The organism is Kribbella sp. NPDC050470, assembly GCF_044458365.1.
Taxonomy (GTDB): domain Bacteria; phylum Actinomycetota; class Actinomycetes; order Propionibacteriales; family Kribbellaceae; genus Kribbella.
On sequence record NZ_JBITHV010000010.1, the window covers coordinates 281,994 to 339,664 of the forward strand.

The 57,671-nt window shown below is 69.0% G+C and carries 39 protein-coding genes (2 of these 39 cut by a window edge); 12 read left to right on the forward strand and 27 right to left on the reverse strand.

From position 1 onward, the window contains the following. The 8 genes in view from ACIBGM_RS30550 to ACIBGM_RS30585 are tightly spaced (at most 24 nt apart) and all read right to left on the reverse strand, a layout consistent with a single transcriptional unit that may run on beyond the window. Positions 1-1,011, reverse strand: partial view of a right-handed parallel beta-helix repeat-containing protein gene (locus ACIBGM_RS30550; protein ID WP_360532929.1) — the 5' portion only. It extends 807 nt beyond the left edge of the window; 1,011 of the gene's 1,818 nt are visible here — the first part of the coding sequence; the start codon lies at positions 1,009-1,011; its stop codon lies beyond the left edge, outside the window. A 5-nt stretch (positions 1,012-1,016) separates the two neighbouring features. Further along, entirely contained in the window at positions 1,017-2,870 is a 1,854-nt protein-coding gene (locus ACIBGM_RS30555; RefSeq protein WP_396387482.1) for a right-handed parallel beta-helix repeat-containing protein, read from the reverse strand. Between the two features lie 5 nt (positions 2,871-2,875). Beyond that, the gene (locus ACIBGM_RS30560; RefSeq protein WP_360532923.1) at positions 2,876-4,750 is read right to left on the reverse strand and encodes a right-handed parallel beta-helix repeat-containing protein; all 1,875 of its coding nucleotides are present in this window, start codon (positions 4,748-4,750) and stop codon (positions 2,876-2,878) included. Positions 4,751-4,774: 24 nt separating this feature from the next. Then, a complete protein-coding gene (locus ACIBGM_RS30565) occupies positions 4,775-5,569 on the reverse strand; it encodes a hypothetical protein (protein ID WP_360532920.1) in 795 nt (264 codons plus the stop codon). An 8-nt stretch (positions 5,570-5,577) separates the two neighbouring features. Further along, positions 5,578-7,500, reverse strand: a complete 1,923-nt coding sequence (locus ACIBGM_RS30570) for a hypothetical protein (RefSeq protein ID WP_396387483.1) — start codon at positions 7,498-7,500, stop codon at positions 5,578-5,580. Further along, entirely contained in the window at positions 7,497-8,381 is an 885-nt protein-coding gene (locus tag ACIBGM_RS30575; RefSeq protein WP_396387484.1) for a carbohydrate ABC transporter permease, read from the reverse strand. The genes ACIBGM_RS30570 and ACIBGM_RS30575 overlap by 4 nt, the downstream gene beginning before the upstream one ends. After that, a complete protein-coding gene (locus ACIBGM_RS30580; protein ID WP_396387485.1) occupies positions 8,378-9,247 on the reverse strand; it encodes a carbohydrate ABC transporter permease in 870 nt (289 codons plus the stop codon). The genes ACIBGM_RS30575 and ACIBGM_RS30580 overlap by 4 nt, the downstream gene beginning before the upstream one ends. Next, positions 9,244-10,509 carry an ABC transporter substrate-binding protein gene (locus ACIBGM_RS30585; protein ID WP_396387486.1) on the reverse strand — a complete coding sequence of 422 codons (1,266 nt, stop codon included), beginning with the start codon at positions 10,507-10,509 and terminating at the stop codon, positions 9,244-9,246. The genes ACIBGM_RS30580 and ACIBGM_RS30585 overlap by 4 nt, the downstream gene beginning before the upstream one ends. A 178-nt stretch (positions 10,510-10,687) precedes the next feature. Between ACIBGM_RS30585 and ACIBGM_RS30590 the strand changes: the two genes are divergently transcribed. The 6 genes from ACIBGM_RS30590 to ACIBGM_RS30615 are packed head-to-tail and all read left to right on the forward strand — an operon-like array spanning position 10,688 to position 19,145. Beyond that, positions 10,688-11,815, forward strand: a complete 1,128-nt coding sequence (locus tag ACIBGM_RS30590; RefSeq protein ID WP_360536697.1) for an FCD domain-containing protein — start codon at positions 10,688-10,690, stop codon at positions 11,813-11,815. Continuing rightward, positions 11,808-12,626, forward strand: a complete 819-nt coding sequence (locus ACIBGM_RS30595) for an amidohydrolase family protein (protein ID WP_360536695.1) — start codon at positions 11,808-11,810, stop codon at positions 12,624-12,626. Before ACIBGM_RS30590 ends, ACIBGM_RS30595 begins: the two co-directional genes overlap by 8 nt. 11 nt (positions 12,627-12,637) lie before the next feature. Next, positions 12,638-15,076 (forward strand): glycosyl hydrolase family 95 catalytic domain-containing protein, encoded by a 2,439-nt coding sequence (locus ACIBGM_RS30600; protein WP_396387487.1) that lies wholly within the window; start codon positions 12,638-12,640, stop codon positions 15,074-15,076. Then, positions 15,073-15,915, forward strand: a complete 843-nt coding sequence (locus ACIBGM_RS30605; RefSeq protein ID WP_360536691.1) for an aldo/keto reductase — start codon at positions 15,073-15,075, stop codon at positions 15,913-15,915. Before ACIBGM_RS30600 ends, ACIBGM_RS30605 begins: the two co-directional genes overlap by 4 nt. Positions 15,916-15,940: 25 nt before the next feature. Next, a complete protein-coding gene (locus ACIBGM_RS30610) occupies positions 15,941-18,685 on the forward strand; it encodes a glycosyl hydrolase family 95 catalytic domain-containing protein (RefSeq protein WP_360536689.1) in 2,745 nt (914 codons plus the stop codon). Position 18,686: 1 nt separating this feature from the next. Beyond that, positions 18,687-19,145: an HIT family protein gene (locus tag ACIBGM_RS30615; RefSeq protein WP_360536687.1), complete on the forward strand. Its 459-nt coding sequence runs from the start codon at positions 18,687-18,689 to the stop codon at positions 19,143-19,145. On the opposite strand, the gene ACIBGM_RS30620 is transcribed toward ACIBGM_RS30615, so the two are convergent. From ACIBGM_RS30620 to ACIBGM_RS30640, 5 genes are all read right to left on the reverse strand, one after another. Continuing rightward, positions 19,138-20,169: a methyltransferase domain-containing protein gene (locus tag ACIBGM_RS30620; RefSeq protein WP_360536685.1), complete on the reverse strand. Its 1,032-nt coding sequence runs from the start codon at positions 20,167-20,169 to the stop codon at positions 19,138-19,140. The genes ACIBGM_RS30615 and ACIBGM_RS30620 overlap by 8 nt on opposite strands. A 116-nt stretch (positions 20,170-20,285) precedes the next feature. Next, positions 20,286-23,405: a glycoside hydrolase family 2 TIM barrel-domain containing protein gene (locus tag ACIBGM_RS30625; RefSeq protein ID WP_396387488.1), complete on the reverse strand. Its 3,120-nt coding sequence runs from the start codon at positions 23,403-23,405 to the stop codon at positions 20,286-20,288. Beyond that, positions 23,402-25,423: a beta-galactosidase gene (locus tag ACIBGM_RS30630; RefSeq protein WP_396387489.1), complete on the reverse strand. Its 2,022-nt coding sequence runs from the start codon at positions 25,421-25,423 to the stop codon at positions 23,402-23,404. The genes ACIBGM_RS30625 and ACIBGM_RS30630 overlap by 4 nt, the downstream gene beginning before the upstream one ends. Positions 25,424-25,490: 67 nt before the next feature. Then, positions 25,491-26,498, reverse strand: coding sequence for a LacI family DNA-binding transcriptional regulator (locus ACIBGM_RS30635; RefSeq protein WP_360536680.1), 1,008 nt, complete (start codon positions 26,496-26,498; stop codon positions 25,491-25,493). A 67-nt stretch (positions 26,499-26,565) separates the two neighbouring features. After that, the gene (locus ACIBGM_RS30640; RefSeq protein ID WP_396387490.1) at positions 26,566-27,981 is read right to left on the reverse strand and encodes a glycoside hydrolase family 28 protein; all 1,416 of its coding nucleotides are present in this window, start codon (positions 27,979-27,981) and stop codon (positions 26,566-26,568) included. 158 nt (positions 27,982-28,139) lie between these two features. On the opposite strand from ACIBGM_RS30640, the gene ACIBGM_RS30645 reads away from it, so the two are divergent. Both ACIBGM_RS30645 and ACIBGM_RS30650 read left to right on the forward strand, forming a co-directional pair. Continuing rightward, on the forward strand, positions 28,140-29,561 hold the full coding sequence (locus ACIBGM_RS30645; protein WP_396387491.1) for a glycoside hydrolase family 28 protein: 1,422 nt from the start codon (positions 28,140-28,142) through the stop codon (positions 29,559-29,561). Beyond that, entirely contained in the window at positions 29,561-30,844 is a 1,284-nt protein-coding gene (locus ACIBGM_RS30650) for a glycoside hydrolase family 28 protein (protein WP_396387492.1), read from the forward strand. Before ACIBGM_RS30645 ends, ACIBGM_RS30650 begins: the two co-directional genes overlap by 1 nt. On the opposite strand, the gene ACIBGM_RS30655 is transcribed toward ACIBGM_RS30650, so the two are convergent. Together ACIBGM_RS30655 and ACIBGM_RS30660 are read right to left on the reverse strand one after the other, a co-directional pair. Then, on the reverse strand, positions 30,845-32,062 hold the full coding sequence (locus ACIBGM_RS30655) for a hypothetical protein (protein WP_396387493.1): 1,218 nt from the start codon (positions 32,060-32,062) through the stop codon (positions 30,845-30,847). 7 nt (positions 32,063-32,069) lie between these two features. Then, complete coding sequence (locus ACIBGM_RS30660) at positions 32,070-34,502, reverse strand: pectinesterase family protein (protein ID WP_396387495.1); 2,433 nt, start codon at positions 34,500-34,502, stop codon at positions 32,070-32,072. A 180-nt stretch (positions 34,503-34,682) separates the two neighbouring features. On the opposite strand from ACIBGM_RS30660, the gene ACIBGM_RS30665 reads away from it, so the two are divergent. Beyond that, positions 34,683-35,690 (forward strand): LacI family DNA-binding transcriptional regulator, encoded by a 1,008-nt coding sequence (locus tag ACIBGM_RS30665; protein WP_396387496.1) that lies wholly within the window; start codon positions 34,683-34,685, stop codon positions 35,688-35,690. Here ACIBGM_RS30665 and ACIBGM_RS30670 read toward each other — a convergent pair. Both ACIBGM_RS30670 and ACIBGM_RS30675 read right to left on the reverse strand, forming a co-directional pair. Beyond that, on the reverse strand, positions 35,671-38,394 hold the full coding sequence (locus ACIBGM_RS30670) for a glycoside hydrolase family 78 protein (protein WP_396387497.1): 2,724 nt from the start codon (positions 38,392-38,394) through the stop codon (positions 35,671-35,673). The genes ACIBGM_RS30665 and ACIBGM_RS30670 overlap by 20 nt on opposite strands. Continuing rightward, a complete protein-coding gene (locus tag ACIBGM_RS30675; protein WP_396387498.1) occupies positions 38,391-40,103 on the reverse strand; it encodes a hypothetical protein in 1,713 nt (570 codons plus the stop codon). Before ACIBGM_RS30675 ends, ACIBGM_RS30670 begins: the two co-directional genes overlap by 4 nt. Positions 40,104-40,226: 123 nt before the next feature. Here ACIBGM_RS30675 and ACIBGM_RS30680 point away from each other — a divergent pair, with 123 nt between their 5' ends. From ACIBGM_RS30680 to ACIBGM_RS30690, 3 genes are read left to right on the forward strand one after another with little or no spacing between them, the layout of a single operon-like run. Further along, a complete protein-coding gene (locus ACIBGM_RS30680; protein WP_396387499.1) occupies positions 40,227-41,252 on the forward strand; it encodes a zinc-binding dehydrogenase in 1,026 nt (341 codons plus the stop codon). Then, on the forward strand, positions 41,249-42,541 hold the full coding sequence (locus ACIBGM_RS30685) for a RuBisCO large subunit C-terminal-like domain-containing protein (protein ID WP_396387500.1): 1,293 nt from the start codon (positions 41,249-41,251) through the stop codon (positions 42,539-42,541). The genes ACIBGM_RS30680 and ACIBGM_RS30685 overlap by 4 nt, the downstream gene beginning before the upstream one ends. Continuing rightward, positions 42,534-43,850 (forward strand): four-carbon acid sugar kinase family protein, encoded by a 1,317-nt coding sequence (locus ACIBGM_RS30690; RefSeq protein ID WP_396387501.1) that lies wholly within the window; start codon positions 42,534-42,536, stop codon positions 43,848-43,850. The genes ACIBGM_RS30685 and ACIBGM_RS30690 overlap by 8 nt, the downstream gene beginning before the upstream one ends. A 908-nt stretch (positions 43,851-44,758) precedes the next feature. On the opposite strand, the gene ACIBGM_RS30695 is transcribed toward ACIBGM_RS30690, so the two are convergent. The 10 genes from ACIBGM_RS30695 to ACIBGM_RS30740 all read right to left on the reverse strand — a co-directional run. Next, complete coding sequence (locus tag ACIBGM_RS30695; protein WP_396387502.1) at positions 44,759-46,738, reverse strand: DUF222 domain-containing protein; 1,980 nt, start codon at positions 46,736-46,738, stop codon at positions 44,759-44,761. Positions 46,739-46,864: 126 nt separating this feature from the next. After that, positions 46,865-48,025, reverse strand: coding sequence for a glycoside hydrolase family 28 protein (locus ACIBGM_RS30700; RefSeq protein ID WP_396387503.1), 1,161 nt, complete (start codon positions 48,023-48,025; stop codon positions 46,865-46,867). Beyond that, positions 48,022-50,079 (reverse strand): hypothetical protein, encoded by a 2,058-nt coding sequence (locus tag ACIBGM_RS30705; protein ID WP_396387504.1) that lies wholly within the window; start codon positions 50,077-50,079, stop codon positions 48,022-48,024. Before ACIBGM_RS30705 ends, ACIBGM_RS30700 begins: the two co-directional genes overlap by 4 nt. Next, the gene (locus ACIBGM_RS30710) at positions 50,079-51,239 is read right to left on the reverse strand and encodes a DUF5605 domain-containing protein (RefSeq protein WP_396387505.1); all 1,161 of its coding nucleotides are present in this window, start codon (positions 51,237-51,239) and stop codon (positions 50,079-50,081) included. Before ACIBGM_RS30710 ends, ACIBGM_RS30705 begins: the two co-directional genes overlap by 1 nt. Then, on the reverse strand, positions 51,236-52,633 hold the full coding sequence (locus ACIBGM_RS30715; RefSeq protein WP_360534356.1) for a DUF5060 domain-containing protein: 1,398 nt from the start codon (positions 52,631-52,633) through the stop codon (positions 51,236-51,238). The genes ACIBGM_RS30710 and ACIBGM_RS30715 overlap by 4 nt, the downstream gene beginning before the upstream one ends. Continuing rightward, complete coding sequence (locus tag ACIBGM_RS30720; RefSeq protein ID WP_360534354.1) at positions 52,630-53,694, reverse strand: sialidase family protein; 1,065 nt, start codon at positions 53,692-53,694, stop codon at positions 52,630-52,632. Before ACIBGM_RS30720 ends, ACIBGM_RS30715 begins: the two co-directional genes overlap by 4 nt. Then, positions 53,691-55,199: an ABC transporter substrate-binding protein gene (locus ACIBGM_RS30725; RefSeq protein ID WP_396387506.1), complete on the reverse strand. Its 1,509-nt coding sequence runs from the start codon at positions 55,197-55,199 to the stop codon at positions 53,691-53,693. Before ACIBGM_RS30725 ends, ACIBGM_RS30720 begins: the two co-directional genes overlap by 4 nt. A gap of 28 nt (positions 55,200-55,227) precedes the next feature. Next, positions 55,228-56,235, reverse strand: a complete 1,008-nt coding sequence (locus ACIBGM_RS30730) for an oligopeptide/dipeptide ABC transporter ATP-binding protein (RefSeq protein WP_360534350.1) — start codon at positions 56,233-56,235, stop codon at positions 55,228-55,230. Next, positions 56,232-57,230, reverse strand: a complete 999-nt coding sequence (locus ACIBGM_RS30735; protein ID WP_360534348.1) for an ABC transporter ATP-binding protein — start codon at positions 57,228-57,230, stop codon at positions 56,232-56,234. Before ACIBGM_RS30735 ends, ACIBGM_RS30730 begins: the two co-directional genes overlap by 4 nt. 9 nt (positions 57,231-57,239) lie before the next feature. Next, a protein-coding gene (locus ACIBGM_RS30740; protein ID WP_396387507.1) for an ABC transporter permease crosses the window boundary here: on the reverse strand, positions 57,240-57,671 show its final stretch. Its footprint extends 708 nt past the window's final position; only the last 432 of its 1,140 coding nucleotides appear in the window; the start codon falls outside the window, past its right edge; the stop codon is at positions 57,240-57,242.

Below are 57,671 nucleotides of genomic sequence, written 5' to 3' on the forward strand. Positions count from 1 at the left end.
GTGGGCGAACCCGGACCCGCCGGTGCCATTCCAGCCGTACCGGTACCACTCCATGAAGTCGGTGTGCTGGATCGCCAGGCCGTCGAGCGTCAGGTTCTCGACCCGCCGGCTCGGCGACGCGCCGGCGATCGAGAACACCTGGGTCACCGTCGGCCGCAGCACCTTCACGCCGTCCATCGTGCCGCCGCGCGGCTTGTAGTACAGCGTCTTCGCCGGGTAGTCCAGGTAGTACTCCCCCGCCTGGTCGAGCAGGCTGAGCGAGTTCTGCACGAAGTACCGCGAGCCGCCGCCGGAGTTGATGAACCCGTACCGCGCCGGGTAGATCAGCGTGGTCCGGCGCTTGGTGTGGTTGATGTCGAGCAACGGCACAGTGTCGGTGAACCAGGACCACGATCCACCCGACCACACCGTCACCTGCGCCGGCCACGACGTACCGAGCCGAAGGTCCCACGAGGGATCCCACTCACCGGTGTTGAACCCGAGCTGGTCGCGCACCGCCTCCTTGGTCGGGTCGAACAGGATCGACCGCAGGTACGGCGCCCACTCGTCGTCCGACCGCCGGTTCGGATACCGCGCGGTGGTCGCCCGCGTCCCTTCGGCGTACAACGTGTAGAACGGCTGGTCCACGTCCACCGGCGCCTTGAAGATCCCGTCCTGGTACGGCGTCCAGCCGGTCACCTCCGTGGCGCCTTCGAAGACGGCCTTCCCCGGCCCGTCCACACTCCGGTAGGTCACCCCGGAGTCCCGGTCGTCGAAGGTGATCGTCTTGCTGACCCGGTAGGTCCCCGCCTTCAGGTTGACCACCGGGTTGCACGCGGACTTCGTGGACCGAAGGATGTCGCGAGCATGCTCGACCGTCTTCCAGGGCTTCCGTTCCGACCCTTGACCGGCGTCGTTCCCGGTCGGTGAAACCCAGTACGCATCACACTTGTCGGCCGGCGTTGCTTCCACCACGGAACCAGCGCCTACCACTCCGAGAGCACCGACGACGACTGCTGCAAGCAATCGCATCGACCTCACCGTCCTTCCACGTCGTACGGGAAGCTGGGCAGGACGCCGATCTTGTCGTACTCCATCTTCGAGGCGTCGAAACCGGCCGCCCAGTTGGCGTTGGTCACCTGGTTGCACTGGTACGACTGGTACTTGTCGTCGGTCACCTGGCCCACCTCGATGTTCGCGAACGAGAACCCACACCCGCCCGCGTCCATGTGCACGCCGCGGGTGCCACTGTCCGGCATCGAGGCGTCCGGGATCACGTCGGTGATGACCACCTGCTCGACCGTGTTCTGGACCGGATGCGGCTCCTGGTTGTCGATGCCGTACGTGTAGAACGCGCCCATGTCACCGCTGTCCAGGCCGGTCTCCTCCAGGCGGATGTACTTGAACGAGTTGCCGGTGGCGTACTGCTCACCGTCCTTGACCTCCGGCCGCGACTCGAGGCTGATCCCGTAGCGCGCGCTGTGTTTGACGACGACGTGCGAGACCTCGTTGTCGCCGGTGCCCAGCAGCTCGATCCCGGCCGCGTCGCCCGGCACCAGCTCGCCGACGTGGTCGATGTAGAGGTTGGTGAACGTGTTGTGGTGCGCCACGTTGCCCTCGCCCGGGTACGGGCCCTCGACCTTGATGCCGTCGGCGCCGAGGTTCTCGAGCAGGCTGTCGGCCACGCGGACGTGGTCGTTGGCCGACAACAGGTAGACGCCGTGGTAGCCGGTGTCGCGCAGATGCAGGCCGGTCAGGTCGACGTTCCGGGTGTTCGTCAGCGTCACCGCACCGAACCGGTTCCGGGTCATCTCGATCTGCCGGTCGTACTCCTTGTACTTGTGCTTCTGACCCGAGTCACCCGCGCTGATCCATCCCGAGCGGTACCACTGCATGAAGTCGGTGGACGAAATCCCGAGTCCGTCGAAGGCGATGTCCTGCAGCCGTCGCGTCGGCGTCGCACCGGCCAGCGACAACACCTGCGTCTGCGTCGGACGCAGTACCCGCTTGCCGTCCATCGTGCCGCCGCGCGGCTTGTAGTACAGCTCCTTGGTCGCCCAGTCGAGGTAGTACTCGTCCTCGGCGTCGAGCAGGTCGAGCGAGTTCTGGACGAAGTACCGCGAACCGGCCCGGGAGTTGATCATCGCGTACCGGGTCCAGTAGTCCAGGATGACCTTGTTGTCCTTCCAGTCCGCGTTCTTGATCGGGACCGTGTCGGTGAACCAGCTCCAGGAACCGCCGGACCAGATCATCAGCTGGGCCGGCCAGTCGGTGTAGCTGTTCAGGTTCCAGGTCTCGTTCCAGTCGCCGTCGGTGTAGCCGACCTGGTCCCGGACGGCCTCCTTCTCCGGCTCGATCAGCACGGACTCCAGGTACGGCGCCCACTCCTCGTCGGACCGCCGGTTCGGGTATCGCGCCGTGGTGGCGCGCTCGCCGTCGACGTACAGGGTGTAGAACGGCTGGTCGATGTCCACCTTCGCCTTGAAGATGCCGTCCTTGTACGGCGCCCAGCCGGTGACCTCCTGCGCCGCCTCGAGCACGGCCTTCCCCGGACCGTCGGCGCTCCGGTAGACGACCTTGTGCCCGTTCGACCCGGAGTCGCGGTCGTCGAAGGTGATCGTCTTGTCGACCTGGTAGGCGCCTGCCGTCATGTTGACCACGAGGTCACACGACAGGTGCCGGTTCAGGTTCCGCGCCCGGATGGTGTCCCGGGCGTGCTCGATCGTCCGCCAGGGCTTCGACTTCGTGCCCGGCGCCGAGTCCTCGCCGTCGAGCGAGACCCAGAACGACTGGCATCCCGCGGTCTGCTCGGCCGGCCGGGCGCTGAACGCCGTACCGGCTCCGACCACTCCGAGGGCCAGGCCGATGACCAATCCACCAAGTACGCGCATCGAGGTCACCGCCCCGCCACGTCGTAGGGGAAGGTCGGCAGCACGCCGATCTTGTCGTACTCCATCTTCGAGGCGTCGAAACCCGTCGCCCAGTTGGCGTTCGTCACCTGGTTGCACTGGTACGACTGGTACTTGTCGTCGGAGACCTTGCCGACCTCGATGTTCGCGAAGCTGAACCCACACCCGCCGGCGTCCATGTGCACGCCGCGAGTACCACCGGCGTCCGGCATCGACGGGTCGGGGATCACGTCACCGACGACCATCTGCTCGACGGTGTTCTGGACGGGGTGCGGCTCCTGGTTCTCGACGCCGTAGGTGTAGAACGCGCCCATGTCGCCGGAGTCCAGGCCGGTCTGCTCGAGCCGGATGTACTTGAACGAGTTGCCGGACGTGTACTGGTCGCCGTCCTTCACCTCGGGCCGCGACTCCAGGCTGATGCCGTACCGCGCGCTGTGCTTCACCACGATGTTCGAGATGGTGTTGTTGCCGGTGTCCATCAGCTCGATCCCGGCCGCGTCACCCGGCACCAGCTCACCGATGTGGTCGATGAACACGTTCGAGATGGTGTGGTGGTTGCTCAGGTCACCTTCACCCGGCCAGCCGCCCTCCACCTTGATGCCGTCGGCGCCGATGTTCTCCAGCAGGCTGTCGGTGATCCGGGTGTGGTCGTTGGCGAACAGCAGGTAGATCCCGGTGAAGCCGGTGTCGGACAACCGCAGCCGGGTCAGGTCGATGTTGCTGGTGTTGGTCAGCCTGATCGCGCCGAACCGGTTCCGCGGCATCTCGATCTGACGGTCGTACTCCGGGTACCTGTGCTCGATGCCGGCGTCACCGCTGGACACCCACCCGTTGCGGTACCAGGTGACGAAGTCGGAGTACTGCACCCCGAGCCCGTCGAAGGTGACGTCGTGCAGCCGGTCCTGCGGCGACGCGCCGGCCAGGTCCAGGACCGTCTTCACGGTCGGCCGCAGCACCCGCACGTTGTCCATCGAGCCGGACCGCGGCTTGTAGTAGACCTCGCCGGCCTTGTAGTCGAGGTAGTACTCCCCCGGCTGGTCCAGGAAGCTGAGCGAGTTGTGGAAGAAGTACCGGGAGCCGCCGCGGCTGTTGACCATCGCGTAGCGGGTCCAGTGCTTCAGCGTCGTCTGGGTCTTCTTGAAGTTGGTGTCCAGCAACGGGATCGTGTCGGTGAACCACGACCAGGAGCCGCCGGACCAGATGGTCACCGACGCCTGGCTCAGGTCCCAGGTGGGATCCCAGTCACCGGGCGTGCCCCACATCCAGTTCCGGACGTCCATCTTGTCCTCTTCGTAGAGGATCGACGTCAGGTACGGCGACCAGGTGTCCTCGGTGCCACGGTTCGGGTACCGCGCGTTGGTGGCGCGCTTGCCGTCCTCGAACAGCGTGTAGAACGGCTTCGACGGGTCCACCTTGGCCTTGTAGATCCCGTTCTGGTACGGCGTCCAGCCGGTGATCTCCTCGGCTCCGGACAGGGTCGCCTTCCCGGGTCCGTCCACGCTGCGGTAGACGACGCGGTGCCCGTTCTTGCCGGAGTCGCGCTGGTCGAAGCCGATCGTGGACGTGACCGGGTACTCGCCGGCCTTCAGGTTGACCGTGATGTCGCAGCCCATCCGGTCGTTGAGCTGCTTGCTGCGGATCTCGTCGCGGGCCCGGGTGATCGTCTTCCACGGGCTCTTCTCGGTGCCCTTGGCCTGGTCGTTGCCGTCGGGCGCGACGTAGAAGTTCTCGCACTTGGCCGCGCCGGCGGGTTGGCTGTTCAGCGGGATGGACGCTACTGCCACTGCAATTGTTGTCATGGCAGCGGCGACCACCCCGGCGCCGACGCTGAGCGTCGTACGCCTGGTTCTGGGTTGGGACATGGTTGGGCGGTGTCCTCTCAGGGATCAGTCGCCGGCGCTGTGACCGTTCTGGTCGCGCCAGCGCTCGTACTCGAGGCGGGTCTTCTCGGTGAGGGGGTAGTAGTCGCGCAGGGGTGCGCCTTCGTCGATCCGGCGCCGGCTGAACTTCTCCCAGGCGTCGTGCTCGGCGGCGGCCTGCACCACGGCCTCGGCGCGCTGCCGCGGTACGACGACAGCGCCGTCGTCGTCCGCGACGACCAGGTCGCCGGGGAGCGTCAGCACGCCGCCGACCGCGACCGGGACGTTGTAGGCCCAGGGGAACAGCTCGGACTGGGACGCGTAGTGCGGGGTGGCTCCGGTGGACCAGATCGGGACGTCGAGCTCGGACACCCGCGGCACGTCGCGGATCCGGCCGTCCACCACGATGCCGGCGCCACCGCGGAGCTTGAAGTAACGGACCAGCATGTCGCCGAAGCAGCCGGTGGTGTGGCTGCCGTAGGCCTGGACCACGAGCACGTCGCCGGGCTGGACTTCGTCGAGAACGGCCCACAGCGCCGTACTGCGCTCGATGTACTCCTGCGTCTGGCCGTCCGCGATGTCCTCCCGCTGCGGCATGAACTGCAGCGTCAGCGCGCGGCCGACCACCTTCCTGCCGGGGAACATGCTGGTCGGCCCGTCGACGAAGGTCCGGCGGATGCCCTGTCCGTGCAGCCGGGCGCAGGCGGTGGCCGACCCGATCGCGGACAACCGGGACACCAGGCCGGGGTCCGGCGCCGGCGGGTTCTCGCCGCGCACCGGGAGGTCCCAGACCGGGGCCACGGGGGCTTGTTCGATGCTCATATGTCTCCTCAGTCAAGCGCCACGTGCGCGGCGCGATAGGCGTTACGGGTGAGCCGCAGGTCGAGCCGGATGGTCCGGCCCGGCGGCATCGCGATCTCGAGCCTGTTGCCGCCGACAACGACCGTCTCGGTGCCGGGGGTGGGCGGCGGCGAGGTGTACGCCGGGGACGGGCCGGGGTACGCACCGGTCCCAGGCATCACCGTGGTCACGACGGCCTCGTCGATGCGGTCGGTGCCGAAGCTGCCGGCCTGGACGATCACGCGCCGGGTCTGGGTCGCGGACAGGTTGACCAGCTGCAGCCCGGTGCGGTCCGGCTCGACCGTGTCGACCAGCGCGGCGACGTCCGCCGGGAGACCGGGGCGGCCGCGCTCGGGGTCGAGGTACAGCACGCGCAACGGCAGCAGGCCACCGTTGTAGAGGAGTTGCGGCGTACCGGTGGTCAGCTGGAGCAGGGCCTCGGTCGCGACCGGGTTGTGCCGTTGCCAGTGGTGGATGTTCATGTCGGCCGGGTCGACGGTGTCGACGGCCATCAGGTCCATCCGGCGCTGCACCTGGGACAGCGCGACCCCGAGCATCGCCTCGGGATAGCCGGGGTTGTCACCGGCCAGGTAGGCGAGCCAGGGCGCCTCGTGCCCGGCGTCCTCCTTGTTCCGGAAGTCGCGCACGGTCCGCCAGTCGTAGCCGCTGCGCTCGCGCAGGTCTTGCAGCCGCTGCCGGTCGGAGGACTCGAAGGCGGCCTGCCACAACCACATCGGCAGCCCGAGCTGCGGCGGCTGGTAGTCGAACCAGCCGTCGTCGCCGTACCGGTTCGGGATCAGCAGTGTCGGCTCCGCGCAGTCCTCACCGAGCTCTGCCTGCCAACGGTCCCGGATGCTCAGCTCGGTCTCGTCCACGGCGGCTGTGATGCCACGCTCGTACAGGTGATCCAGGAGCTGCCGCGCGAAGTCGAGCCGGTGCGAATCACCAGTCAGCAGTACGCCGTTCAGCGCCGCGATGCACGCCGCGGAGCCGACGCTGTAGACGCCGTGTGGCCAGTTCCAGCCGTAGTTGCCGCCGTACCAGCGTCCGTCGTGCAGCTCACCGACCTCACCGCTCGGTCCGACGTTGTCCGGGAGCAGGCCGCCGTTGGCCCCGGCGCGCTCCTGCCAGGCGTCGAGATACTCGAGCGTCCAGCCGGCGAAGCGGTCGTTGTGGTCGTAGAGCCAGGCGTTGGCGGTCAGCGTGGTCGCGGCGAGGTTGACCGCCACGTCGCCGGCGCCGAGGCGGCGGATCATCTCCGCGCCCATCAGGTCGGCCTTGGCCGGGTCCTTCAGGTCGTCCCAGGTCTCGATCCCCTGCACGCCGGGCAGCGGCAGCCCGAAGATGCGCATGTTGGTGAGGTCGGCGCCGTACGTCCGCCACTCGTCGTTGATCCCCCAGCGCGGGCCACCGCCGCCGTTGTGCGGCGCGCGGATCGTGCGGGTCGCCGCGTCGTAGTTGCCGGCCGGCGAACCGGGCAGGTAGAGCTCGGCGAACCGGTACGCGCGTTCGCGGAACACCTCGTCGCCGGGGTCGGCGGCGCACAGCGAGTAGAAGAAGATCATCGACTCGCCGATGTGGAACCAGTCGTAGCCGCGCTCGAACTCGTCGACCAGGAACCCGAGGTCGGTGAGCTGGCGGGTGACACCTTCCCAGTGCCACTTGGCGACGTCGATCAGGTCGTCCGCGCCGCCGAGCTGGTAGAGCACCGGCCAGTTCACGAACGCCTCGTAGAAGTCGTCGGCGCCGTCGCGGCTCGGCACCGGGCCGGCGTACCGGAGGCTTCCGTCGGGCAGGCAGTAGCGTTCGCGGAACAGCCACCAGCCCTCGTCCATCACGTCGAACAGGCGGCGCTGCATGATCGCCCACGCGGGCGGGCTGCCGATCGGGGTCTGCGCAACGATGGTCTTCATCCCTTGGTCGCTCCTGCCGTCAGGCCGCTGATGACGTGCCGCTGCAGCAGCACGAAGACCACCAGCAGTGGCGCCACGGCGAGCAGCAGCGTCGGGAAGACGACCGTGTAGTCGGTCGAGTACTGGCTGACCGCCGCGTAGACGCCGGTGGTCACCGTGTAGAGACCGCTGCCCGGGCCGAGGATGATCTGCGGGTTCACGAAGTCGTTCCACACCGAGAAGGTGTTCAGGATGACCATCGTCACCACGGCCGGCTTCATCAGCGGGAACACGATCGACCAGAAGATCCGGTGCTTGCCGGCGCCGTCGACCGCGGCCGCCTCGTCCAGGCTGGCCGGAATCGTCATGATGTAGCCGGCGTACAGGAAGATCGAGAACGGCAGCGTCAGCGTGGTCTCGAACAGCACGAACCCCGGGATCGTGCCCATCAGCCCGAGGAACTTCAGCGTGTAGACGACCGGGATCACCAGCACCTGGCTGGGGATGAAGGTGCCGGCGACGAACAGCAGCAGGAGCACCCGGTACCGGCGTTCGGTGCGACGGGCGATCACGTACGACACCGGGCCGGCGAGCGCGACGGACAGCACGTTGACCAGGACCACGAACAGCGCGGTGACGCCGTACCCCTTGAGGATGTTGAAGTCCGGGTTGGTCCAGGCCTTCTGCAGGTACTCGGTGGTCAGCAGGTCCGGCGAGAGCGAGAACGGGTGCGTGAGGATGTCCTGCTGCGACTTGAACGCGCTCACCACGAGCAGGTACATCGGCACCAGCATCAGCACGCTGGTGACGACCAGGAACGCGATCCGCCCGGCGCCCTTCGCCTTGATCGGCTTCGGCTGGACCACCCTGGTCCTGATCCGAGGCATGCGAATAGCACTCACGCCTTCACCCCCTGATCCACCCGCGAGCGAAGGCGGGCGACGGTCAGGGCGAGGGCCGCGGTGACGATCATCAGTACGACGGACTGGGCCGAACCGAACCCGAGCGCGTTGTTGTGGAACGAGTCCCACAGGATCAGGTAGGCCGCCGTCTGCGTGGACCCGGCCGGACCGCCACCGGTCAGCGACACGACCAGGTCGTACGTCTTCAGCAACGTCACCAGCGACAGCACCAGATTGACCGTCACGACCGGCGCGAGCGAAGGCAGCGTGACGTTGAGGAACGTCTGCCGCGTCGACGCACCGTCGATCCGCGCGGACTCCAGCAGGTCACGCGACACCGTCTGCAGCCCGGCGAGGTAGAGCACCACGTTGACACCGAACCCGGCCCAGACCAGTACGCCGATCAGGCTCGCCAGCGCCCAGTTCGGGTTCGACAGGAACGGCAGCACCTCCGCGCCCTTGGACGTCAGCCAGCCGTTGACTACACCCGACGTGCCGAGCACGGCGCTCCAGAGAAAGCCGACCACGAGGGCGCTCAGCACGTGCGGGTAGAACAGCACGACCCGGAAGAACGCGTTCAACCGGGACGCGCCGTTCACCAGCAGCGCGAAACCGAGACCCAGCACGCTGAGCAGCACGGTCCCGACGGCGGCGATCAGCAGGGTCACCCACCCGGCGCGGATCGCCTCCTCGCTGCGCGCGAGGTCGACGTAGTTCTGCAGGCCGACGATCGCCGGGTTCGCGCTGTACCCGTTCCAGTCGGTCAGGCTGAGGTAGATCGACAGGCCGACCGGAACGACGAGCATGACCACGAACAGCAGCAGCGCGGGACCGACCATGCTCGCCGTGGTCAGCCGCTCTCTCACGACTTGGACCCCATCCAGGCGTCGATGCGCTTGGCGACGTCGGCGGCGGACTTGCCGGTGTAAAGGCTCTGGACCGCCTTGTTCCACTCCCCGTTGAAACCTTGCGGCAGGGTGTTCGCGCCGTACCCCTCACCCTGCGCGACGTGCTTCGGCGCCTGGTCGAGGATCTCCTGCACCTGCTGGCCGAGCGGCGTCAGCTTGTCGGTGTAGCCCTTCCGGAAGTTGCCGTCCTGCGCGAGCTGGCTCTCGACGGCCGCCTTGTCGGTGGCGAGGAACTGGACCAGCTTGACCGCGAGGTCGCGCTGCTTCGTCGACTTCAGCACCATGTACGGCATCGCCATCGTGACGCCCTGCGGTCCCGGGTACGGCTGGCCGGCCTCGGTCGGGGCGGGGAACACGCCGAGGTCGAAGGTCGGCTTCTGGCTCTCCGCCGTACGGACGAACCAGCTGCCCATGATGTACATCGCGGACTTGCCGGTCAGGAAGGTGGTCTGCGCGTTGACGTCGTCCAGGCCGAGCGCGTTCTTGTCGACGTACCCGTTCTTGATCCAGGACTCGTAGCGCTGCAGCAGCGGCAGCATGGACTGGCCGACGCCGAGCTGCTTGGAGTTGACTTGCTGGTACCAGTCCGGGTGCTTGGTCGCGATCGACGGGTCGCTGAGCTGCAGCAGCTGCAACCCGGTCACGTAGTCACCGGCGGTCTGCAGCGGGAGGTACCCGGCCGCCTTCAGCTTGCCCATCGCGGTGGTCAGCTCGTCGAGGTCCTTCGGCGGCGTCGTGATGCCGGCCTTCGCGAACGCTTCCTTGTTGTAGAACACCAGCGACTGGGCCTGCTGGCCGACGCCCACGGTGTAGACCTTGCCGTCCAGCGCTGCCTGCTCGGACAACGGCGTGTCCTTGGTCCAGGCCTGGTCGGTGAGCTCGAGCATCTGCGGGGCGAGGGTCTTGTCGGCCATCAGCGTCTCGACCACGTCCGGGGCGTTGCCGGCCGCGAGCAGTTGCGGCAGCGTGTCCTTCACGCCCTGCCCGGTCGGGGCCTCGATCTTGACGTCGACGCCGGGGTTGGCGTCCTCGAACGGCTTGACCAGCTCCTCCCAGTACCCCTTGGTCAGGTTGGGAGTGATGTTCACCAGTATTCGCACCTCGCCGGTGCTGCCACCGGCGGAGCCTTCGTCACTGAAGCCGCCGCCGCAGCCGGCCGCGCCCACCAGGATCGCAACCACAGCCAGCGGGACAAGCTTCCGCCGTATCGAACGAGCCATTTTCCGGGTCCTCCTCGGATCGTCCCGGCGTCGGGGGCGGCCGGGCGTCGTTAGCGATCGACGATGCAGAGAGCTACGCTGAAGTGTCAACGTTTAAACGGCAAAGTGGACACTCTGAGTCGGAAGTCCGTGCCATAAAGGGTTGGCAGATCGTTGTCATCGGGGCCACCATGCAGCCATGCCCGATGCCGGACGTCCCAAGTCGCCGCTGACGCTGTCCGCGGCCGAGCGCGCTGCGCTCACCCACCTCACCGCCGGGAACGGCAGCACCCCGGCGATGCGGTTGCGGGCCCGGATCGTGCTCGCCTGCGCCGAGGGGCAGTCGAACAAGGACGTCGCGGACCTGCTCGCGGTCACCCCCGGCACGGTCGGCAAGTGGCGGCGCCGGTTCCTGCGGATGGGGATGGCCGGCCTGGACGACGGGATGCGCAGCGGCCGGCCGCGGATGGTCGACCGGGTCCGGCTCGGCGCGATCGGCGCCGGATCGATGGCCGATTCCGGACACCCGGTGGCGAGCCCGCTGTCGACCCGTGAGGTCGCGGCCGCTCACGGAGTGTCGCAGTCCACCGTCGCGCGCCGGCGGCGCGAGGAGATCCACCGGCACCGCACCGGCAGCGGTCTCGCGTTGCGTTCGACGCAACCGGCTCCCCCGCCGTCGACGGACACCGAGTTGCTCTCGGACCGCGTCTACGAGGCGATCCGCGGCTGGATACTGTCCGGTGAGCTGGCGCCCGGGATGCGGGTGGTCGAGTCCGAGATCGCCCGCGTCCTCGGCACCAGCCAGACCCCGGCCCGGGAAGCGGTACGCCGGCTGGCCCACGAGGGACTGGTGACGTACCGGCCGCGGCTGGGCAACTTCGTCACCGAGATCTCCCAGGTCGAGGCCCGTGAGGCGCGTGAGGTCCGGGTGCTGCTCGAGACCGCGGCGGCCCGGCGCGCCACCGGCAACGTCCCGGCGGAGGAACTGGACCTGCTGCGGATCGAGGTGCAGCGGATGACCGACGCGGCCGACCACCACGACATCGGCGCCTTCCGCGAGGCCGACCTGCGGTTCCACCGGCAGGTGCTCGCGACCAGCGGCAACTCGATGCTGCTCAAGGTGTGGCGCACGCTCGAGCCGGCGCTGTGGAACCTGCAGGTCGTCTCGAACGCGATGTACGCCGGCGACTGGGGCCTGATGGCGCGCCGCCACCTCGATCTGATCGAGGCGCTGGCCGGCACCGACCCCGAGGACGCGGCCCGCCTGTTCTCGGCCCACGCCCGCGGCGAGAGCTCGATCACCAGACCCGCGAGCCGCCATGACTGATTCGCCGGACCCCCGCCCACCGGCCCCCGCCGCCCCGGATCACCTCGCTCACCTCGATGCCCACGTCCACGTGTGGGACACCTCGCGTCGCTCACTCCCCTGGCTTCCCGCCGGCCATCCCCTCCGCCGGGACTTCTCCCTCGACGACTTCTGTGAAGCCGCCGACGGCTCGCCGGACACCATCCTCGTCCAGGCCGACGCCGACCCGCTCGAAGTCACCGACCTTCTCGACCTCGCCGCGACCACACCCTCCGTCCTCGGCGTCGTCGGCTGGTTCGACCTCCACCGCACCACCTCGTTCCCCGACGACCCGTTGCTCCTCGGCATCCGCTGCCCACCCGCCGACCAGACCGACCCGGACGCGTTCACGGCCCCAGCGTTCGTCCGCGGCGTCCGGGCCGCCACCGAGGCCGGCCTCGCCGTCGACCTGCTCCTCCGCCCATCCGCCCTCACCGGTGCCGCTCGACTCGCCGACGCCGTACCCGGCGCCCGCGTCGTCCTCGATCACCTCGGCAACCCGACCGGGGTCACCGCCGACTGGTCGACCGGCATGAAGGCCCTCGCCGACCACCCGAACGTCACCGTCAAGCTGTCCGGCACCGCCCACCTTCCGACCGGGAACCTCGCCGAACTCGTCGCCGCCGCCCTCGAGCTGTTCGGCAGCGAGCGGTTGATGTTCGGCTCCGACTGGCCCGTGTGCACGCTCTCGAGCACGCGCGCCGAGGTCCTCCGCCGTACCGCTGAACTGCTGCCGGCGGCCGCGCACAACGACGTGTTCCGCGGCGCCGCCGAGCGCACCTACCGCCTCTAGGAGACCGCCCCATGACCGAGTACACCCGACGCCAGGTCCTGCGGACCGCCGGCGCCGCGGCCGGCACCGCCGTCGTCGCCGGCAGCCTCGCCGATCCCCTGACCGCGACCGCCACCGAAGCCGCTGACCTGCAGGTCGGCAGCGACACCAACCCGCTGAAGCTCTGGTACAACCAACCCGCCACCGAGTGGCTGCAGGCGCTTGCCGTCGGCAACGGCCGGCTCGGCGCGATGGTGTACGGCGGGACCGCGACCGAGCAGCTCCAGCTCAACGAGGACTCGATCTGGGCCGGTGGACCACACCAGTACGACGACCCGGCCGGCCGCGAGGCACTCCCGGAGATCCGGCGGCTGATCGCCGAGGAGGACTACCTCGCCGCGCAGATGCTTGCCGACGAGAAGTTCATGGGCCGCCCGACCGAGCAGATGCAGTACCAGCCGGTCGGCGACCTGATGCTGACGTTCCCCGGCATGACCGCGTCCGCGGTCAGGTCGTACCGGCGGGAGCTGGACCTGACCACGGCGACCACCTCGGTGAGCTACGTCGCGGACGGGGTCCGCTACTCGCGGGAGGTGTTCGTCAGCCACCCGGCGCAGGTGCTGGTGATGCGGCTGACCGCCGACCGGGGCGGCGCGATCTCCGTCGACGCGACCTACACGACACCGCAGGCGGCGACAGTCGACCGGTACGACGACCGGACGCTGGCGCTCAATGGGATCAGCGGCGACGCCGAGGGCCTGAAGGGGTCGGTGAAGTTCTGCGCACTCGTCCGGGCGTTCGCCGAGGGCGGGTCGACGAAGGTTGCCGATGGCAAGCTCACGGTCGCCGGCGCGGACGCGGTGACGCTGGTGCTGTCGATCGGGTCGAGCTACCGCAACTACCTCGACGTGAGCGCCGACCAGGTGGCTCGGGCGTCGGAGCGTTTGCCTGCTGCGCGGCCGCCGTACGGGCTGTTGCGGAAAGCGCACGTCGAGGACTACCGACGGCTGTTCGGGCGGCTCGACATCGATCTCGGGACGTCGGACTCGATCGCGCTGCCGACGGACCAGCGGGTGGTCGCGTTCCGGAACGGCGGTGACCCACAGCTCGCCGCGCTGTACTACCAGTTCGGGCGCTACCTGCTCATCTCCAGCTCGCGCAGCCCGGGTCAGCCGGCCAACCTGCAGGGCATCTGGAGCTACAAGATGCTGCCGGAGTGGCAGTCGAAGTTCACGCTGAACATCAACTGCGAGATGAACTACTGGCCGGCCGGTCCGGCGAACCTCGCGGAGTGCTGGGACCCGCTGTTCCAGATGATCGCCGAGCTGGCCGAGTCCGGTGCGCGGACCGCAGAGGTGATGTACGACGCTCCCGGGTGGGTCGCGCACCACAACACGGATGGTTGGCGCGGGACTGCTCCCGTGGACTTCGCGTACTACGGGGTGTGGCCGACCGGTGGGGCCTGGCTGGCGCTGCTGTTCTGGGAGCGGTACGAGTACACCGGCGATCTGGAGATGCTGCGGAAGTACTACCCGGTGCTGCGCGGGTCGGTGGAGTTCTTCCTCGACCAGCTGCAGACGGACGGGCCGACGGGCTATCTGGTGACCAGCCCGTCGCACTCGCCCGAGCTGAAGCACCACGACTACGACAACGAGGGTGTCAGCATCTGCGCGGGTCCGACGATGGACAGCGAGATCCTGCACGATCTGTTCAAGGTGTTCGGGCAGGCGGCTGCGCTGCTGGGCAAGGACGCGGGAATGGCCGCGCAGGTCGCGGAGGCGCGGTCGCGGCTGGCGCCGATCCAGGTCGGGTACCTCGGCCAGATCCAGGAGTGGCTGATCGACTGGGAGGAGGCCGCGCTGGAGACGAGCCGTCACGTGTCGCACCTGTGGGCGCTGTTCCCGAGCGACCAGATCACCCCGCGCCGTACGCCGGAACTCGCCAACGCGGCACGCAAGTCGCTGGAGCTCCGCGGGCCGGCGGTGACGGCCGGGTGGTCGCTCGCCTGGAAGCTCAACATGCGGGCACGGCTGCTCGAGCCGGACAACGCCTACAAGCACCTGACCCAGTTGCTCGCTCCCGGCCGCACCGCCCCGAACCTGTTCGACCTGCACCCGCCCTTCCAGATCGACGGCAACTTCGGCGGCGTCTCCGGCATCACCGAGATGCTCATGCAAAGCCACTCCGGCGAAGTAGCCCTCCTCCCCTGCCTCCCGGCTGCCTTCCCCACCGGCCAGATCCGCGGCCTCCGCTCCCGAGGCGGCTTCGACCTGGACCTCACCTGGACCGACGGCAAGCTGACCCGAGCCCGCATCCACTCCCTCCTCGGCAACCGCCTCCGCCTCCGCACCGGCCTCACCGTAGACGTCAACTCCACCGAAGGCCCCGTAGCCTTCGCCCGCCCCGAACCAGGCGTCGTAGAATTCCGCACCCGCCAAGGAGTCACCTACTCCATCGAGCCCCGCCCATGAGGATGCTCGGCCCTCTGGGGCTGGGCACCGCACCCCTCGCCACGGTTGATCCGGCGTCCGCGCAGGAAGCTGTTGAGGAGGCGTTGGCTGCTGGGATCGGCTACTTCGACACGGCTCCGTTGTATGGGGCTGGGGCTGCTGAGCGGCGGCTTGGGAATGCCTTGCGTTGGGTGGATCGGGAGTCGTTCCGGGTGTCCACCAAGGCTGGGCGGCGGGTGGTCGGCGATCGAGTCGAGTACGACTTCAGTGCGGACGGGATCAAAGCTTCGGTTGCGGAGAGTCTCGCGCGGCTGGGGTTGGATCGGGTTGATGTGGTGCATCTGCATGACCCGGACGATCACGTCGAGCAGGCACTGAACGAGGCGTATCCGGTGCTGGACGAGCTTCGGCGACAAGGCGTGATCGGTGCGATCGGGATCGGGATGAACAGTCCGGCGATCCCGGCGCGGTTCGTCCGGGAGACCGAGATCGACGTCGTGCTGATCGCCGGCCGGTACACACTGCTCGACCGGTCCGCCGCCGACGACCTGCTGACCGCGGCCGCCGAGCGTGGCGTCGCGGTGATCGCCGCAGGGGTGTTCAACTCCGGCATCCTCGCCGACGGCTCCACCTACGACTACCGCCCGGCCGCGCCGGACATCGTGACCAGCGTCGAGCGGCTGGCCAAGGTGTGTGCGTCGTACGACGTCCCACTGAAAGCGGCCGCGATGCGCTTCCCCACAACCCATCCCGCCGTGACCACAGTCCTGATCGGCTGCGCCACTGCGGCCGAGGTCCGCGAGAACGCCGCGCTCTGGCGGCACCCACTGCCTGCCGAACTCTGGACGGCTCTCCAGTAGTACACCGCCCCGAAAGGCTCACCAGATGCTTCGACTGACCCTGCCCCTACTCGCAACCTTACTTGCCGTCGGCACCAGTTCGATCCCGGCCGCCGTCGGCCAGACCGTCGACCAGCCCACCACCGCGTGGCGTGACGGCGCCCTCCGCACCGACCCGGCCGGCCTCGTCTCGCGGTCGGACCTGGTCCAGGAGGGCCCGGCCTGGCGCGCGTACCAGGCGATGCCGCTCGGAAACGGCGTCCTCGGCGCCGGTGTCTGGGCCGAGAAGGGCTTCAGTGCCCAGCTCAACCGCGTCGACACCTTCCCGCAACTCAAGTCCGCCGGGCGCCTCGTCGTACCCGGCCTCCAACCCCTGATGCGCGCCGCCGACTACACCGGCCGGCTCGCGATGTACGACGGCCAGCTCGTGCAACGTGGTGGCGGCATGTCGGCGCGTTCGTACGTCCGCGCCGACGCCGACCAGTTCGTCCTCGAGGTCACCGGCGCCGACCCCGCGAAGACCCAGACCGCGGACCTCAAACTCTGGGAGGGCCGGACGCCGACCGCCACCGCGAGCGGCGCAGTTGCTGCACTGGCCGAGACCTTCCACGACGAAGCCTCGGGCAGCCTCACCGGCGCGGTCGCCGCGTTGACCGCTCGTGCCCGCGACGTCTCGGCGTCCGTGGTCGACCCGCTGACCGTCCGGGTCACCTTCCGCCCCAACGCGGACGGCTCGTTCCGGCTGGTTGTCGGCGTACCGTCGTACAAGGGTGGTGACGTCGCAACGGCCGCGGGTCGTGCGGTCACCGAGAGCCATAGCAATCACCTCGACTGGTGGCACGCGTTCTGGGCGAAGGCCGCGCCGCTGCGGATCACGTCGTCCGACGGCACCGGCGAGTACGTCGAGAACCTGCGGACCTTGCAGCTCTACACGATGGCCGCGTCGATGCGTTCGCCGGTGCCGAGTACGCACGGCGCCGTCGTACGGATGTTCTCGTCGGCCAAGGACCAGGCCGACTGGGCGCAGGACTCGTACTGGCACTTCAACCTGCGGATGCTGATCTCGTCCAACCTGGGCGCGGGCATCGGCGAGTTCAACGCGCCGTACTTCCGCTTCTACCTTGACCGCGCCGCGCTGATGCGGAAGTGGACGCACGACCACTGGTTCAACGCGCAGGGCACGTGCGTGCCGGAGTTCCTGCGGTACGACGGAACCGGCGACGGCTGCGACAACATGTCGGAGCCTGGTTGGGTGAAGCGCATCCTGAGCAGCGGACCGGAGTTGGTGAACAACATCTGGTGGCAGTACCGCTACACCGGCGACAAGGCACTGCTGGATCGCGCGTACCCGTTGATCAAGGAGATCGCGGAGTTCCACCTGGCCGCGCTGACGCCGGGCGACGACGGATACCTGCACCTGGAACATGTCAACGCGCTCGAGGTGCAGTGGGACACCAACGACCCGGCGCCCGACCTCGCCGCGATGCGGGTGATCTTCCCGATCGTCGCGGACCTCGCCCAGTCGCGTGGCGACACCGCGTTCGCTGGGCAGTTGCGTGCCGCGGCGGCGAAGCTGCCGCCGTTCCGGACTGTGCAGCGGGGTGGTGAGGAGGTGCTGGCGTGGTCCGGCACCGACGAGGAGGCCCACAACACGCAGAACCCGGAGATGGAGGTGCTGTGGCCGTGGGGCCTTTTCGACGAGACCTCCGAGCTGATGCAGGCGACGTACCGGCAACGCGTCTACCCGCAGGACAAGGACTGGGGTATGGACACCACCTGGGCCGCCCGTCTCGGCCTGGCCGACGAGGTGAAGCGGCTGATGCTGAAGGGGATCCAGGACTTCCAGATCTTCCCGAACGGCTTCACCGTGCACCGGACCGGCCGCGAACCCGTCCGCCAGCAGAGCTTCTACAACGAGTGGGGCGGCGTGCTGACGACCGGCCTGCAGGAGGCTCTGGTCCAGTCGTATGACGGTGTCGTGCACGTCGCCCCGGCCTGGCCGGGCGACTGGGACGTGGCTGGGTCGGTGCAGATCGAGGGCGGTCACCGGATCAGCACTGAGGTCAAGGACGGCGTGGTGAGTCTGGTCGGCATCCAGGCCGGCAATCGCGAGTCGCTGCGCGTCCGGAACCCGTGGCCGGGTCAAGAGCTGCGGGTGATCGACTCCCACGGGCGGACTGTGGTCGGCGCTACGTCGGACGAGATCGTCACGGTGGATGTGCAGGCGAACCACTCGTACGTGGTCGAGCGGGTCGCCGTACCGCTGTCTTCGTTCAAGCACGAGCCGCTCACCGGGCAGCCGGCGTCGGCCGTGAAGACGGTTGGCACGCGGATGCTCGGCGTACCTGCCAGTGAGCCGCCGATGTTGAGTGATCTGGTCAGCGTGCGGAAGCCGGACAAGCTGTCGAACCTCGTGAAGGCGCAGCCGGGCGCGGAGATCTACGTCGATCGCAGCTACAAGATCACCGACCTGCCGGCGCAGCTGACCGGCCAGGCGATGGTCCCGGGCTCCAACGACGACTCCAAGGCCACCGGTCCGGCCGACTACATCACGCTCGACCTGACCGGACCGGCCACGGTCTACGTCGCCTACGACCCACGCGGCGAGAACGACTGGTGGCCGTCCTGGCTCAGCAGTTTCACCCGCACCGGAGAAACCGTCGGCACCACAGACCAGCGCCTACTCCTCTTCAAACGCGACGTCCCAGCCGGCCAACTCGCCCTAGGCGCCAACTCAGGCATCGAAGGCAAGGGCAACTCCAGCTACATCACCTTCGTAACCCCCCGCTGAAATGTTCAACCACGAACCCGACAACTACAACTGCCCGTTCTGCCTGCTGGCGGCGGGCGGCGAAGACGATCTGACCAAGCAGCACGACGTCGTACTGCGCACCGACCGGGCGCTCGCATTCGTCGCATCCCGGTGGTGGCCGAACAACCGCGGGCATGTGCTGGTGGTGCCGACTGGGCATCACGAGAACCTGTATGACCTTCCGGCGGAGTACGGGCATGCTGTGCATGACCTTGTGCGGGAGGTGGCGGTTGCTATCCGGCACACGTACGACTGTGCAGGTGTCTCCACTCGGCAGCACAACGAGCCGGCTGGGTATCAGGATGCTTGGCACTATCACGTGCATGTATTTCCGCGGTATGTCGGGGATGAGTTGTACGGCACACGGCACCTGGCGGAGCCCGCAACTGCTGCGGAGCGGGCTCCGTATGTGCGGCGGTTGAGGGAGTTCTTCAGGTAGTGGGTTCGGCTACGAGGATTCGGGGGTGCTGCCCGGCGATTGCGACGTCGTACACGTCGAGGACTCGCCAGGCGGCATCCCCGATCAGCTTTGTGGACTGGTCGGGGTTGAGGATCGTGACGACGCGGGCGGCGTGGGTCCGGCGCCATTGGCGCAGGTACGGCGTGAGGTTGCCGATGGCAACGCGGACGTCCCAGGGCGGGTTGGTGATGATCCGGTCGACGGTCTGACGGAGGTCTCCTGCGTCGGCGGTCCGCAACTGGATCGAGCCTTGGCTATTCTGCCGGGCAGCCGCGATCGCAGCCGGCTTGCGATCAGAGCCCAGGTACGTCGCTTCCGGCATGATCGCGTGCGCCTCGAGGAGCAGAGTGCCCGCGCCGCAGAATGGATCCAGCACCCGATGACCAGGTCCGATCCGAGCGAGCCTCGCCATCGCGGCGGCGACCGGTGGGTGCAGGCTGCCGGTCACCGTCTGCCGGCGCCAGGCACGCCGATGCAGAGGTACGTCGAACGGTCGGACGCCGACCCACATCGTCGTACCGTCGAGGACCACTCGCCAGTCGGTGCGGTCGGCGGGCGGAATGCCGGTGCGGCGGGAGTGATACGTGCCGCCGGACAGCTCGTGTAGCAAGTCGCCGACGAGGTCTTCGACGTCGTACCTGGTGAAGTTGCGTTGGCCGGCAAAGGACGCGCTTACCGCAAAGTCGCCGGAGCAAGGTTGTAGACGGACACCGCGCATGGCGGCGGTGAGGGCCGGCCTGACCCGCCCTGGGTCAGGTACGGCGGCCTGGATCAGAAAGAGGTCGTCGGCCAGGCGGGGCGGGGTGGTGACGATGGTTGCGGCGGTGGGTTCGACGATGAGTTGTCGTTTGGACAGGTCGATCACGCGGTGCCGGGCCTCGGTCAGCTCGGCGGCGGCCAGGCGTTCCAAGCCGGTGACAGTGCGCACCAGCACCAGCGGTTGGTTGCCGAGGCTGAGGGCTCGGGTGATCGACTCTGCCGCGCCGAGGCGCGCAGAGCACATGGTGGGGTCTCCCGGTCAGCGGTCGGGAGCGCTCGGCTGAGCTGCTCCCGCATCGCCGGCCTCGGGCAGAGCCGCGCAAGGGCCAGCGGGAGGCTAGCCCACGAGGTAGAACATGCTCATGGCGCCGATGATGGCACAGCCGTCCCGCCCTGCCCACCGAATTCCCGGAAGGTCAGCGTGAAGCTGTACTCGGCAACCTCCAGCGTGTGCTGAGGTGTCGCGGGCGGACCGCAGGACGCGCTGCCGAGCCCGTTCTGGGCCAGGTCCAGGTTGAGGTACACGCGGTCGCGCGGGACGAGGTCGGCGCGATGCCGGGCGCGTTCCAGGTCCTCGGTCGTCCACCGGCGAGCCGTCAGCTGGAAGTGCGGCGCGCCTTCGACGCGCAACCCGTTGCCCTCGGCATCGGTCAGCTCCGCCCAGCGGACGTCGGTCCGCGACCCGTTCTCCTGCGGTACGACGTACGGCGTCTGGAACTCGTCGACCGTGCACTCGTACCGCCCGACCCGGGCCGCCGTACGACTGTCGGCGTACGCCTCACCCGGCCCGCCGCCGAACCACCTCACGTTCCCGATGCTCCCCGGCATCGTCATCCGCACACCGACCCGCGGCCAACTCCCACACCGCGGCGTGATCGCCGTACCCTCCCACTCGCCCTCAGGCTTCACGTCCACCCTCAACTGCAGCCCGTCGGTTGTAGCCGTCCACCGGTACGTCGCCCGCACCCCAAGCCCAAGCCCGTCAGGCGCAACCCTCGTGTGCACGACGAGTTCCCGCTCCCCCACCTCGACCTGATCCACCCGATGCTCCAGCCGATCCAACCCGGCCGCCCGCCACTCGGTCACCACAGCGTTGTTCCCACCCTGCCCGCTGTCGTTATCCGTCGGCGCCCGCCACAAGTCGAGGCGCGGCCCCTCAACCGGCACCCCGAACAACCGCACCAGCCGCCCGGACCGCCGATCAAACTCCCCACCCCCAACCACAACCCGCTCCCCCACCCGCCCAACCGGCACCTGTTCCGCCGGCAGATCCCCAACCGACACCCCCGACTGCACCTCAGCCGCCGCTCGGTCCTTGACCGGCTCACCCGGCTGGAGTTCGGCCGCCGGATCCCCGACCGGCACACCTGACTGCACGTCAGCCACCGACTGCCCCGCTGCACACGGCAACCGGAACTGCGCCCACGCAACCTCGTGCCCGGCAGCAGCCCACGGCTCGTCCTTCGCGAGCACCGCCCGAACCGTCAACCACCGCTCACCAGCAGCTGAGGTGAGCTCAAGCCGATCCCCCGCAACCACCGCACCCCCAGCCGCCACCGGCGACACCTCCCCCGCCGCAGCCCTGGCCCCCACCGGCGTGAGCCCGCCGACCGGAGGGGCGACCCCGCCCACTGGTGACGACACCTCCACCGTGGCTCCTGCCGCGACGGTCAGCACCTGCAGGCGACCGGAGCGCACCTCGATCCCGTCGACCTCCTCCGTCCACAGGAACTCCAGGTGGTCCAGCGTCCCGAAGGTCTGGCGATTGTTGACAATCAAGTTGTCGGCAAGAGTGATGTTGACCGGCTCGATCGTCTTCTTGTACTCGAGCAACCCCGGCGACGGCGTCCGGTCGGGGAAGAGGAGTCCGTCGATGCAGAAGTTCGAGCCGTGGACGCGTTCGCCGAAGTCACCGCCGTACACGTAGTCCGTTGCGCCTGGCAACAGTAGGCCGTGGTCGATCCACTCCCAGACGAAGCCGCCCTGCAGCCGCGGATACCGTTCCAGCATCCGTTGGTAGTCCGCCAGCCCGCCGGGCCCGTTGCCCATCGCGTGTGCGTACTCGGCGAGGATGAACGGCAACCCCCGCCGCCGCTCCTCCAACGCAGGCTCGTCAACCACCACATCCTCGGTCCGGGTCCCGATCCGCTCCAGCTCGTCCAGCGACGTGTACATCAAGCTGTAGAAGTCGGAGAACTCGTAGCTGCGGTCCCGCTCGTAGAACAGCGCCCGACTCGGATCACGCTCCCGGGTCCACTCCGCCAGTGCGCCGAAGTTGCGCCCGCGGTGGCTCTCGTTGGCGAGCGACCAGATGACGACGCTCGGATGGTTCTTGTCCCGCTCGACCATCCGGCGCATCCGGTCCAGCATCATCGGCGCCCAGTCCGGGTCGTCGGCGGGGTTCCCGCGCCAGTCGGTGTAGATGAACCCGTGCGTCTCGATGTCGCACTCGTCGATCACCCACAGCCCGAGCTCGTCGCACAGGTCGAGGAACGCCGGGTGCGGCGGGTAGTGCGCCGTACGGACCGCATTGATGTTGTGCTGCTTCATCAGCACCAGGTCCTGCCGCATCGTCTCCAAGCTGACGGCCCGGCCCCGGCGCGGGTCGTGCTCGTGCCGGTTCACACCGCGGAAGAACAGCGGCCGCCCGTTCACGGTCAGCAGCCCGTCGACGAGAGCGACCGTCCGGAAGCCGATCCGTACGTCGACCACCTCCCCGCCGGCCACGACCTGAGCGTCGTACAACCGCGGCACCTCGGCCGACCACGGCTCCACGCTCGGGACACTCACCGTCTCGCCCGACGCCAGGTCCAGCCCGAGCTCAGGCACGAGGACCCGCGCAGTCGGCGGATCGACGTCCACCCGCAACGTCCCCGCACCGGTCACATGGTCGTAGTCCGCATGCAGGAACACGTCCTCGACCACCGGCTCGGCCAGCAACGTCACATCCCGGAAGATGCCCGGCAACCACCACATGTCCTGGTCCTCGAGGTAACTCCCCGACGACCATTGGTGCACCCGCACCGACAGCTCGTTCCGGCCCGGACGCAGTACGACGCCGACGTCGAACTCACTCGGCAACCGGCTCCCCTTCGCCGTCCCGACCTCGACGCCGTTCACCCACACCTTGAAGCACGAGTCCACACCCTCGAACCGCAGAACGCCGCCAGCCCACCCCTCCGGCAGCTCGAAGGTACGGCGGTAGTCGCCGGTCGGATTGACGTCCGGCGTCCGCGGCGGGTCGATCGGGAACGGGAACGCGGTGTTCGTGTACCGCGGCCGGTCGTACCCCTGCAGCACCCAGTGCCCCGGCACCTCGACCTCGTCCCAACCGTCGTCCACGAAGTCCGCGGCCGGATCCGTCGAGAACCTGAACTGCCAAAGACCGTTGAGACTCAGCCGTGGACGGGACGACCGCAACCACGCCCGCGGCGCACGCATCCCGGTCCCCGGCCGCAAATCCGACCAGTACGCCGTCATGCCAGCTCCTCCCGCACCACGCGCACACCACGCGCCGCCAACTCGAACCGATCCCCGGCCACCTCAACGCACACAGCTGAGCCGGACCAGTTGTGCACGAACCACAGCCGCTCGCCCGCCGGATTCACCGCCGACAAGGCAGTCACCGACTCCGGCAGCCCCGGCCACACTGGCTCGGCCACCCGCTTGAACACAGCACGAGCCAACGCGTGATCAGGAACCGTGCCGACCACAGTCACCCGTCCGTCACCGAACGACCTGCTGGTCACCACCGGCCGCTGCCCGCCGCCGGGATGCTCGAACGACGCCAGCACCTCGGCGTCGTCCACGATCAACCGCTCGGCCCACCGAGTCGCGTGCCCGTCAAGCCCGGTCACAGCGAGGTCGTCGAGCAGGTTCTCGTACTCGAGGTAATGCACCCCAGCCGCCTCACGCAGTCGTCCCGGCGCCACCTCCGCCCGCACTCGCGCCTCCGGATCCGCATACCCCGTCCGCGGCCCCACGACCAGATGACCGCCGGCCCGCGCATACGCAACTAGCAAGTCCAGTTGAGCATCGGACGCGATGTACAGAGCAGCAACAACCAGCACCGGCACCCGAGACGCCAGCTCAACCGGGTCGTCCCCAAGGCGCTCCACGGGCAGCACGCCCGGCCGCAGCCCAGCATCGAGTACGCCGGTGTAGAAGGCCGTCACGATAGTCCGGTACGACGACTTGTCCGGCACCCCACCCGGATGCGCCAGCGGCGGCTGGCACTGCAACGCCCAGTCGCTGTCCGTCGACCACACGATCGCCACGTCGACATCTGGTCGCAGGTCGACCACCGACGAGCCGACCTCGGCCAACTCGGCTCCGATCGCCGCGATCTCGTCGTACACGCGTCCCGGCTGCAGGCTGTGGCCGAGGATGCCGCCCCAGAAGGTTTCCGCGCCGTGGTGGATCGAGTGCCAGTGCCAGTACTGCACCATCCGGGCGCCGCGGGCCACCATCGCCCAGGCGAGTTGCCGGAGCTGGCCGTCGTACGGCGGATGGTTCAGCTGGGAGCCGCCGATCGAGGTCGCGTTGGTCTCGGTGATCAGGAACGGCTCGCCGCGGGAGCCGTAGACGCGGTCCGCCGCGAGGTAGAGCTCGGCGACGCTGCGCCCGATCCAGCCGACCTCGAACCGCGGCGGCCGGGCCGGCCGTTCGAGCCCGTCCTGGACGTGCACGTAAAGGTTGCCCGCCGCAACATCCATCCGGGAGCTCAGGTCCACGTCGGCAACGGCGGCGCGGTCGTAGGCCAGGCACGTCGTCACGAACTGGTCGCCGCGGCGAAGCTCGCGGACGAGGTCGGCCTGCCAGCCGATGAAGTCAGTCGTCCGCGCAGCCTGAAAGCGGCGCCAGGCCAGGTCGTACGACGGGGTGCTGTTGCCGTCCGGCCGCCACAGCTCGGACCAGTCGCTCAGTCGATGCGACCAGTACGTCAGGCCCCAGGCCTCGTTGAGCGTGTCGACATCGCCGTACTTCTCCTGCAGGTGGGCGACGAAGGCCTGGAACGTGCTCTCGTTGTGCGGAAGCAGCAGACCCGGCTCGTTGTCGACCTGGTAGCCGATGATCGCCGGATGGTCGCGGTGGTGCTCGACGATCCGCCGGATCACCCGCTCCGCGTGGAACAGGAACGCCGGCTGGTGGTAGTCCACCTCCTGCCGCACGCCCCACGGCACCCGCTCGCCGGTACGACGCTCAGCGGCGATCTCCGGATGCACCCGCTGCAACCAGGGCGGCACGGCGTACGTCGGCGTCCCGAGCACGACCCCGATCCCCCGGGCCGCCGCCCCATCCAGCACCGGGCGGACCCACTCGAGGTCGAACACCCCGTCCCGCGGTTCCCAGGTCGACCACACCGACTCCCCAACCCGGATCGCGGTGATCCCGGCCGCGACCATCAGATCGAGGTCGACCTCGACCCGATCGCCCAGTTCCCGCGGCAGGTACTCCGGATAGTAGGCCGTCCCCAACACAACCCGTGGCGGCAGCATGCACAGAAGCTAACCCAGGTCTGCATGCCAGTGCAATCGTTTGCATGCGTGGTTTTCAGCGCACGGCTCAGGTGGGGCGGATGCGGACGCGGCGGCGAGCCGGGCCCGTGCTCGCGCGGAGCACCAGCTCCGGCGTCAAGAGATCGGGTTGCGGCCAGTCGTCACCTGACAGGCGGGCGGAGAGTTGCTGCCACGCGAGCTCGCCCAGCCGGGCGCGGTCGTTGCGAAGCGAGGTGAGGGGCGGGCGAGCATAGGCGGCGATCGGGATGTCGTCGTAGGAGGCGACCGAGAGCTCGGTGGGGACTTCCACGTCGTTGTCGTGCAACCAGCTGAGCAGGCCGACGCCGACGAGGTCGTTGAACGTGATCACGGCGGTCGCGCGGCTCCGCAGCACGGTTGGGCCGGCGTCGTAGCCGTGGTGTCCGGCCCAGCCACCCTCGATCTCGTCCAGCGTGACGTCGAGGGATCTCGCCGTACGGCGCAACGTCCGCCGGCGCTCACCGTCCGACCAGGACGTCGCCGGACCGCCGACGTACAAGACCCGGCGGTGGCCTAGACCGGTGAGGTGCTCGAGCAGCAGGCGACTCGCGGCGCGGTAGTCGATCGCGACCACACCGGCGTTCTTGACCGTCCGGTTGATGCACACGACCGGCACCGGCAGCCCGAGCGCCTGCTCCAGACCGGCCCGCGTGAGCCGCGAACTGCACAGCACCAGCGCGCCGGAGTGGTCCACGAGCTCCTCGACGAGTCGCAACTCCTCGGCCGGATCCTCGCTGCTCTCCCCGATCAGCAGCCGGTAACCCCCGGCCCGGGCGGCGGCCGCCAAACCCTTCAGCACCTCGGAGAAGAACGGGTTCGCCAGGTCCGGCACGGTCACCCCGACCGTCAGCGGCCGCCCCAGCTTGAACTCCTGGGCCCGCTTGTCGGCGCGGTAACCGAGCTCGCCGGCCACCGCGCGCACGTGCGCGACCACCTCGGGTGAGATCAGGTCGGAGCCGTTCAGCGCCCGGGACACCGTCGACACCGACGTGCCCGCCTCGCGCGCCACGTCGATCAGCCGAACCCGCTCCGCCACGCTCGCCTCTCGCCTCCTGCTCGACCGAGCCGCTGCTCGACCGAGCCGCTGGTCAGGCGGGGCGCCGTCACCCCACCTGCGTTCCTCCGACCCACACGTTCCGGATCGTCACGTCGTCGGCGTACTGTACGACAGCTTCCGCCGCGACCACGTCGAACCGGCTGTTGGTGACCGCGACGGAACGAATCCGCCGGGTCTCTGCTCCCAGCATGCGATATGCCCGTTCGGCCCGCGCCACCCGGACCCGGTCGAACCGGATGTCGCGCACGTCGGGGAACAGCGACTGGTTGCCACCTCCCATGTAGCTGAAGGTGATCTCGAGTGGACGATACATCCACGCCTGCGAGTCGACGTCGTGGACGTTGATGTTGCGCACATACCCGCCCCGGGTCGAGGTCGACTTCACGCACAGCACCCACTGCATCCATGCCTCGTCCGCGGCCGGGTCCGGCGGCATGTGGAGCCGCTGCACCCAGACATCCTCGACGCCGCCGCTCATCTCGCTGCCGACCGCGACCGCGGCGCCTCCGCTGACGAAGGTGCAGTCCTCGACGATGATCCCGCGCGACGGCAGGCCGAGCCGGCGGCCGTCGGCGTCCCGCCCGGACTTGATCGCGATGCAGTCGTCGTGCGTCTTGAAGGTGCAGTCCCGGATCAGCACGTCGGTGCAGGACTCCGGGTTGCAGCCGTCGCCGTTCGGGCCGAGGTTGTCGACGGTGACGCCCTGGACGGTCACGTTGCTGCACTCGAGCGGGTGGATCGTCCACATCGGCGAGTTCCGCACGGTCACACCTTCGATCAGGACGTTCGTGCAGCGGAAGGGCTGGACGAAGCTCGGCCGCAGGTAGTGACCGGCGCCGAAGACACGCTGGTCGACCGGGACCTGCTCGTTGTTCATCCGCTCGAGCTCGCCCCAGTCGGCCCGCTGGTTCGGCAGGCCGGGCCGCCACCCGTACTGACCACTGCCGATCCAGTACCACCAGTGCTCGTTGTCGCCGGCTCCGTCCAGCGTCCCGCGACCGGTGATCGCGATGTCGGTCTGCCCCTCGGCGCGAATCAGGGACGAGTAGTTGTAGACCTCCACAGCCTGCCAGCGAGTACGGACTACCGGCAGATAGTCGGCCGGGTCGGTGCTGAACCGGAGCGTCGCGCCTTCCTTCAGGTGCAGGTCGACCTTGCTGAGCAACTGGATCGCCCCGGTGTTCCAGACGCCGGGCGGTACGACGACATGGCCGCCGCCGGAGTCGTGGCAGGCACGGATCGCCCGGGCGATGCCGGCGGTCGCGTTCTCCGGCGTGGCGCCGTACGCGGTGATCGGGAACCAGGCGTCCCGGAAGCGCGGCGGCCGGATCCTGGACCGCACCGACCACTCGCGGTCGCTGGTCGCCGCGGCGGGCAGCTGGGAACTCATGCCTGCGGCAACGACCCCACCGAGACCGAGCTGTACACCGAGTCCGAGGATGCGACGACGGCTGTGATGCATGGGCGGGCACCTTCCGGTCGACTGCACGGGTAAACCTTTGCACGCAAGTATCCAAGAGATTGCGGCCCGGTCAAGACTTCGTCGCGCCGAGCCGTTGACACCTCGGGCGGACCCGGGCACGATCGGTTGCAATCGTTTGCACCCGCAGGAGGTCGCCCATGTCCGAACAGCTCCGTCGACGCACCCTGTTGCTGACTGGAGGAGCGCTCGCGACCGCCGCGTTCACAGGCGGCGGCACCGCCCCGGCCGCCGCCTCGACCGGTCCCGCAGGTCTGGACGAGGCCGCCGCGGACGCGCAGATCCAGCGCATCCTGTGCCGGATCCTCCCGCCAAGCTTCCCGGACCGCTGGTTCGACATCACCACGTTCGGCGCGGTCGGCGACGACGCGACGGACTGTACGGCGGCGATCCGGGCCGCGATCCAGGCGTGTCACCGGTCCGGCGGCGGCCACGTCGTCGTACCGGCGGGTGATTTCCGGACCGGCGCCGTCCATCTGCTGAGCAACGTCGACCTGCATCTGCAGGAAGGGTCGAGGCTCGCGTTCAGCCAGGACCCGGCGGCGTACCTGCCGGTGGTGCCGACGCGGTACGAAGGCACCGAATGCTACAACTACTCCCCCTTCGTCTACGCCTACCAGCAGCGCAACATTGCGGTCACGGGTTCCGGCGTACTCGACGGCCGGGCGGACGCGACGCACTGGTGGGACTGGACCGGCGGCCCGCCGCCGAACGAGGGTCCGGACAAGACCCTGCTGCTGACGATGGCCGCGGACGGTGTCCCGGTCGAGCAGCGCGTGTTCGGCGACGGCCACTACCTGCGCCCCAACCTGCTGCAGTTCAACCGCTGCCAGAACATCCTGCTCGACGGCATCACGGTCAAGGACTCGCCGATGTGGAACATCCACCCGGTGCTGTGCCGCAACGTCACCATCCGGGACGTGACCGTGGACAGCCCGCACGGCCCGAACAACGACGGCATCGACCCGGAGTCCTGCACCGACGTCCTGATCGAGCGGTGCACGATCTCCACCGGTGACGACTGCATCGCGTTCAAGGCCGGCAAGGACGCGGACGGCCGCCGGGTGAACGTCCCGACCCGGTACGCCGTTGTCCGCGACTGCGAGATGGCGGACGGAAACGGCGGTGTGACGGCCGGCAGCGAGACGACCGGCGGGGTCATGGACATCTACGTCCGGGACTGCAAGATGAGCAGCCCGCGGCTGGAGCGCGCGATCCGGATCAAGAGCAACCCGCAGCGCGGCGGCACGATCGCGAACATCGACGTACGGCGGGTGACCGTCGGGCAGGCCGCGGACGCGGTGATCGAGATCGTCCTCAACTACGCGAACGTGATCACCGGCGCCTACCCGCCGGACGTGCACGGCATCACCATCAGCCAGCTGACCGCAGCCGCCGCGCCGCGCGCGCTGAACCTGCTCGGCCTGGTCGACGACCCGCTCCGCGACATCCGGCTGCACGCCTGCCGGTTCGACCAGATGGAGGAGGAGAACTCGATCCAGTACGTCGAGAACCTCCAGCTCGACCAGGTCTGGATCAACGGCGTCCGGGTCGACAACTGATGGGCTGGGAGTACGCCGACCAGATCCTCGCCGACGTCCGGCCGCCGACCTTCCCGGACGCCGACTTCCCGATCACGGCGTACGGCGCGATCGCTGACGGCCGGACCGACGCGACGAAGGCGATCCGGGCCGCGATCGAGGCGTGTCACGCGGCCGGCGGCGGCCGCGTGGTCGTCCCCGAGGGAACGTTCCTGACCGGCGCCGTCCACCTGAAGTCCCACGTCAACCTGCACGTCGCCGGGACGCTGCTGTTCAGCACGGATCCCGCCGACTACCTGCCGATCGTGAAAACCCGGTACGAGGGCCTGGAGGTGCTCAACTACTCGCCGTTCATCTACGCGCACGGCTGCACCGGCATCGCGATCACCGGCTCCGGCACGCTCGACGGGCAGGCGGACTGGGACAACTGGTGGGGCTGGTTCCACGAGTGCGACGAGGACTTCGCGAACCTGCGGGCGCAGAGCGCGTTCGGCGTACCGCTCCAGGAGCGGGTCTACGGGCCTGGGTACCACCTGCGGTCGAGCTTCATCCAGCCGTTCGAGTGCACGAACGTGCTGATCGAGGGCGTGACGATCGTTCGATCGCCGTTCTGGGAGGTCCATCCGGTGCTCTGCCGGAACGTGACCGTGCAGAACGTCGTCGTCGACACCCAGGGCCCGAACAACGACGGGGTCGACGTGGAGTCGTGCCGGTCGGTGGTGATCCGCGGCTGCACGTTCGACGCCGGCGACGACTGCATCGCGATCAAGTCCGGCCGCGAGGCGGACGGCCTGATGGTGAACGTGCCGTCCGAGGACATCCTGATCGAGGACTGCGTGATGCGGGTGAAGTACGGCGCGATCACGCTCGGCTCGGACATGACCGGCGGCGTCCGCAACGTGTTCGCCCGCAACTGCACGATCGGCGGGCCGGCGCTGTACTTCGGGCTGTACATCAAGACCAACTCGATCCGCGGCGGTTTCGCCGAGAACATCTACCTGCGCGACATCGCCATCTCGAACCTGCTGAAGGAAGTCGTCCAGTGCAACTTCCTCCGCGGTGAGGGCGACACCGGGCCGCTGACGCCGACGGTGCGCAACGTCGAGCTCCGCGACATCACCGTCCAGCACGCCCGCAACGCGTTGATGCTGCGCGGCTACCGGCGCTCCCCCATCCAGGACTTCCGGCTGGTCGACTGCGACTTCACCGTCGACGCCCCGAGCACCGTGCAGCACGCCGCCCTCACCTTCGACAACGTCACCGTGAACACCCACCCGATCACGGACGTCCACCAACTGCGCTGATCAGGGCAGGTGGGCGCAGTTCACGTCCAGGTCCCAGAGGATGACCGACAGCGCGTAGGGGCTGATTGTGTGGTCCCCGTGGGTGGCGTCCTCGAGGATCTCCCAGTGCCCGTTGGTTTCGTTGCTGACGGCATCGTTCCCGATCAGGGTGATCCGGTGCCGTACAGCGGCCTCGTACGACCGGTGGCCGACCCCGTTGAAGCAGCAGTCGTCGAACCGGTTGAGGATCTGCAGCTGCCGGCGGTGCGGCCCGACCGAGCCCAGCGCGTAGATGTCCGGGAAGTCGGCGAGCCCGTAGAACCCAGGCTGCTTGTCCGCCCGCTGCTCCCAGTCGCCGCGGGTCGGGCTCGGCTTCGGCGACCCCGGCCGGACGAAGAACGGCAGCGAGCCGGCCGTCGGGTAGGACCGGGTGATCCGCGGATCCAGCGCCGGGTAGATCGTGGTCGCCCAGCCACCGCCGGACAGGCCGATCATCTGCACCGACGACGGCCGGTACGTCTCCTGCACGTGGTTCATCGCCACCGCGAGCGGCTCCAGGAACAGCGCCAGCGGTGAGTACGACGCGGACTCCCACAGGTTGAGGTCGTTGTGCGACGGCTGCTGCTGGACGTTCGGGTCGACCGGGTCCTGCAGGGTCTTCGGGTTCCAGTGGTAGAACGGCATCGCGAACAGCAGTACGACGTACCCGTGGTCCAGCAGTCCCTGCGTGACCCGCTGCAAGGTGTCGAGCGGTTCACCGTGGCCGTTGTGGTAGAACGCAACCCGGCGGTGAGTACGGTGTACTGGCTCCACCACGAAGGCGGTCGCGACGTAGCCGAAGGGCATGGCGATCTCGAGCCGGTCGTAACGCCGTACGCCGGTGAACGCCGGCAACTCGGCCGGCGTCTCGACGTCACGCCGTACCGTCGGAAGGCCGGTCGGCAGGGTGCCCGTGTCCTTCCACACCTGTGCAACCAGCTGTGGACGCAGGGCGTCCGCGTCGGCGGCCGTGTGGATCTTCATCAGGTCCTCGACGTCGACGCCGACGACCACCTGGGGCAGCGTCTTGTACGCCGCGCTGTGCTCGGCGGCGATCGCGGCGTTCACCGGAGCGACGGGCCGTGGCGCCGGATGCGGGCGTTCGCCGGTCGGAGTCGGCTCCGCTGATGCCTGGGCGGGCCAGCCGGTCGCGGCGGTCGCGGCCAGCGCGCCGCCGAGGACGGTCCTGCGATTGATCATGAGGGGTTCACCTTTCGGGGCGGGGGACGACCGGCTGCCAGCCGCCGAACACGTTCGACGGGTCGCGCAGCCAGGCCGCCTCGTCGGCACTGAGTTGCCTGGAGCACGCAAGTCGCGCACTGGTGTCGAGGGGCCGGCCGGACAGGTCGGTGCTGCGGTACTCCCAGAACCGGACCTGGCCGGCAGCCGCGCAGTCGTTGGGGTTGGTGATCTGGAAGCCCTGCTTCTTCACATGGGCGTCCATCGCGGAGTCGATGAACACGACCTGGCTGGTCGGGAACCGGTTCAGCTCCACCCGGCCGAGGAACACGCTGTCGTCGGGCGCGTCCGGACCGCGGGTCAGCCGCACGTTCACGAAGATGTTGCCCGGGCCGTTGTCGCTGTTGCGGACCTGGTTGTAGTAGCCCTCGTGCAGCGCCTTCAGCTCGGAGCCCCGGACGAAGACGCCGCCGGTCCCCCAGACGAAGTCGACGTCACCTTCGACGTAGCTGTCGGTCACGAAGCCCTTGCCCTGCAGCCGCAGGCTGTCCTGGAACCCGAGGATCCGGACCCGGGCGAGCACGATCCGCTCGCCGTTCCCCCGGAACGCCTCGGCCTGGGAGCCGCGGTACGGCGTCAGGTTCTGCACGGTCGCGTCGGCCAGGCTGAAGTCGTCGGCGTCCACGCCGAACGCGGCCCGCCAGCAGTTGAACCGGTCCGGCTGGGCGAGCACCCGGCGCGGGCAGTACGCCTGCTCGATCGGGACGTTCGCCATCGCGTAGTCGCCGTTCAGCAGGTTGTTGTTCGGGTAGCCGATGACCGTGCGGCCGGCGCCGGACCCGACGATCGTGATGCCGGGCTTGGTCTGCGCGACGTAGATCAGCTCGCGGTACAGCCCCGGCGCGACGTCGATCCGGGACTTGTTGCCGTCCGCGACGAAGTCGATCGCGGCCTGTACCGTGCAGAAGTCACCCTTCGGACCGACCTGGAGCCTGCTGTCCAACGCCGGGTCGTGCTGGGTCCGGAACATCCATTTGTCGATTCCGGGGTGGCCGGCGACGAACCCGGGATCGACGGTGACGTAGTACACCTGTCCGGGCTCCAGCCGCTGATGGGGATGGATCGAGACCGTCCGGCCGTCGACCGTGACCGCCTCGTACATCCACGTATGCAGTTGGCCGTAGTCCGAACGGGCACCGCCGACGAAGCGCTGGTACGACGTGAGGTCGGCGAGATCGATCGTGTCGACGACTTCGCCGCCGGCTCGGTGGATCCGAAGCTTTCCTTGGACACCGAGTCGCACCGGTCCCTGGAAGGTCATGCGGAGGGCGGTGTCGGAGCAGGTCGCGTCCGCCGTGCCTTGCGGTGACAGGACGGGCGTGCTCGTGCTCTCGGTCCGCCAGCCGGTCAGTCGCTGGAGGACCTTGGTCAGCTTGGCCGCCGCGGACTGGTGACCCTTGATGTTGGGGTGGGTGCTGCCGTTGTAGTCGTCCGAGCCGAGCCAGCCGGTGGTGTCGACGTACACGATCCTTCGGTCGTTCGTCGCGGCGACGGCCTGCGCGATGTCTGCGGCGTGGGTGGCGTTGAACGGACGCAGGGCGAGGATCAGGCTGTGTGGGTTCGCGGCCCGGATCTGCTCGAGGTAGGCGCCGTACCTGGGGGTGAACTCGCTACTCGGGTACGGCGCGTCGTTGGTGCCGAAGTTGACCACGATCGCCCCGGGGTCGAAGGGCGTCGCCGGGAAACCGGCCAGGTTCCAGCCGAACGACTCCGACGCCGTACCGACGTTGCCGTGGCCGGGCTGAATGATGCCCTGCTTGCCGAAGCCGACCTGGTTCGTGTCGGCGCCGAACGCCTTGCCGACCAGGTGCGGGTAGGCCTTGGTGCCGTCTGCGCAGTCCGGGCCGAGCTCCGGGCAGAGCGCCATCACGCCCTGGGTGATCGAGTCGCCGTAGAACTCGATCCGGTGCTCGGCGGTGGTCGGCAGCGGGATCAGCGTGGCCAGCGGGGCGAGCTCGATCTTCTCGAGGACGACGCCGGACTGCAGCGGCACTGTCCAGCGGTTCGCGTACTCATCGACGTCCTTGACCAGGATCTCGGCGGTGTGCGCGACGGCCGGGTCGAGTCCCTCGACGAACACCTCGTGGTCCTCGTCGACCGTGACCAGGACGGGCTCACCACGGTCGACCGAGACCCACAGCTGTGCGGGGTTGGTGATCGACTCGGTGTCGAACCAGGCGCCGAGCCGGTCGCCGGTGAAGCGGAACCGCAGCGACGAGCCGGAGTTCACTGTGATCGCCACGTCGTCGTCGCGGCCCCAGTGCCCGTCGCGTTCGATCCGCGGATCGAACGGGCCGAAGGTGGCCGGGTTGGCCGCGGACGTCGCCGTACCGACCGGAACGGTCAGCAAGCCGATCCCGGCCGCGATGACGAGGCACAGGCTGATCAAGGGTCTTCTCACGGTGGTCTCCTCGCGCGGACCGCCGTTCGGGAAGCCCGGGGCGGTGGGCGGGTAATCCTTTTCCTCGGCTACCGTCGCAGCGCTCGGGCCCGGCGTCAAGGCCTCGACACGATTCGGCAGGAAAAGGTTTACACGCCTGCGCTGGCAGCGAATCGTCCGTGGACGTGGTCCAATGAGCCGGTGAGAAAATCGACCAGAGATCGCCCCGGCCGGGTGACGATCCACGACGTGGCCCGGCTCGCGGAGGTCTCCACCGCGACCGTGTCCCGGGTGCTCAGCGGCGGCAAGCCGGTCTCGGACCAGGTCGCCGACCGGGTCCGCGCCGCGGCCGCCGAGGTCGGCTACCGGCCGAACCCGGCGGCCCAGACGCTGCTGCGCGGCAGCAGCCAGACGGTCGGCGTGGTCGCGCCCGATCTCGGCAACCCGTACTTCGCCGAGATCCTCAAGGGGATCTCGGCCGAGGCCGCCGCCGAGGGGAACCACACACTGGTCGCCGGCACCGACGAGGACCCGGACCGGGAGTACCGCGCGGCGCTCGAGCTGGCCCGCTGGGTCGACGGCCTGCTGCTGTGCGCGCCGCGGATGAGCGGACCTCGGCTGAAGGAGGTCGCAGCCGCCAGCCGCAAGCTGGTGCTGATCAATCGCGTACTGCGTCATCCGTCGGTCGGAGCCGTGGTCGTCGACTACCACCACGGCGTCCGGCTGCTGTGCGAGCACCTCGGAACGCTCGGCCACAAGCACATCGTCTACTTGGAGGGTCCGCCGAAGGCCTGGTCGGACCAGCAACGACAGCGCGGTTTCCGGGCCGCCGAGGCAGCCGGTCAGACGATCGTCCGGGTGCCTTGCGGCTCAGCGCTTCGGGATGGCTACGACGCGGTCGACGAGGCGCTCACGCACCGGCCGACCGCGCTGATCGCCTTCAACGACCACGTCGCCGTCGGAGTGCTCAGCCGGTTGCGTGAGCTGGGTGTGAGTGTCCCGGACGACGTGTCCGTGGCCGGGGTCGACGACGCGCCGATGAGCGCCCACACCGACCCCGGCCTCACGACGTACGCCGTCTCCACCGTCGAGCTGGGCCGTCTGGCCTGGCAGCACTTCAGCCCGACGGCGCCGGCCAACACCACCCACCTCGCCGGCGAGCTGGTGGTGCGGGCCTCGACGGGCCGCGCTACACGCCGTCGGCGGTGAAGCTGTAGCTCCCTGATGAGACCCGGCACACCAGCGTCCGATCGGCCGACTCCAGCACCTCGATCCCGTCCTGCTCGGCTACCGGCTGCTTCGACTCCCGGACGGACTCGGGATTGCTGGTCGGCACGTGAACCGTCGCCGTCGCGCCCGGCGGGATCACGACCTGCAGGGCGAACGTGCCGTCGTTCACCTCCCACCGGGTGGACACCCGACCGGTGGGCGTGTCGTAGGCGCCCTCGGCCCACGTCAGCCGGCCACCCGGCCGCGGCCGGATCACCAGCTCACGGAAGGCGATCGAGTCCGCGGCCTGGTCGATGCCGGCGACCCCGCCGTACAGCCACTCGCCGACCGACCCGAGTGAGTAGTGGTTGAACGAGTTCATCGCCACCGGCCCGAACCCGTTCTCCTCCGTCCAGCCGTCCCAGCGCTCCCAGATCGTGGTCGCGCCGTGCCGGATCGAGTAGCCCCAGGACGGGTAGCGGTCGTCGTGCAGCAGGTCGTACGCGAGCTCGACGTGCCCGTACTTCGCGAGGATCGGGCACAGCAACGCCACGCCCGCGAACCCGGTCGTCAACGACCGGCCGCGCTGCTCCAGATCGGCGACAAGGTGCTTCACCGCCGCCTGCTCGTGCTCCTCCGGCAGCAGACCGAACGCCAGTGGCAGCAAGTAGCCGGTCTGCGTGTCGCCCCGGACCTTGCCCTCGGCATCCACGAACTCCCGGACGAACGCGGCCGCGATCCGCTCGCGTAGCTCGCCGTACCGTTGTTCCTCGTCGGGCAGGCCGAGCACTCGCGCCGCTGCAGCGGTGAACTCGGCACTGCGCGCGAAGTATGCCGTCGCGAGCACGTCGCGATCCGTCCGTACGTCGACCTGCAGCCAGTCGCCGTAGTGGCCGCTGGTCCGGTTGCGCCAGATCAGGTCCGGGTTCGCCTGGTGGACGTAGTCGACCCAGCGTCGCATCGTCGGCCAGGCCTGCTTCAGTACGCGTTCGTCGCCGTACATCCGGTAGAGCGTCCACGGGACGATGGTCGCAGCGTCCGCCCAGGCGGGCGTGCCGTGGCGGCCGGTGATCACGTGCGGGATGACGTCCGGGATCGCGCCCTCGTCGGTCTGGGCGACGGCGAGATCGCCCATCCAGTTCTCGAAGAAGGTCAGGACGTCGGCCTGGTACGCCGCGGTCGGCAGGAAGATCTGGGCGTCCGCCGTCCAGCCGAGGCGTTCGTCACGCTGCGGGCAGTCGGTCGGCACGCTGACGAAGTTGCCGCGCTGGCCCCAGCGGATGTTGCTGAGCAGTTGGTTGACGCCCGAGTCGGAGCACTCGAAGCGGCCGGCGACCGCGGTGTCCGAGTGCAGCGCCCGGCCGGTGACGTCAGCCGGCGTGAGCTCACCCGGGTAGCCGTCGACTTCGACGTACCGGAAGCCGTGGACGGTGAACAGCGGCTCGAAGAACTCCTCCGCGCCGCCTGCGCTGACGTAGTAGTCCGTCGCGTCGGCGGTCCGGAGGTTGGCTGTGTAGAGACCGCCGTCGGACTCGAGCATCTCGCCGTGCCGCAGCCGGATCCGGTCGCCTTCCGCTGCGCCGCGCACGCGCAGACGGACTCGGCCTGCGATGTTCTGCCCGAGGTCGACGATGTAGCGGTCGCCGTTGCGGGTCACCTCGACGGCCGGCAGGTCCTCGGTCACCCGGACCGGCTCGGTGCTGGCGGCAACCAATGTCGATATGTCCGCACCGACGTCACCGGCCGGCGCCCAGTTGGTGGCGTCGTACCCGGGGCTAGACCAGTCGCCCAGCTCGAGGCGGGCGTCGTACGACTCGCCCATGAGGAGGTCGGCGAAGCGCAGTGGGCCGGTGCGCTCGACCCAGCGGCTGCCAGTCGCGATGACGGTCTGCGAGCCGTCGGTGTGGTCGACGACGAGCTGGGCGAGCAGTTGGGGCTTCTTGCCGTAGTGGTGTGCGTGGCTGCGGGTGTCCCAGCCGACGTACCCGGACCACCAGCCCTCGCCGAGCACTGCTCCCAGGACGTTCTCGCCTTCTTGGAGCAGGTCGGTGACGTCGTACGTCTGGTAGGCGAGGCGGTAGCGGTAGTCGGTCCAGCCGGGGGTCAGCTCGTCGTTACCTACTCGCCGGCCGTTGGCTTGCAGCTGGTAGAGGCCGTGTGCGGTCGTGTAGACGCGTGCTCTGCTGATCGGCTTCGGCAGGTCGAAGGACCGGCGGTAGTAGCGCGGCGCGGCGATGGTGGCCTGGCGCACCGTGCGCGGCTCGTCGCGGTCGACGGGCGGCTCGAAGTACGGGTCGGTCTCGTAGTCGTGCTCGACCCAGCGGGCCTGCCACTCCTCCGGGTGCAGGATGCCGGTGGCGAACGTCGCAGAAGCCTCACAGACCTTCCCCGCTGCGTCACGCACCTCCAGCCGCCACACGTAGTCGGTTTGCGACGTCAGCGGTGCGCCGCCGTGGTCGACGTACGTCTGCTCGTCGGTCAGCCAGCCGCTGTCCCACACCTGTACGCCGTCGCGCTCCAGGCGGATCCGGGAGGCGTCCTGCCGGTCACCACGCACCGGCGAGGCCAGCCGCCAGCTGAACCGCGGCCGGTCGTTGCCGATGCCGAGCGGCTCCAGCCGGTGCTCACAGCGCAGGTCGTACGGCGTCAGGGCCGGGACGCTGGGTGGATCGGTAAGCAGCCAGCCGGTTGCCTCGCTTGTCACCAGGACCACTCCGTTTCGGGTCGGTGGAGCTCGTAGTCACGCAGACCGCCGGCGTGCTCCGGGCGGTCGCCGTACATGGGCCGGGCGTGGCCGGGCGGGTCGATCGCGATCACGTCGTCACCGCGCCAGGTGGTCCGGAACTCGTTGCCGGCCGCGAGCTCGGTAGTGGTCTGCTCGACCATCGGGAACGTCACCACGATGCGCTCGCCCTTGTGCGGCTTGGGGATGGACAGGTAGCCATCCGGCGCCCAGATGCGCTCCGCGCCGGTGCGCTCCTCAGCGCCACGCTGCAGCTTGAGGCGTGCGTAGCCTGCCCACTCGGGGACTCTGACGCGCAGCTCGTCCACTGGCTCGTTGACGCTCAGCTCGACCTTGCCTTCGACCGGCAGGTGGCTGACCACATCGACCGTGTGGTGTGCGCGGGTGAGAAGCAGGTTGACTCTGGTGACGTTGCTGTCGCCCGTGACGATGCTGTTCCACGCCCAGAACAGTCCGCGGACACCGGAGCCGACACAGCAGGCCTGTACGTCGTTGGTGTGTCCGCGGCCCAGTGGTACGTCGGAGACGTAGTCGTTGGGAGCGCCGTACCCGCAGAAGGCGCCCAGCACGCGCTCCCCCACGTCCACGTAGGTCCGCCAGCCGGGGATGTCGCGTGACCGGTCCGGGGCTGTCTGCACCCAGCTCACATCCTGCAGTTGCGACGCGGCCAGGTGGTTGCGGACGAACCGCTCCACCACGGGCCAGTACGACGTGAGTCCGCTGCCGGCGAGCGTCGTACCGAGGCCGATGAGGTCGACCAGGGAGCAGGTCTCGTGCTCGTAGCGCTGGTCGGCCAAGTCGCCCGGGGTCCAGCCGAACCTGGTGGCCTGGGTCAGCACCCAGTCGTAGCTGCGGCGGGTGAACTCGGTCAGGCCGTGGTCGCCGGTGTGCCTGGCCAGCCGGGCGAGCCCTTCAAGCGTGCCGACGCGGGTATGGAAGTGGCCGCTGCGGTAGGCACGCGCGGAGTTGAAGCTGCCGTCCTCGAGGTAGACGCCGCTCTTCTCCACGATGAGCCGGGCGAACCACTCGCAGAGCTCCAGCGCGTCCTGGTTGCCGGTTGCCTGGTGGTAGCGCAGCAGCGGCATGATCAGGCGGCCGGAGAACGATGCCGGGTCCGGTGCGAGGTGCAGGTCGATCGCGTTGGAGGACGGCCAGCCAGCAGCGGTGTACTCCGAGGCGGGGTAGAACCAGACGTCGCGTTCCTTGATCGCGATGCGCTTCAGGGCTGCGACCTGGTTGTCCGCTGCGCGCCTGGCTTCCGGGTCGCCGGTGGCGACGACGGTGGTGGTCAGGGCGAGGATGGTCGCGCGCTGGTCGATCAGGTTGGCGTTCGCCTTCCAGTGACCGCGCGGGTGCTCGCGGCGGTAGGTGAGACCGTCCTCGTGCAGCAGGTCGAACAGGGTCTGCCGGTAGCGGTCGGCGATCTTCTCCCACTGCGGATCCCAGTTCGTGCCGCCGGTCATCTGCTTCGCCAGCAGGTACGCGTCGGTCAGTCGGCCGTGGCTGGAGCCATAGTCCCAGTCGCCGTGGTCGAGCCGGGCCGGGCGGGCCAGCAGGTTCGCGCTGAAGAACGGGATGCCGTCCAGGTCGTCGTCGGCCAGGCCGGTCACCGCGTTCATCGCCAGCGCGGCCCGCTCTTCGAGCAAAAGGGTCGCCGGGATCGTCACCATGAGGAAAACCTTTACCCTTGGAAGGGGTGATGTCAACGCTCTATCCACAGGCTGGCGGATCGGCCTTGTTTTCTTGACGATCTACGGCGGAGACTTGCGGACTTCGCTCCAAGGAGGACGACGATGAGAGCAGCAGTGCTCGAGGAGCCGCGGCGGGTTGTCGTGGCCGACGTACCGGATCCGGCGCCGGCGGACGGCGTGCTGCTCCGGATGCACGCGGTCGGGTTGTGCGGGTCGGATCTGCACACCTGGCGCGGGCATCATCCGTTCCGGAAACCGCCGGTCGTGCTGGGGCATGAGGGTGCCGGTGAGGTGGTTGCCTCGTCCGATCCCGGTTTCCGCGTGGGCGATCGGGTCGCCGTATTGCCCGCGTTGTCGTGCTGGGAGTGTGCGCGGTGTGAGGCCGGGCATCCACATCTCTGCGCCGGGAAACGGGTGCCGGGTGGCGGCTGGCCGGGGATGCTGAGTGAGTACTTCGCCGCGCCTGGGCGGGTGCTGGTGCCCTTGGCCGACGAGGTTGGGTACGACGAGGGTGCCCTGATCGAGCCGTTGGCCGTCGCGTGGCACTGCACCTGGGGTGTCGAGGCGGGGTCGTCGGTGGCCGTGCTGGGTGGTGGTCCGATCGGCAGCCTGGTCGCGGCGGTCAGCCGGATCCGTGGGGCGTCGACGGTGCTGGTGACCGACGTCAAGGCCTACAACCGTGAGTTCCTGGTGCAGCAGGGCGTTCCCCACGTCGTTGATCCATCGGCTGTCGACCTGACCGGTGGCCACTTCTCTGCCGCGGCTGTCGGGGCCGACCCGGCCGGCGACGGCTTCGACGTCGTGGTGGTCGCTTCCGGTCACCCGAGCTGTCTGGCCGAGGCATTCGCGTTGTGTCGACCTCGCGGTCGGGTGGTTCTGCTGCCGATGTTCGCCGGTCCGCTGTCGGTCGATCTGAACCCGGTGGTCCTGAAGGAGGTCACCGTTCAGGGGTCGACGATCTACACGCCGGCCGACTTCCGGCACGCGGCGCGGTTGATCAACGACCGCGTCCTGGACGTCCGGCCGTACATCACGTCCAGCGTGCCCTTGGCCGAGACGCCAGAGGTGCTGACCGCGATGGATGCCGGCATCGACCACCTCAAGATCCAGATCGAGCCGACCCGATGAGCGCGCCCGAGGTGGTGGCGACGTACCTGGTGGAGAGTTACCTCCCGCTGGAGGACGCGGCCGAGGTGATCGCGGGTGAGCAGTCGACGGGGACCTTCGTGGCTGTCGCCCGGGAGACTGCGGAGCTGCGGGGCCGATTCGCGGCCCGGGTGGTCTCCGTGGATGAGCTGCCACCGGCAGATCTCACCCACGACCTCCCTGGTGCCGTTCGGATTCCCGGCGCGCGCCGACGCCGTGGACGGGTTCGGATCTCCTTCGGCCTGGACAACTTCGGTCCCTCGCTGCCCAACCTGCTGGCTGCCGTCGCCGGGAACCTGTTCGAGCTCCGCCAACTGGCCGGGATCCGGCTGCTCGACCTCGACCTCCCGTTGGCCTTCGCCGAGCGCTATCCAGGGCCGCAGTACGGCGTGAGCGGGACGCGTGAGCTTTTGAAGCGGCCGGACGGCGTACTGCTCGGGACGATCGTGAAGCCGAGCATCGGGTTGCCGGTCGAGGAACTGCGGATCGTCGTCCGCGAGCTCGCCGAGGCCGGCATCGACTTCATCAAGGACGACGAGCTGATGGGCAACCCGCCGCACTCACCGCTCGCCGAGCGGGTGGCTGTGGTCAGCGAGGAGCTGGACAAGGTCGCGGCGCGCACCGGGCGGCGGCCGATGTACGCGTTCAACATCACCGACGACCTCGACCGGATGGCGTCCAACCACGACCTGGTCCGCGATGCCGGCGGCACGTGCGTGATGGTGTGCGTCAACCTGGTCGGCCTCGCCGGGCTCGCATGGCTCCGCCAACGCTGCGAGCTCCCGATTCACGGTCACCGCGCGATGACGGGCGTCTTCACCAGAGCCCCCGGCCTCGGCATCGACTTCGTCGCCTGGTCCAAACTGGCCCGCCTGGCCGGCGCCGACCACCTGCACACCAACGGCCTGTCCAAAAAGTTCTACGAGACCGACGAGGAGGTCCTCCGCTCCATCGCGGCCGTCCAGCAACCTCTCTTCGAGAGTGTCGCGCCATCCTCACCCCAGCCCAGTCCCTACGAGACCCTCCCGGTCCTCTCCTCCGGCCAGACGCCCGGCCTGGCCCCCGAGACCTACCGCCGTACCAACACCACCGACCTGCTGGTCCTCGCCGGCGGCGGCATCCACGGCCACCCGGCCGGGCCAGCTGCCGGCGTCACCGCCATGCGCGCCGCCTGGCACTGCGCAGTAAACGGCGAAGACCTAACCACGACAGCCGCCACCAACTCCGCCCTACTCCAGGCCCTCGAAACCTTCGGATTCCCCCATGCTTGAAGCCGCCTTCTACGGGGACGACTTCACCGGGTCGACCGACGCCCTGCGTCAGTACGCACGCTGCGGCCTCCGCTCGATCCTGCTGGTGGACCTCCCGCCGATGGCCGAGCTCCGCACGTTGGCCGAAAGCTACGACGTCATCGGAGTCGCCGGCATCGCGCGATCGCTCCCACCTGATGAGCAGGAGGCAGAGATCCGCCCGATCCTCACCGCCCTCCGCGACCTCGACCCCCGCGTCGTCCAGTACAAGATCTGCTCGACCGCCGACTCCTCATCAACCCTCGGCAGCATCGGCCGCGCCCTGGAGGTAGGCCGCTCCATCTTCGGCTCCACCCCCGTACCGATCCTCGCCGCTCAGCCCGAGCTCGGCCGCTACACCGTCTTCAGCCACCACTTCGCCGCCGAATCCGGCACCATTCACCGCCTCGACCGCCAACCGACCATGTCCACCCATCCCGCCACGCCCATGCCCGAATCCGACCTCCGCCGGCACGTAGCAGCCCAAACCTCGCTGCGGATCGACGCCGTTCACCTCACCACGTACGCCGACCTCCCCGACACCTACTCCGACCAGTCCGCCGACGCTGTAGTCCTCGACGCCCTGACCGACGCCGACCTCCACGTCCTGGGCCGGACCCTCGTTGCATCCAGCAACGACTCCGCCCTCTTCACCATCGGCTCCGGCGGCCTCTCCCGCGCCCTCGCGCTGAACCTGACCCCCAGCTCCCCAACCCACCCCACCGCCCCGAAGCCCTACGACTCCACGACCACACCCGCGGCACCACATGGCCCACTCCACTCGCGCACGGAGGACCGCGATCACTCCCAGCCGCAGGTCCTAGCTGTCTCAGGCAGCCAATCCCCTCGCACCGCGGACCAGATCAAACAAGCCGCGGCCGCCGGCTGGACCATCCTGCACCTGACCGACACGGAACCCACCGCCGCCGCAGCCGTGCAAAGCCTTCAATCCGGCGCCCCCGGCGTCGTAGTCCACACCGGCCACGCCACCCGCCCAGCCGCCGAATCCCTTCCCCACCTAGCATCCGCCCTGGCCGGGATCATCCACACAGTCACCCGGCAAACCGCCGTACGCCGCCTGGTAGTAGCCGGCGGCGACACCTCCAGCCGGGTCCTCCGCAACCTGGGCATCACCGCCCTGGAGCTCACCACCACCGCCCCCACCTTCGGCACCGGAGTCGCGGAGTGCCGCTCAATCGCCCCCACCCCCACCACCCACGCCCTCTCAATCCTCCTCAAACCCGGCCAACTAGGCCCACCCAACCTCCTAGAAACCTTCCGCACCACCTAGCCCCACCCCATCCCCCCAACCCGGCGGGTCGATGCACCACCTAGCACCACCCATCCCCCACCACACCGCAGCCACAGTCCACACCTCTGCACACCCACGAACCCGCACCCACAGCACCATCGCGGTGACGACGCCGTGCAGCGCACGCCGGGCACCATGCCCAGACACCGACCCCATCGCCGAGCACTCAGCCCGCAACCGCGGCCCGACCCTGGCCGCCCGCCTCTCCGCCTCCCCCTCCCCGCCTCCCTCTCTCCGCCTCCGGGCCGCGCCGTGTCCCGGCCACGCCGTCTCCCCGCCTCCGGCCCACGCCGTGTCCCGACCACGCCGCCTCCCCGCCACCGGGCCACGCCGTGTCCCGACCACGCCGCCTCCCCGCCACCGGGCCACGCCGTCTCCCGACCACGCCGCCTCCCCGCCACCGGGCCACGCCGTCTCCCGACCACGCCGCCTCCCCGCCACCGGGCCACGCCGTCTCCCGACCACGCCGCCTCCCCGCCTCCGGGCCACGCCGTCTCCCGACCACGCCGTCTCCCCGCCTCCGGGCCGCGCCGTCTCCGGGCCACGCCGTCACCTGGCCACGCCGTCTCGAGGCGCGCTACCGCAACGGCACCCTGCGACGCCACCGGACCCACGCGCGCAGCCCGACCTGCGCGCGGCAGGTGCGTAGCGCCCGTGCTGGAGGCCACCACGGGCGCCGGATGACTGGCAACCGCACGCCCACCTCGGCACATCCCGCCGATCACGGGTCTCGCACTAGGACGGTCGGCAGGCTCGAAGCGATGTCGAGCAGAAATCCGCTGACCGCACCGAACAGCTGGCGTCGTCCTACAGAGCGGTGAACCGATGCCAAGTCCGTCGACGGCCGCTCGTGCGCGATCGCTCGCCGTACGACGCCGACGACCGGCTCACCCCACAGTCGTTGCCGACGGAGGGCCCGCCCTGCTGCCGGCTCTTGGGGCGCGGGCAAGTCGCCGCGGCAACTCGAGGGGCTCGTCGGGTGGATCGTCGCCCCACACTGCGAATCGAGCGGCTTGCCGGCGGACGTGTTCGTCAGCTCGCCACTTCGAGCGGGTGGCCTCGGCTGCGGTTGCCGGCGCCGAGGTCGTGGCGGCTGGATCATCGCCCGCGGATGGCGGCGCAGGCACGGGCCGCGAACCACCCCGACTGAAAGCAAACTCCGCCTCATCCGGACTCTGCTCAGGACTCGACCCAGCCAGGCCCCGAGCAGGACGCGAACCAACCGAGCCCTGAGTAGGACGGGAAGCAGTCGGGGGCTGGGTAGGGCAGGGATCTGCGGGGGCGCAGGCGGGTGGGCGGAGACCCGCGGGGGCAGAGGCGGGTGGGCGGGCTTCGGTGGTGGGGCGGGTCGAGTGAAGGTTGGGTGGTGGGTCGGCCCAGGTGGGGCGGCTTACGTGGACGGTGCCGTCGGTGATGGTGATGGTCCAGTGGCCGGCGTGGAGGTCGATGTGGTGCCGGCGGCAGAGCAGGACCAAGTTATTGGTCGCCGTGCGGCCACCGTCGATCCAGGATGTCAGGTGGTGGGCGTCGCAGTGGATGGGTGGGGCGCCACAGACTACGCAGCCCTTGTCGCGTGCGTTGAGGGCACGGCGCATCGCGCGCGTGACGAGGCGTTCGGAGCGGCCGACGTCGAGTGGCTCGGAGTTGGACCCCAACACCAGCGGGATGATCTTGGCATCGCAGGCCAGGCGGCGGATCGCGGCCGCTGACAGCGCGTCGCCGTACACCAGTCGACCGGTTGCGTTCGCGGTGGCGGCTTTCAGGTCGTTGAAGTCGATGGTCACGGTGATGTTCGCCTTTGCGCCGAACCCGGGCACCCAGCCACCGTCGGCACCCGCAGTGCCCGCGTCGGCGGTAGCACCGGGGCGAGCGGCCTCGGTGTCGGAGCGGGCGCTGGTGGCGTCGGAGTGCACGGCGGTGGTGTCCGGGCCGGCGGTGGTGGTGCGGCTGGACGGGGTGGTGAGGTCCGGCGCGGTAGGCCGTCGTGGGTGGAAGGCGGTGTCGGTGGCGGCTGCGGCGATGATCAGCGCGGCGGTCAGGGCGTCGGCCTGGCGCTTGTCGCGGGGCCGTGGGTCCAGTTCGCCGTCGGCGCTCTTGTGGGGGCGGGCACCGGCGTGGGTGAGGGAGCGGAGGAGCTCGGCATTCTCATTGGCCAGGTAGCCACGGAACTTCACCCCGTTGTCGACGTTGCTCAGTGTCAGGGACTCGCGTGCATAGGCCTTGTGCTCGTCAGGTCCGGGACCGTCGGAGTCGAGAAGGTCGCCGATTTCCTTGCCGGCCTTGCGGAGCTCCGCAGGTGACAGATGGGCTGCCAATTCGACGAGCTGTCGCTCAGCCACCGAGAGGTCGTCCATCGGGACCCGCTTTGCGACGCGCTCGAGGGCACCGACGATCGCGTGGGCCTGGGCAGGACGCAGGGGACGCGCACCGATGTCGGCGGAGTCGCCCTTCGCACGCTCATCGGCGTCAGCGGGCTCGGAGCCGCCGGCACCGGTGTCGGAGGCGGCAGTGCCCGGAGCGCCGGCGTCGGAGGCGGTGGCGTCGGAGGCGGCGGTGTCGGGGGCGCTGGAGCTGGGTGTGGGGTTGGGGGTGGGGAGGGCGGCGGAGATCGTGGGGTACTTCGGGAGGGCGCGGGCCAGGCGGACGTCGCGGTGGGCCTCGGCGCTGTCGAGGCGGTAGCGGAAGGCGAGTAGGCGGGCGGTGTCGTGGGCGCCCAGCTCCTCGGCGTAGCCGATCTCCTCCAAGCCGGCGATCACGCGTAAGCGGTACGTCTGAAGGCGGACGAGCTCAGCTTCCAGCGTGTCGAGAGTTGACAGCATCTCGCTGCCGCTCATCGACCACACGGGCCGCTCACCCAGAAGCTCCATACAGCAACTCTAGGCAACCCAACCGACAGATTTCAAAGCCAGGAAACCCTTGTTTTCAAGGGATCGCAGTGACTCAGGTTGTCCACATCCGCGCACACTTGTGGACAACCGGCAGGTCGGAATGCGCTAGTTGCCCTCGGCACCGTAGTGCGCGCATGAGCCTGCGGGTTGGCCGGCGGTCAACGTGAGGTTGTGGACTGGAGATTGGAGGGTGTCGCGGAGTTGCAGGGTGTTGGGGGCGTGGTGGATTTGTAGGCCGGAGATGGTGATGGTTTGGATGGTGGGGTGGTGGGCGCCTGTGACCTTCGGGTCGGCGTGGTGGGTGTCTATCAGGATGGCGGCGGCGGTGAGGGCGTCGGCTTGGGAGTCGCGGAGGGTGATGTCTTCGATGCGGCCGCCGCGGTGGGAGTTGGTTTTGAGGCGGAGGGCGTGGTCGAGGTTGGGGCCGGTGAAGTGCAGGTCGCGGGCCAGGACGTTGCGGATACCGCCGCTGGTTTCGCTGCCGATGGTGACGGCGCCGTGGCCGGTGCCGAAGCGGCAGTTCTCGACGACGATGTTCTCGCAGGGTACGGCGACGCGCCGGCCGTCGGCGTCGCGGCCGGACTTGATCGCGATGCAGTCGTCGCCGGTGTCGAACGAGCAGCCGCTGATCACCACGTCGCGGCAGGAGTCGGGGTTGCAGCCGTCGTTGTTCGGGCCGCGGCTGTCGACGGTGATCCCGCGGACGACGATGTCGGAGCTCAGCACCGGGTGCACAACCCACATCGGGGCATTGACGATCCGGACATCCTCGATGCGGACCCGCCGGCAGCGGTACGGCTGGATGAAGCTGGGCCGGAAGCCGTGCCCTGGTTCGAAGTGACGCTCCTCGACGGGAACGTCGGCGGCGACCATCTCCAGCAGGCGGTTCCAGTCAGCGACCGGTTTCGTGTCGCGCCACCAGTTGTCCGTGGAGGCGCCGCCGTCCAGGGTGCCGGGTCCGGTGACGGCGACGTTGACTTCGTCGTACGCGTAGATCAGCGGTGAGTGGCTGAGGCACTCGATCCCCTGCCAGCGCGTCCGGACGATCGGGTACGACGAGGGGTCGGTGCGGAACCGCAGGGTCGCGCCGGCCGCGAGATGCAGCTCGACGTTGCTGCGCAGCCGAATCGGCCCGGTGACGAACGTCCCGGCAGGAACCACGACCCGACCACCGCTGAGTTCACACGCCCGAACGGCAAGGTCGATCGCATCCGAGCAGTCGGAGTCCGTCCGGGCGCCGTACTTGGTGATGAGGTGGTCGGTCATCCGGTGGGCTCGCGGAGCCGGAGGGCGTTGGCCAGCGGGACGGCGATGACCCAGGAGGGGTTCCAGGTGTTGGCGTGGCCGCGGCGTTGCCAGTGGGTCTGGAACACGGCTTCGCCTTGTTCGCCGGGGATCTGGAAGCCCCAGTCGCCGGGGGTGGCGGCGATGGTTTGGGAGAGGGCGTGGAGGGTGGTTTCGGCTGCTTGGGTGTAGTGCGGGTTGTCGGTGAGGTGGCCGAAGGTGTGGAGCTCCGCAGTGGGGAAGAAGACGTCCAGGTGGTGGTTCTGGACGCTGACTGTGGGCCAGCCGACGGCGTTGAAGTTGCGGGCGCGGAGCGGGGCGTCGAGGTCTTGTTCGGGGGACCAGACATAGACCCAGGTGAGGAGCCAGTCCGCGGCGACCTCGGCCCAGGAGGCGTAGAGGTCGTCGCCGGTCAGGCGGTAGAGCTCGTACGCGGCGAGGAAGTAGTACATCCCCGCTTCCTTGTCCTCGCAGGCCGCGTCCAAGGTGGAGCGGGCGAACGGCCGGTCGAAGGTCCGCGCGTGCTGCCCGTGGTAGCGCGTCAACCACGTCGTTGCCTCCGACAACAGCCACGAGTCGTCCAGTACGGCGGACGCCTTCAACGCAGCCAGGACACACGGGATGCCGGCCGCCGAGAGCGCGGTCGACGACGGAGTGCCGTCCAGGCGCCAGCCGATCGGGAACGTGCCGTCCGGGAGCAACGCCGTCCGGAGGAACTTCAAGGAGGCGACCAGCGCGTCCGGCCAGGACGGCGGCACCGGTTCGCCGCGGGAGCGGAACAGCGCGATGATCTCGGCCAGGTCGGCGATCGTCTCGCCGTACGCGCGGCTGGACACCATCGCGCGGCCGCCGGAGCGGAAGCTGGTCCAGCGGCGGCTGCCGACCTGGTAGGCGTTGTGCCGCAGGCCGGGGGTGCGCGTCGAACTGCCGGCCAGGTAGAACTCGACGGCCGCGCGGCAGCGGTCGATCCGGGTCCGGTCGCCCGACTCGAAGCCGAGCCGGGCGTCGCACCAGGCGAGCTTCAGCGCTTGGCCGGTCCAGCCGTACAGGAAGTGCCGGGCTTTGACGGGTCCGTTGCCGGCGACGTCGCTGAACTTGGTGTAGCCCGCGACCGTCCCGTCGCGGTACCACCGGTTGTCGAGCGCAACGGTCTTCCGCGCGATGATCTCGTCCAGGTCGAGCGGTGCCGCGCCCGGTGAGTCGAACAGCGATCGGCCAGTCCGGACGAGGTTCCGGAACGCGTGCCCGCGGAACTCCTGCGGACCCCAGTCGAACACCAACTGCTGGGTGTACACCTCACCGGGCAGCAACGTGAGGTAGCCGTCGTCGGTCGACTCGGTCTCGGCCTTGCTGACGTAGCGCACGTCCTGCTTGCCGTCGAACATCAGTGCGCCGCTCAACGCCGCGACCACTGGACCATCGCGGCGGATCAGGCCGAGCGAGCCATAGCGCACGAGTCCGTCGCCCGAACGGCGTGCGGCCGGACGGGAGAAGACGCTCAGCCAGCGACGTTCACGGCCGGCGCGCCACTCGAGGTTGACGCCGGGGATCGGCAGTCGGTCCTCCTCGGCGATGAAACCCCCGCCCGGCGCTGGGCCGATCCGCGGGATGGCGCGGGCCGGGTCCGCGGACGGGTTGTCGTTGTAGATCAGGCCGGGCAGCGTGATCTGGCAGTCGGTGAGCCGGCCGATGTCGAGCAGCAGGCCGACGGCGAGGTCACCCAGCCGGCGCTGCCCGGTGTTGCGCCAGCGCAGCTCGAGGTTCAAGCGGTCGGCGTCGTCGAAGGACAGGCGGACCTCGACGGCGACCGGGCCGGTGCGGCAGCCGGCTCGGTGCTCGCCGGGGCGGCGGGAGATCCACCAGCCCTCGGGCTGCATGGCGTTCGGCTGCCACGGGCGGCCCGCCGAGCAGGTCAGCAGTTCGGCAATCGGCCGCTCGACGTACGTGCTTGTGGTGGCGTGGCCTAGGTGGAGGACTACTCCAGCGGGGGTTCTGCGGAGTTCCGCGGTGCGGGTGCCGGAGACGAGAGGGGGCATCAGGCGGTCCGCCGGATCTGGATGGCCTGGTACTGCGTGCCAGGCAGGCGCACAGTCAGCGACTCCTCGACATTCTCGACTGTCCGGCGGACGCTGTGGTTCCAGACGTCCAGGACCTCCACCTGATAGGTCCCGGCCGGCAGGCTGAACGTGCGGTCCGGGAACTGGTGCTCACCGAGGTACTGCAGGTAGTAGCTCCCCGGTACGGCGAGCGTCGGAGCGTCCCGGTAGTCGTCGATCGGCTCCACGCCGTCAGGCAACTCGTCCAGCACCTCACGCAGCAACCGCAGTCGTTGTGCGGCCACACCGGTCGGCCGCACTCCCCCGTCGGACCACGGTCCGCTCGCGTGGTCGACGTACCACTCGCCGTGGGTCACATAGGCGCCCCGGACTGTCCCTTCCCAGATGCGGGTGAGCATCTCCTGGGCGGTCAGACTGGTGTCGGGAGTGGAGCCGTTGCCCTCGTAGCCGCAAGCATCCACGTGGACAGGCTTGTCGTAGTCGCGTCGTAGGGCGGACACGCCACGCAGGTTCTCCAGCGAGACGCTGAGGTGGGTGAGCCAGGGCACTCCGGGGTCGGCTGCCGCGTGGGCGGAGATGAGGTGCCGGCCGGAGTCGTACTCCGCGATCTGCTCGGCCACAGCACGTACGTCGGCAGTGTTCTCGATGCACCACGTGATGTTGCGGTACGCCGCGAGCCGACTGACCACCTCGGGAACGAACGAGTCGACCACGATCTCGGCGACCATGTCGACGGCCGAGAGATCCCGCACCTGCGCATCGACGGAGTCCGCCGAGGCGCACAAGCGGACGCGGTTGAAGGGTGACGCGGCCAGCGCACGGCACGCTTCAGGCCAGTTGTCTGGTGTCCCGAACCACGTGGTCGTCAGCGGGTGGTACGGCGTCCCGTCAGCAGACCGCAACGTGGTCCCGGAGCGACGAACCGGACCGCGTGTCGTCGCAGGGGTGCAAGTGAACACGCCCGACACAGCACCTGTGTAGCGCCAGGTGCCTTCCAGGCTTGGCATGAAGCGGATGAGCCACTGGTCCCCGTCGCGGAACGACTCGACATACGCGGAGTCGTCTTCATGATGGAACTCCATGGCGACTGGGCCGTCGACCTGAAGTTCCAGCAGCCCCCAGCGCTCTACATCTGTCATCGGGTGCCTCGCAGGGCTAGGTACGGGCGTGCCGGCAGCGGGATGCGGCAGCGGCCGGAGTAGGAATCAAGGGGTGTGATGGTCATGTCGAGGATGTCGATGAGCTCGAAGTTGTACGACGCATCCGGCAGCTCGAGCTCGACGTACGACGGCTGCCGGTCGCCCAGGTAGTGCAGCACGCAATGCTCCAGATCGACGTCACCGTTCGGCAACCGTGGAACACCGGCCATCACGTCCCGCAGGAAGGCGATCCGCGCACTGCTCTCGCCGTACAGCCGACCGCCGATCGAGATCCACGCGCGGGTCTCGCGGTCGACGAAGGACTCGCCGTGGCCGACGTACCCGCCGAGCGTCATGCCCTGCCAGAACCGATGCACGAGCTCGGCTGCAGTGAGGTTGCCCCAGCGGCGCCCGGCGTTGCCCTCGTAGCCGATCTCGTCGATCACCACCGGCTTCGGACAGGACCGCCAGGCGGCGACCTCGGCGCCGTCCCAGTGCTGCACGCTCTGGTGCGTGATCCACGGCTTGCCGAAGTCGTACGGCGTGAAGACCTCGTACATCTTGGTCCCGTTGTGGATCGATCGCAGCCGCTGGTACGGGTCGAATCGCTGCACCAGCTGCAGCAGCCGGTCCCAGTCCGCGATCGTCTTCTCGTGGTTGAAGTCGTACTCGTTCGACAGCGACCACCAGACGTTCCGGTACGCCGCCAGCCGGGCGACCACGTAGCGCAGGAACGCCTCGTCCTGCGCCGGCGTCATCCGGTCGAAGCCCCACACACCCCGGTCGTAGGGGTGGAACAGGATCAGGTCCGCCTGGATCCCCAGCGCGAGCAGATCCGCGACTCGGCCCTCGAAGTGCTGGAACCACTCCGGATCGAAGCGCCCGACGTCGACCGAGCCAGGCGTCGTCCCGGCGAACGGCAGCCGCTCCGGACGCATCCCCTCGGTCGGCAGCAGGCACATCCGCACCTTGTCGAAAGGTGCCGACCGCAACGAGGCGAGCGTGAGCTCCTGGATCTCCTTGGACTCGTACGTCCAGTGGTAGCAGGTCGTCCCGATGCAGTCGTAGCGCGTGCCGTCGGCGTACGCGAAGTGGTGCGCGCCGTGCGCCCCGACCGGCCCGTGGTTGCCGGGGCCGGGCGGGACGCACTCGAACGAACCACGCTGTCCGTCGAGCGCGGGGGCTGAGCTGGAGGTGACGTAGTCCCACCGGCCGACCCGGTCCGGCGAGAAGCGGGCCTTGTAGACCCCGTCCCCGTCGTAGAAGCCGTCGACGGTCACCACCCGGTTCCGGTAGCGGTACGACACCCGCAGTACGACGTCCGCGAACGGGTTGCCGTCCGACGGTCCGGAGTAGGTGACCTCGTGCAGCCCCCACTGCTCGACAGAACTCATGGAAGTCGGTCTCCCGCCTCGATCCACTCCGGGGAGAGGATCACGTGCTTGATGGTCTTGCGCAGGTAGGAGTACGCGACGTGCAGCCGCCCGTCGCGGGTCTGCAGCAGCGTCGGGTACGAGTACCCGAACTCGTTGTCTCGGTACTCCTCGTCCTGCACCTGCAGGTTCCGCCAGTACGGCCAGGTCGCGCCGTCGTCCTCGGACAGTGCCAGCGTGAGCGGAGTCCGCAGCGTCTTCCGCCGTACGCCGCCCTTGCCGTCCGGGACCCACCGGAACTGGTCCCGCTCGGCCGACGAGTCGTTGAAGACCAGGACCAGCCGGCCGTCGCCCAGCCGGAGCAGCTGGATCGCGGAGTTGTTGTTCGGCAGCGCGGTCCGCTCCGGCGCCGACCACGTCCGGCCATAATCCTTCGAGACCGACCGGTGGATCCGGTCCGCCGCCCGGCTGCGGAAGTAGCCGAGCAGCTCGCCCGGCGCGATCTCGACCGCGCTCAGCTGGACCTGTCCCAACCCTTCCGGCAGGTCGCCCGGCGTCCAGGTGCGGCCGCCGTCCGAGCTGAGCTGGACGACCGTGGTCTCACCGTTTTTGTCGCAGTCGTACGCCGGAAGCAGCCACTCACCGTTGCTGAGCACGACAATCGGGTTCCGGATGAAACTGCCGAGCCGGTCGAACATCACCTCACCCGGATCCCACGTGAGACCGCCGTCGTGCGAGATCCGGCGGATCACCCGCGACGTGCTCTGGTCGTGCGGCTCGTTGGAGGTGTGCAGCAACCACACCTCACCCGAAGGCAGCACGAACAGCAGCGGGTTTTGCTCGGACCGTTCCGGGTCCGCGGACAGCTGCTCGGGCGCGAGCCACTGAGAAGAGCCCGCGGGGAGGCGGGACAGCACGATGTTCGTGTCCGGCTCGCCCTCCCCGGGACCGTTGAACCAGGCACACAGCAGATCGCCCGCCGGTGTCTCCACGAGCGTGGCGGCGTGACTGTCGCCCGGATGCAGCGTCGGCAGCAGCGCTGAGTCTTCCCTCAGCACTCCGTCGAAGCGGGGATCGGTCACCATGTGAGTCCTGCGGCGGCCTGGGCCTTGATGTAGTTGGGGATGTCGAGCTGTTCGGCGACCTGCAGCGACGAGTCGACGTCCATGCCGTCGATCAGCACATGCTGGCGGAACACCTTGTACAGCGGGATGTCCCAGTACTCGGTGTTCTGGTAGTTCTTGACCACCGCGTTGTCGCCCCAGTACACGGCCGACGTGTCGATCCCGCGCAACTCCGGCAGCGCCGTACCGAACGCGTTGACGACCGCATCGGTCTGCAGCACCGCCTTGACGCCGTACGACGAGATCCGGGTCTGGATCTCCTCCGACACCAGGTATTTGACGATCTCGAGCGAATTCTCCTTGTGCGCCGACTGCGGCGGGATGAAGGCGGCCCGGGCGTTCGGCTGGTAGATCGCGGTGGAGCCGCGGGACAGCACCGGCATCGAGGTGACGCCGATCTGCACGCTCTTGGCCCACTCGGCGTAGTCCTCGGCGTCGTCCTCCTCGACGTACAGCGGGTTCAGCGCGTAGGCGTTCAGCTTCGACAGCGTGTGCACCGCCATCGCCAGGTGACCCGGGAAGCTCATGTCGCCCTTGAAGAAGTCGTCCACCGTGGTGAACGTGTTCCCCGGCAACTGCAGGAGCCGGTTCATGTTGTGGGCGACTTGCTTCCACTCAGCCGTGGTCAGGCTGACCTTGACGTCCTCCGGCGCCGGCTGCTCGCTGCTGCCGGGCACGAACGGGTACAGGCCGAGCTGGTTCAGCGCCAGGTAGTTGTCCGGGTGCTGCATGAAGCCCTTGTAGTGGTCGATCCCGTCCTGCCGGGTCAGCGACTTCGCGGTCTTGTAGATGTCGTCGTACGTCGACCCGACCCGGGGGTAGCGGATCCCGAACTTGTCGAAGATCAGCTTGTTGTAGAGCAGCACGTGCTCGTCGATGAAGACCGGGACGCCGTACAGGCCGCCGTCGGAGCGGGACTTGACCAGCTCGACCGAGCCCAGGTTCAGCGCGGACAGGTCGATCCCGGCCTGCTGCACCAGCGGGGTCATGTCCTGGACCCAGCCGAGCGGCTCGAGGTCGCGGTCGATCCGGGTCCGCGGGTCCTCGATGATCAGGTCCGGCACCCGGCCCGCCTTGGCGATGTCCTCGTACCGGATCGGGTAGTCCCAGGTCGCGTACTTGATCTTCACGGCCGGGAACTTGGCCCGGATCGCGTCGCCGAACACGGTGTCGAAGTACCGGGTCGCCTCCCGGCCGGCGTCGTCGCCGCCGAGCTCGAACGGCTTGAAGTTCACCGCGAAGATGAACAGCTCGTCGTCGGCCACCGAGAACGGCTTGCCGTAGCGGTTCGGGATGTCGACCACACCGGCCGCCGAGCGGGCGCCCGCGCGCGGGACGGCGGACGTGGAGCCGGTCGCCGCCGCGGTGGTGGCGGGCAGCGCGCCGCCGAGGGCGGCGAGGCCGCCGATCAGCGCGCTGTTGCGCACGAACCCGCGCCGGGACATACCTTGCTTGTCGGACATGCTGGGCCTTTCGTAAGGGGCGGTGGCATCAGGCCGAGACGGCGGCGCTGACACCCTTCAGGTCGAGCTGCTCGGCGAAGTGGCAGGCGACACGGCGGCCGCCGACCTCGCGCAGCTGAGGGACTTCGGTGCGGCAGCGGTCCTCGGCGTAGCCGCAGCGCGGGCTGAACGGGCAGCCCGGCGGCACCTTGGACGGGTCCGCGATCTCGCCGCGCAGCATGATGCGGGAGCGCTTGCCACGCGACGCGGGATCAGGATCGGGTACGGCGCTCAGCAGCGCCTCGGTGTACGGGTGCAGCGGCTTGCTGTACAGCTCGTCGGTCGACGCGCTCTCCACCAGCTTGCCGACGTACATCACCGCGACGTCGTCGGCGACGTGCTCGACGATGCCGAGGTCGTGGGACACGAACAGGTACGTGAGGCCGGACTCCTCCTGCAGGTCCTTCAGCAGGTTCAGGATCTGTGCCCGGACCGACACGTCCAGCGCGCTGACCGCCTCGTCCGCGACCACCAGCCGCGGATCGGTCGCGAGCGCCCGCGCGATGACCACGCGCTGCCGCTCACCACCGCTGAAGGCGTGCGGGTAGCGATGCGCGTACTCGGCTCGCAGCCCGACCCGCTTCAGCAGCTCGGCGACCTTGTCGTCGATCTCGTCACGCGTTCCTGCCTCCTGCACCCGCAGCGGCTCGGCGATGATGTCGCGCAGCGTCTTGCGCGGGTCGAGTGAGGAGTGCGGGTCCTGGAAGATCAGCCGGACCTCGGCGCGGTACGGCTTCAGCTCCTTCTCGGACAGCTTCGCCAAGTCCACGCCGTCGTACCGGATGCTGCCCGCCGTCGGCTCGTAGGCGCGCACGATGCAGCGGCCGAGCGTCGTCTTGCCGCAGCCCGACTCCCCCACCAGCCCGAGCGTCCGGCCGGCCTTGATCGACAGGTCGACCCCGTCGACGGCCTTCACCACACCACGGTTGCGGGCGAAGAACCCGCTGTGCAGCGGGAAGTGCATGGTCAGGCCTTCAGTGGTCAGCAGGTCGGTCATCGTTCCCCCTCGCCGTACAGCAGACAGGCGACGTCGGTGTCGTCGGCGCGCACCCGCGCCGGCACGGTCAGATCGCACTTGCCGGCCATGAACGCGTCGCACCTCGGGTGGAACCGGCACCCCGACGGGCGTTCGTACGGCGGCGGCACAGTCCCGCGTACGGCGGCCAACCGGCCCTGACCGCGTTGGCCGAGCCGAGGGACCGAGCGGACCAGCGCCTGCGTGTACGGGTGCTTCGGATCGCTCAGCACCGAGAGGGCCGGCCCGTGCTCGACCACTTCGCCGAGGTACATCACGGCCACCTCGTCGGCCACCTGCGCGGCGACGCCGAGGTCGTGGGTGATCAGCATGATCGCCATCCCCAGCTCCTGCTGGAGATCCTGCAGCAGGTCCAGGATCTGCGCCTGCGTGGTGACGTCCAGCGCGGTCGTCGGCTCGTCCGCGATCAGCAGCCGCGGCCGGCAGGCCAGCGCCATCGCGATCATCGCTCGTTGCCGCATGCCACCACTGAGCTCGAACGGGTACGAGTCGACCCGGCGCTTCGCGTCCGGGATGCCGACCCGGCCGAGCATCTCGATCGCCCGCTCCCGGGCCTCGGCCTTGCCGAGGTTCTCGTGCAGCCGGACCGCCTCGATGATCTGGTTGCCGACCGTGTGCACCAGGCTGAGCGAGGCCATCGGCTCCTGGAACACCATCGCGATGTCCGACCACCGCACCTCGCGCAACCGCTTGTCCTTCGCGGCCAGCAGGTCCAGCGGGTCGTCCGACGGCTCGTCGCCGTACAGCAGGATCTCGCCGCCGACGATCCGGGCCGGGCGCTCGACCAGGCGCAGGATGGACCGCGCGGTGACGCTCTTGCCGCAGCCCGACTCGCCGACCACGGCCAGCGTGCGGCCGCGCCGTACGGTCAGGCTGACGCCGTCGACGGCCTTGACCACGCCGTCGTCGAGCTCGAAGTGCGTCCGGAGGTCTCGGACTTCCAGGAGAGGTTGCACGAGGTCCTCCTACTTGTAGGGATCCGCGGCGTCGCGGAGGCCGTCGCCGACGAAGTTCATGGCCAGTACGACGACCACGACCGCGAGACCTGGTGTCAGCAGCCAGGGAGCGGTGGCGACCGCGCGGATGTTCTGCGCGCCTTCGAGCAGCACACCCCAGCTCACGGCCGGCGCCTGCAGGCCGAGGCCGAGGAAGCTCAGGCTGGTCTCGCCGAGGATCATCCGCGGCACCGCCATCGACACCGACGCGATGATGTGGCTGGCGAACGAGGGCACCATGTGGCCGACGATGATTCCGCGCTGGCCGACCCCGTCCAGCCGCGCGGCCATCACGAAGTCCTCCTCGCGCAGGCTGAGGAACCGGCCCCGGACGTCGCGGGCCAGCCCGGTCCAGCCGATCAGCGACAGGATCACGGTGATCGCGAAGTACCTGGTCAGTGG

Coding starts and splice junctions, on each gene's coding strand:
- ACIBGM_RS30710 (WP_396387505.1), bottom strand. CDS start 51,239: ATGACAGATGTAGAGCGCTGGGGGCTGCTGGAACTTCAGGTCGACGGC.
- ACIBGM_RS30700 (WP_396387503.1), bottom strand. CDS start 48,025: ATGACCGACCACCTCATCACCAAGTACGGCGCCCGGACGGACTCCGAC.
- ACIBGM_RS30555 (WP_396387482.1), bottom strand. CDS start 2,870: ATGCGCGTACTTGGTGGATTGGTCATCGGCCTGGCCCTCGGAGTGGTC.
- ACIBGM_RS30680 (WP_396387499.1), top strand. CDS start 40,227: ATGAGAGCAGCAGTGCTCGAGGAGCCGCGGCGGGTTGTCGTGGCCGAC.
- ACIBGM_RS30600 (WP_396387487.1), top strand. CDS start 12,638: ATGACCGAGTACACCCGACGCCAGGTCCTGCGGACCGCCGGCGCCGCG.
- ACIBGM_RS30605 (WP_360536691.1), top strand. CDS start 15,073: ATGAGGATGCTCGGCCCTCTGGGGCTGGGCACCGCACCCCTCGCCACG.
- ACIBGM_RS30650 (WP_396387492.1), top strand. CDS start 29,561: ATGGGCTGGGAGTACGCCGACCAGATCCTCGCCGACGTCCGGCCGCCG.
- ACIBGM_RS30655 (WP_396387493.1), bottom strand. CDS start 32,062: ATGATCAATCGCAGGACCGTCCTCGGCGGCGCGCTGGCCGCGACCGCC.
- ACIBGM_RS30620 (WP_360536685.1), bottom strand. CDS start 20,169: ATGTGCTCTGCGCGCCTCGGCGCGGCAGAGTCGATCACCCGAGCCCTC.
- ACIBGM_RS30570 (WP_396387483.1), bottom strand. CDS start 7,500: ATGAAGACCATCGTTGCGCAGACCCCGATCGGCAGCCCGCCCGCGTGG.
- ACIBGM_RS30625 (WP_396387488.1), bottom strand. CDS start 23,405: ATGACGGCGTACTGGTCGGATTTGCGGCCGGGGACCGGGATGCGTGCG.
- ACIBGM_RS30640 (WP_396387490.1), bottom strand. CDS start 27,981: ATGCATCACAGCCGTCGTCGCATCCTCGGACTCGGTGTACAGCTCGGT.
- ACIBGM_RS30685 (WP_396387500.1), top strand. CDS start 41,249: ATGAGCGCGCCCGAGGTGGTGGCGACGTACCTGGTGGAGAGTTACCTC.
- ACIBGM_RS30695 (WP_396387502.1), bottom strand. CDS start 46,738: ATGGAGCTTCTGGGTGAGCGGCCCGTGTGGTCGATGAGCGGCAGCGAG.
- ACIBGM_RS30595 (WP_360536695.1), top strand. CDS start 11,808: ATGACTGATTCGCCGGACCCCCGCCCACCGGCCCCCGCCGCCCCGGAT.
- ACIBGM_RS30630 (WP_396387489.1), bottom strand. CDS start 25,423: ATGCTGCCGCCACGGGTTGTGTTGGGGACGGCCTACTATCCGGAGTAC.
- ACIBGM_RS30725 (WP_396387506.1), bottom strand. CDS start 55,199: ATGTCCGACAAGCAAGGTATGTCCCGGCGCGGGTTCGTGCGCAACAGC.
- ACIBGM_RS30690 (WP_396387501.1), top strand. CDS start 42,534: ATGCTTGAAGCCGCCTTCTACGGGGACGACTTCACCGGGTCGACCGAC.
- ACIBGM_RS30565 (WP_360532920.1), bottom strand. CDS start 5,569: ATGAGCATCGAACAAGCCCCCGTGGCCCCGGTCTGGGACCTCCCGGTG.
- ACIBGM_RS30715 (WP_360534356.1), bottom strand. CDS start 52,633: ATGAGTTCTGTCGAGCAGTGGGGGCTGCACGAGGTCACCTACTCCGGA.
- ACIBGM_RS30610 (WP_360536689.1), top strand. CDS start 15,941: ATGCTTCGACTGACCCTGCCCCTACTCGCAACCTTACTTGCCGTCGGC.
- ACIBGM_RS30615 (WP_360536687.1), top strand. CDS start 18,687: ATGTTCAACCACGAACCCGACAACTACAACTGCCCGTTCTGCCTGCTG.
- ACIBGM_RS30560 (WP_360532923.1), bottom strand. CDS start 4,750: ATGTCCCAACCCAGAACCAGGCGTACGACGCTCAGCGTCGGCGCCGGG.
- ACIBGM_RS30590 (WP_360536697.1), top strand. CDS start 10,688: ATGCCCGATGCCGGACGTCCCAAGTCGCCGCTGACGCTGTCCGCGGCC.
- ACIBGM_RS30675 (WP_396387498.1), bottom strand. CDS start 40,103: ATGGTGACGATCCCGGCGACCCTTTTGCTCGAAGAGCGGGCCGCGCTG.
- ACIBGM_RS30645 (WP_396387491.1), top strand. CDS start 28,140: ATGTCCGAACAGCTCCGTCGACGCACCCTGTTGCTGACTGGAGGAGCG.
- ACIBGM_RS30585 (WP_396387486.1), bottom strand. CDS start 10,509: ATGGCTCGTTCGATACGGCGGAAGCTTGTCCCGCTGGCTGTGGTTGCG.
- ACIBGM_RS30705 (WP_396387504.1), bottom strand. CDS start 50,079: ATGCCCCCTCTCGTCTCCGGCACCCGCACCGCGGAACTCCGCAGAACC.
- ACIBGM_RS30730 (WP_360534350.1), bottom strand. CDS start 56,235: ATGACCGACCTGCTGACCACTGAAGGCCTGACCATGCACTTCCCGCTG.